This is a genomic window from Polynucleobacter sp. (assembly GCF_030693775.1).
Classification (GTDB): domain Bacteria; phylum Pseudomonadota; class Gammaproteobacteria; order Burkholderiales; family Burkholderiaceae; genus Polynucleobacter.
On sequence record NZ_JAUXZY010000004.1, the window covers coordinates 224,312 to 281,339 of the forward strand.

The 57,028-nt window shown below is 50.0% G+C and carries 59 protein-coding genes and 1 tRNA gene (2 of these 60 cut by a window edge); 26 read left to right on the forward strand and 34 right to left on the reverse strand.

Features of this window, described 5'->3' with window-relative positions; translation table 11 throughout:
* From rplM to erpA, 4 genes are all read left to right on the forward strand, one after another.
* Positions 1–251, forward strand: the 3' portion of a protein-coding gene (gene rplM, locus Q8M75_RS03915) for a 50S ribosomal protein L13 (RefSeq protein ID WP_108469770.1). It extends 178 nt beyond the left edge of the window; 251 of the gene's 429 nt are visible here — the last part of the coding sequence; the start codon falls outside the window, past its left edge; its stop codon occupies positions 249–251.
* A 9-nt stretch (positions 252–260) separates the two neighbouring features.
* Positions 261–662 (forward strand): 30S ribosomal protein S9, encoded by a 402-nt coding sequence (gene rpsI, locus Q8M75_RS03920; RefSeq protein WP_108469769.1) that lies wholly within the window; start codon positions 261–263, stop codon positions 660–662.
* 134 nt (positions 663–796) lie between these two features.
* Complete coding sequence (gene argC / locus Q8M75_RS03925) at positions 797–1,855, forward strand: N-acetyl-gamma-glutamyl-phosphate reductase (protein WP_305486399.1); 1,059 nt, start codon at positions 797–799, stop codon at positions 1,853–1,855.
* A 90-nt stretch (positions 1,856–1,945) separates the two neighbouring features.
* On the forward strand, positions 1,946–2,320 hold the full coding sequence (gene erpA / locus Q8M75_RS03930) for an iron-sulfur cluster insertion protein ErpA (RefSeq protein ID WP_108469767.1): 375 nt from the start codon (positions 1,946–1,948) through the stop codon (positions 2,318–2,320).
* 10 nt (positions 2,321–2,330) lie between these two features.
* Here the strand turns inward: erpA and Q8M75_RS03935 are convergent, their stop codons facing one another.
* Positions 2,331–3,461, reverse strand: coding sequence for an anhydro-N-acetylmuramic acid kinase (locus Q8M75_RS03935; protein WP_305486404.1), 1,131 nt, complete (start codon positions 3,459–3,461; stop codon positions 2,331–2,333).
* An 89-nt stretch (positions 3,462–3,550) separates the two neighbouring features.
* Between Q8M75_RS03935 and tyrS the strand changes: the two genes are divergently transcribed.
* Positions 3,551–4,783, forward strand: coding sequence for a tyrosine--tRNA ligase (gene tyrS, locus Q8M75_RS03940; RefSeq protein ID WP_305486406.1), 1,233 nt, complete (start codon positions 3,551–3,553; stop codon positions 4,781–4,783).
* A 6-nt stretch (positions 4,784–4,789) separates the two neighbouring features.
* On the opposite strand, the gene ruvB is transcribed toward tyrS, so the two are convergent.
* From ruvB to Q8M75_RS03990, 10 genes are all read right to left on the reverse strand, one after another.
* Positions 4,790–5,860, reverse strand: coding sequence for a Holliday junction branch migration DNA helicase RuvB (ruvB, locus tag Q8M75_RS03945; RefSeq protein WP_305486409.1), 1,071 nt, complete (start codon positions 5,858–5,860; stop codon positions 4,790–4,792).
* A 27-nt stretch (positions 5,861–5,887) separates the two neighbouring features.
* Positions 5,888–6,469, reverse strand: coding sequence for a Holliday junction branch migration protein RuvA (ruvA, locus tag Q8M75_RS03950; RefSeq protein ID WP_305486411.1), 582 nt, complete (start codon positions 6,467–6,469; stop codon positions 5,888–5,890).
* Between the two features lie 9 nt (positions 6,470–6,478).
* Positions 6,479–6,988, reverse strand: coding sequence for a crossover junction endodeoxyribonuclease RuvC (gene ruvC / locus Q8M75_RS03955; protein WP_305486414.1), 510 nt, complete (start codon positions 6,986–6,988; stop codon positions 6,479–6,481).
* Positions 6,989–7,013: 25 nt separating this feature from the next.
* Positions 7,014–8,594: a bifunctional phosphoribosylaminoimidazolecarboxamide formyltransferase/IMP cyclohydrolase gene (gene purH, locus Q8M75_RS03960; RefSeq protein WP_305486417.1), complete on the reverse strand. Its 1,581-nt coding sequence runs from the start codon at positions 8,592–8,594 to the stop codon at positions 7,014–7,016.
* A gap of 43 nt (positions 8,595–8,637) precedes the next feature.
* Positions 8,638–8,874: a helix-turn-helix domain-containing protein gene (locus Q8M75_RS03965; RefSeq protein ID WP_305486420.1), complete on the reverse strand. Its 237-nt coding sequence runs from the start codon at positions 8,872–8,874 to the stop codon at positions 8,638–8,640.
* A gap of 17 nt (positions 8,875–8,891) precedes the next feature.
* On the reverse strand, positions 8,892–9,908 hold the full coding sequence (gene dusB, locus Q8M75_RS03970) for a tRNA dihydrouridine synthase DusB (protein ID WP_305486423.1): 1,017 nt from the start codon (positions 9,906–9,908) through the stop codon (positions 8,892–8,894).
* A 165-nt stretch (positions 9,909–10,073) separates the two neighbouring features.
* Complete coding sequence (locus Q8M75_RS03975) at positions 10,074–11,240, reverse strand: FAD-dependent monooxygenase (RefSeq protein WP_305486424.1); 1,167 nt, start codon at positions 11,238–11,240, stop codon at positions 10,074–10,076.
* A gap of 2 nt (positions 11,241–11,242) precedes the next feature.
* Entirely contained in the window at positions 11,243–12,613 is a 1,371-nt protein-coding gene (locus Q8M75_RS03980) for an aminopeptidase P N-terminal domain-containing protein (protein ID WP_305486426.1), read from the reverse strand.
* A complete protein-coding gene (gene murU, locus Q8M75_RS03985; protein ID WP_305488157.1) occupies positions 12,600–13,313 on the reverse strand; it encodes an N-acetylmuramate alpha-1-phosphate uridylyltransferase MurU in 714 nt (237 codons plus the stop codon). Before murU ends, Q8M75_RS03980 begins: the two co-directional genes overlap by 14 nt.
* Positions 13,314–13,346: 33 nt before the next feature.
* Entirely contained in the window at positions 13,347–14,354 is a 1,008-nt protein-coding gene (locus Q8M75_RS03990) for an aminoglycoside phosphotransferase family protein (RefSeq protein WP_305486427.1), read from the reverse strand.
* Between the two features lie 31 nt (positions 14,355–14,385).
* On the opposite strand from Q8M75_RS03990, the gene Q8M75_RS03995 reads away from it, so the two are divergent.
* Genes Q8M75_RS03995 through rsmA form a run of 4 tightly spaced genes read left to right on the forward strand, consistent with a single transcriptional unit; the run spans position 14,386 to position 20,044 of the window.
* Positions 14,386–16,863: an LPS-assembly protein LptD gene (locus Q8M75_RS03995; protein WP_305486429.1), complete on the forward strand. Its 2,478-nt coding sequence runs from the start codon at positions 14,386–14,388 to the stop codon at positions 16,861–16,863.
* An 8-nt stretch (positions 16,864–16,871) separates the two neighbouring features.
* Positions 16,872–18,293: a peptidylprolyl isomerase gene (locus Q8M75_RS04000; RefSeq protein ID WP_305486431.1), complete on the forward strand. Its 1,422-nt coding sequence runs from the start codon at positions 16,872–16,874 to the stop codon at positions 18,291–18,293.
* A complete protein-coding gene (gene pdxA, locus Q8M75_RS04005) occupies positions 18,280–19,275 on the forward strand; it encodes a 4-hydroxythreonine-4-phosphate dehydrogenase PdxA (RefSeq protein ID WP_305486434.1) in 996 nt (331 codons plus the stop codon). The genes Q8M75_RS04000 and pdxA overlap by 14 nt, the downstream gene beginning before the upstream one ends.
* On the forward strand, positions 19,259–20,044 hold the full coding sequence (gene rsmA / locus Q8M75_RS04010) for a 16S rRNA (adenine(1518)-N(6)/adenine(1519)-N(6))-dimethyltransferase RsmA (protein WP_305486436.1): 786 nt from the start codon (positions 19,259–19,261) through the stop codon (positions 20,042–20,044). Before pdxA ends, rsmA begins: the two co-directional genes overlap by 17 nt.
* Here the strand turns inward: rsmA and Q8M75_RS04015 are convergent.
* The 8 genes from Q8M75_RS04015 to miaB are packed head-to-tail and all read right to left on the reverse strand — an operon-like array spanning position 20,005 to position 28,716.
* Positions 20,005–20,769 (reverse strand): 1-acyl-sn-glycerol-3-phosphate acyltransferase, encoded by a 765-nt coding sequence (locus Q8M75_RS04015; protein WP_305486438.1) that lies wholly within the window; start codon positions 20,767–20,769, stop codon positions 20,005–20,007. The genes rsmA and Q8M75_RS04015 overlap by 40 nt on opposite strands.
* Positions 20,766–21,344, reverse strand: a complete 579-nt coding sequence (gene gmhB / locus Q8M75_RS04020; protein WP_305486441.1) for a D-glycero-beta-D-manno-heptose 1,7-bisphosphate 7-phosphatase — start codon at positions 21,342–21,344, stop codon at positions 20,766–20,768. The genes Q8M75_RS04015 and gmhB overlap by 4 nt, the downstream gene beginning before the upstream one ends.
* The gene (glyS, locus tag Q8M75_RS04025; protein ID WP_305486442.1) at positions 21,341–23,491 is read right to left on the reverse strand and encodes a glycine--tRNA ligase subunit beta; all 2,151 of its coding nucleotides are present in this window, start codon (positions 23,489–23,491) and stop codon (positions 21,341–21,343) included. Before glyS ends, gmhB begins: the two co-directional genes overlap by 4 nt.
* Before the next feature lie 9 nt (positions 23,492–23,500).
* Entirely contained in the window at positions 23,501–24,385 is an 885-nt protein-coding gene (gene glyQ / locus Q8M75_RS04030) for a glycine--tRNA ligase subunit alpha (protein ID WP_108469750.1), read from the reverse strand.
* Positions 24,386–24,445: 60 nt separating this feature from the next.
* Entirely contained in the window at positions 24,446–25,981 is a 1,536-nt protein-coding gene (lnt, locus tag Q8M75_RS04035; RefSeq protein WP_305486445.1) for an apolipoprotein N-acyltransferase, read from the reverse strand.
* A gap of 8 nt (positions 25,982–25,989) precedes the next feature.
* Positions 25,990–26,838 (reverse strand): HlyC/CorC family transporter, encoded by an 849-nt coding sequence (locus tag Q8M75_RS04040; RefSeq protein ID WP_305486448.1) that lies wholly within the window; start codon positions 26,836–26,838, stop codon positions 25,990–25,992.
* A gap of 43 nt (positions 26,839–26,881) precedes the next feature.
* On the reverse strand, positions 26,882–27,364 hold the full coding sequence (ybeY, locus tag Q8M75_RS04045) for an rRNA maturation RNase YbeY (RefSeq protein WP_305486450.1): 483 nt from the start codon (positions 27,362–27,364) through the stop codon (positions 26,882–26,884).
* 5 nt (positions 27,365–27,369) lie between these two features.
* Entirely contained in the window at positions 27,370–28,716 is a 1,347-nt protein-coding gene (gene miaB, locus Q8M75_RS04050; RefSeq protein ID WP_305486452.1) for a tRNA (N6-isopentenyl adenosine(37)-C2)-methylthiotransferase MiaB, read from the reverse strand.
* Positions 28,717–28,827: 111 nt separating this feature from the next.
* Between miaB and Q8M75_RS04055 the strand changes: the two genes are divergently transcribed.
* Together Q8M75_RS04055 and Q8M75_RS04060 are read left to right on the forward strand one after the other, a co-directional pair.
* On the forward strand, positions 28,828–29,142 hold the full coding sequence (locus tag Q8M75_RS04055; RefSeq protein WP_305486455.1) for a DUF6150 family protein: 315 nt from the start codon (positions 28,828–28,830) through the stop codon (positions 29,140–29,142).
* A gap of 2 nt (positions 29,143–29,144) precedes the next feature.
* A complete protein-coding gene (locus Q8M75_RS04060) occupies positions 29,145–29,756 on the forward strand; it encodes an MOSC domain-containing protein (RefSeq protein ID WP_305486458.1) in 612 nt (203 codons plus the stop codon).
* A gap of 47 nt (positions 29,757–29,803) precedes the next feature.
* Here Q8M75_RS04060 and Q8M75_RS04065 read toward each other — a convergent pair.
* The 3 genes from Q8M75_RS04065 to Q8M75_RS04075 form a co-directional block, all read right to left on the reverse strand.
* Positions 29,804–29,880, reverse strand: a tRNA-Met gene (locus Q8M75_RS04065).
* Positions 29,881–29,978: 98 nt separating this feature from the next.
* On the reverse strand, positions 29,979–30,524 hold the full coding sequence (gene pagP / locus Q8M75_RS04070; RefSeq protein WP_305486460.1) for a lipid IV(A) palmitoyltransferase PagP: 546 nt from the start codon (positions 30,522–30,524) through the stop codon (positions 29,979–29,981).
* A gap of 102 nt (positions 30,525–30,626) precedes the next feature.
* On the reverse strand, positions 30,627–32,048 hold the full coding sequence (locus Q8M75_RS04075; RefSeq protein WP_305486462.1) for a GntP family permease: 1,422 nt from the start codon (positions 32,046–32,048) through the stop codon (positions 30,627–30,629).
* A gap of 194 nt (positions 32,049–32,242) precedes the next feature.
* On the opposite strand from Q8M75_RS04075, the gene Q8M75_RS04080 reads away from it, so the two are divergent.
* Positions 32,243–33,772, forward strand: coding sequence for an HAD-IB family phosphatase (locus Q8M75_RS04080; protein ID WP_305486464.1), 1,530 nt, complete (start codon positions 32,243–32,245; stop codon positions 33,770–33,772).
* On the opposite strand, the gene Q8M75_RS04085 is transcribed toward Q8M75_RS04080, so the two are convergent.
* The 3 genes from Q8M75_RS04085 to Q8M75_RS04095 are packed head-to-tail and all read right to left on the reverse strand — an operon-like array spanning position 33,769 to position 36,410.
* Positions 33,769–34,428: a VTT domain-containing protein gene (locus tag Q8M75_RS04085; RefSeq protein ID WP_305486466.1), complete on the reverse strand. Its 660-nt coding sequence runs from the start codon at positions 34,426–34,428 to the stop codon at positions 33,769–33,771. The two genes, Q8M75_RS04080 and Q8M75_RS04085, sit on opposite strands and share 4 nt — an antisense overlap.
* Before the next feature lie 27 nt (positions 34,429–34,455).
* Complete coding sequence (locus Q8M75_RS04090) at positions 34,456–35,151, reverse strand: haloacid dehalogenase type II (RefSeq protein ID WP_305486468.1); 696 nt, start codon at positions 35,149–35,151, stop codon at positions 34,456–34,458.
* On the reverse strand, positions 35,151–36,410 hold the full coding sequence (locus Q8M75_RS04095; RefSeq protein ID WP_305486470.1) for a putative Na+/H+ antiporter: 1,260 nt from the start codon (positions 36,408–36,410) through the stop codon (positions 35,151–35,153). Before Q8M75_RS04095 ends, Q8M75_RS04090 begins: the two co-directional genes overlap by 1 nt.
* 148 nt (positions 36,411–36,558) lie before the next feature.
* Between Q8M75_RS04095 and Q8M75_RS04100 the strand changes: the two genes are divergently transcribed.
* The 8 genes from Q8M75_RS04100 (at position 36,559) to maiA (ending at position 44,051) form a co-directional block, all read left to right on the forward strand.
* The gene (locus Q8M75_RS04100) at positions 36,559–38,463 is read left to right on the forward strand and encodes a DUF294 nucleotidyltransferase-like domain-containing protein (protein ID WP_305486472.1); all 1,905 of its coding nucleotides are present in this window, start codon (positions 36,559–36,561) and stop codon (positions 38,461–38,463) included.
* A complete protein-coding gene (locus Q8M75_RS04105; protein WP_305486473.1) occupies positions 38,453–39,118 on the forward strand; it encodes a 3'-5' exonuclease in 666 nt (221 codons plus the stop codon). The genes Q8M75_RS04100 and Q8M75_RS04105 overlap by 11 nt, the downstream gene beginning before the upstream one ends.
* Positions 39,119–39,249: 131 nt before the next feature.
* Complete coding sequence (locus Q8M75_RS04110) at positions 39,250–39,546, forward strand: hypothetical protein (RefSeq protein WP_305486475.1); 297 nt, start codon at positions 39,250–39,252, stop codon at positions 39,544–39,546.
* A complete protein-coding gene (locus Q8M75_RS04115; protein ID WP_305486477.1) occupies positions 39,537–40,112 on the forward strand; it encodes a tetratricopeptide repeat protein in 576 nt (191 codons plus the stop codon). The genes Q8M75_RS04110 and Q8M75_RS04115 overlap by 10 nt, the downstream gene beginning before the upstream one ends.
* Positions 40,113–40,184: 72 nt before the next feature.
* Positions 40,185–40,448: a DUF4212 domain-containing protein gene (locus Q8M75_RS04120; RefSeq protein ID WP_305486480.1), complete on the forward strand. Its 264-nt coding sequence runs from the start codon at positions 40,185–40,187 to the stop codon at positions 40,446–40,448.
* Positions 40,449–40,450: 2 nt separating this feature from the next.
* Positions 40,451–42,598, forward strand: a complete 2,148-nt coding sequence (locus Q8M75_RS04125) for a sodium:solute symporter family protein (RefSeq protein ID WP_305486483.1) — start codon at positions 40,451–40,453, stop codon at positions 42,596–42,598.
* Positions 42,599–42,713: 115 nt separating this feature from the next.
* The gene (locus tag Q8M75_RS04130) at positions 42,714–43,343 is read left to right on the forward strand and encodes a trimeric intracellular cation channel family protein (RefSeq protein ID WP_305486486.1); all 630 of its coding nucleotides are present in this window, start codon (positions 42,714–42,716) and stop codon (positions 43,341–43,343) included.
* A 39-nt stretch (positions 43,344–43,382) separates the two neighbouring features.
* Positions 43,383–44,051, forward strand: coding sequence for a maleylacetoacetate isomerase (maiA, locus tag Q8M75_RS04135; RefSeq protein WP_305486488.1), 669 nt, complete (start codon positions 43,383–43,385; stop codon positions 44,049–44,051).
* Between the two features lie 9 nt (positions 44,052–44,060).
* On the opposite strand, the gene Q8M75_RS04140 is transcribed toward maiA, so the two are convergent.
* From Q8M75_RS04140 to Q8M75_RS04165, 6 genes are all read right to left on the reverse strand, one after another.
* A complete protein-coding gene (locus Q8M75_RS04140) occupies positions 44,061–44,996 on the reverse strand; it encodes an AEC family transporter (RefSeq protein ID WP_305486490.1) in 936 nt (311 codons plus the stop codon).
* A gap of 6 nt (positions 44,997–45,002) precedes the next feature.
* Entirely contained in the window at positions 45,003–45,527 is a 525-nt protein-coding gene (locus tag Q8M75_RS04145) for a gamma carbonic anhydrase family protein (protein ID WP_305486492.1), read from the reverse strand.
* Between the two features lie 43 nt (positions 45,528–45,570).
* Positions 45,571–46,773, reverse strand: a complete 1,203-nt coding sequence (locus Q8M75_RS04150; protein ID WP_305486495.1) for an ammonium transporter — start codon at positions 46,771–46,773, stop codon at positions 45,571–45,573.
* A 156-nt stretch (positions 46,774–46,929) separates the two neighbouring features.
* Positions 46,930–48,519, reverse strand: coding sequence for a gamma-glutamyltransferase family protein (locus tag Q8M75_RS04155; RefSeq protein WP_305488159.1), 1,590 nt, complete (start codon positions 48,517–48,519; stop codon positions 46,930–46,932).
* A gap of 6 nt (positions 48,520–48,525) precedes the next feature.
* Positions 48,526–49,518, reverse strand: coding sequence for a tripartite tricarboxylate transporter substrate binding protein (locus Q8M75_RS04160; protein ID WP_305486496.1), 993 nt, complete (start codon positions 49,516–49,518; stop codon positions 48,526–48,528).
* A 41-nt stretch (positions 49,519–49,559) separates the two neighbouring features.
* On the reverse strand, positions 49,560–50,924 hold the full coding sequence (locus Q8M75_RS04165) for an aspartate aminotransferase family protein (RefSeq protein WP_305486499.1): 1,365 nt from the start codon (positions 50,922–50,924) through the stop codon (positions 49,560–49,562).
* Between the two features lie 370 nt (positions 50,925–51,294).
* On the opposite strand from Q8M75_RS04165, the gene Q8M75_RS04170 reads away from it, so the two are divergent.
* Together Q8M75_RS04170 and Q8M75_RS04175 are read left to right on the forward strand one after the other, a co-directional pair.
* A complete protein-coding gene (locus Q8M75_RS04170; protein WP_305486501.1) occupies positions 51,295–51,654 on the forward strand; it encodes a Rap1a/Tai family immunity protein in 360 nt (119 codons plus the stop codon).
* A gap of 33 nt (positions 51,655–51,687) precedes the next feature.
* On the forward strand, positions 51,688–51,981 hold the full coding sequence (locus Q8M75_RS04175; protein ID WP_305486503.1) for a glycine zipper domain-containing protein: 294 nt from the start codon (positions 51,688–51,690) through the stop codon (positions 51,979–51,981).
* Positions 51,982–52,016: 35 nt separating this feature from the next.
* Here Q8M75_RS04175 and Q8M75_RS04180 read toward each other — a convergent pair whose 3' ends face one another.
* The 3 genes from Q8M75_RS04180 to Q8M75_RS04190 form a co-directional block, all read right to left on the reverse strand.
* The gene (locus Q8M75_RS04180) at positions 52,017–52,406 is read right to left on the reverse strand and encodes an OsmC family protein (RefSeq protein WP_305486504.1); all 390 of its coding nucleotides are present in this window, start codon (positions 52,404–52,406) and stop codon (positions 52,017–52,019) included.
* Between the two features lie 7 nt (positions 52,407–52,413).
* The gene (gene htpG, locus Q8M75_RS04185; protein WP_305486506.1) at positions 52,414–54,315 is read right to left on the reverse strand and encodes a molecular chaperone HtpG; all 1,902 of its coding nucleotides are present in this window, start codon (positions 54,313–54,315) and stop codon (positions 52,414–52,416) included.
* A 169-nt stretch (positions 54,316–54,484) separates the two neighbouring features.
* Positions 54,485–54,895, reverse strand: coding sequence for a rhodanese-like domain-containing protein (locus Q8M75_RS04190; RefSeq protein ID WP_305486508.1), 411 nt, complete (start codon positions 54,893–54,895; stop codon positions 54,485–54,487).
* 94 nt (positions 54,896–54,989) lie between these two features.
* Between Q8M75_RS04190 and Q8M75_RS04195 the strand changes: the two genes are divergently transcribed.
* The 4 genes from Q8M75_RS04195 to recA form a co-directional block, all read left to right on the forward strand.
* Positions 54,990–55,583 carry a chalcone isomerase family protein gene (locus Q8M75_RS04195; protein ID WP_305486510.1) on the forward strand — a complete coding sequence of 198 codons (594 nt, stop codon included), beginning with the start codon at positions 54,990–54,992 and terminating at the stop codon, positions 55,581–55,583.
* Positions 55,580–56,128, forward strand: coding sequence for a DUF3833 domain-containing protein (locus tag Q8M75_RS04200; protein WP_305486512.1), 549 nt, complete (start codon positions 55,580–55,582; stop codon positions 56,126–56,128). Before Q8M75_RS04195 ends, Q8M75_RS04200 begins: the two co-directional genes overlap by 4 nt.
* A gap of 21 nt (positions 56,129–56,149) precedes the next feature.
* Positions 56,150–56,680, forward strand: coding sequence for a DUF2878 domain-containing protein (locus tag Q8M75_RS04205; protein WP_305486514.1), 531 nt, complete (start codon positions 56,150–56,152; stop codon positions 56,678–56,680).
* Between the two features lie 159 nt (positions 56,681–56,839).
* A protein-coding gene (gene recA, locus Q8M75_RS04210; RefSeq protein ID WP_305488161.1) for a recombinase RecA crosses the window boundary here: on the forward strand, positions 56,840–57,028 show its beginning. Its footprint extends 903 nt past the window's final position; 189 of the gene's 1,092 nt are visible here — the first part of the coding sequence; it begins with the start codon at positions 56,840–56,842; its stop codon lies off the right edge, out of view.

Consider the following 57,028-nt stretch of genomic DNA (forward strand, 5'->3'; position numbering starts at 1 on the left):
CCAAGCTGCGTGTCACTGGCACCAAAGGCTTGAACAAAATTTATTACCGTCACAGCGGATACCCTGGTGGTATTAGCTCGACCAACTTCGATAAGATGCAAGACCGCTTTCCGGGTCGTGCGCTCGAGAAGGCTGTGAAGGGTATGTTGCCAAAAGGCCCACTCGGCTACGCCATGATCAAGAAATTGAAAGTTTACGGCGACGCTACTCATCCGCATACGGCTCAACAGCCTAAAGTGCTCGAGATCTAAGGAAACCACATGGCTATTAATTACGGAAATTGGAACTACGGTACAGGTCGTCGCAAGAGCTCTGTGGCCCGTGTCTTTATTAAATCAGGCAAAGGTGAAATCACTGTCAACGGTAAGCCGATCGACATTTATTTCGCCCGCGAGACATCTCGCATGATTGCGCGTCAGCCTTTGGCCCTGACAGCCCACCTCACCACCTTTGATATCAAAGTGAACGTGAGCGGTGGCGGTGAAACCGGTCAAGCGGGTGCCGTACGTCACGGCGTGACTCGTGCACTTATCGACTACGACAACGCATTGAAGCCCACTCTGTCCAAAGCAGGTTTGGTGACACGCGATGCCCGTGAAGTTGAGCGTAAGAAGGTTGGTCTGCACGGCGCGCGTCGTCGTAAGCAGTTCAGCAAGCGCTAATTACTTTCAGTCGCTCTGTTTTGCTGAAAGGGTCGCGCAAGCGGCCCTTTTTGTTTCTACAATCAGGGTATGACTAAGGACAAAGTAAGCAGCGCTGTACGATAATTTAGTGTGAGCGTATTTGGGAGAATGGGATGATTAAAGTAGGTATTGTTGGCGGAACGGGATACACCGGGGTAGAACTCTTGCGTTTACTCGCACAGCATCCCCAGGTCACCATTCAGGCGATCACATCGCGTACCGAAGCAGGTATGGCAGTGGCCGATCTATTTCCCTCTTTGCGCGGCCGAATTGATTTGAAGTTCTCGACCCCAGACGATGCCAAATTGGATCAGTGTGACGCCGTGTTTTTTGCCACGCCGCATGGCGTTGCGATGGCGCAAGCTGAATCATTGCTCGCTGCTGGTGTGAAGGTACTGGATTTGGCGGCAGACTTTCGCTTAAAAGATACTGCGGAATTTACGCAGTGGTACGGCATGCCCCATGCATGCCCAGCGATTTTGGCAGAAGCGGTTTATGGCCTGCCTGAAATCAATCGGGAAGCAATTAAAAAAGCCCGCGTTGTCGGTTTAGCGGGCTGCTATCCAACCACAGTGCAGTTGGGTTTTGCTCCACTCTTGTCGCCCAAGTCGACGGGTGGCAAGCGTTGGATTGACGGACTCCATTTGATCTCCGACTCCAAGTCGGGCACTTCCGGTGCTGGCCGTAAAGCCGAGGTAGGCACTTTGATGGCCGAGGCCAGTGATAATTTCAAGGCCTATGCAGTGAAAGGCCATCGCCACACCCCTGAGATTACCCAAGGCTTAAAAGCCATTGCGCAATCCGATCAAATCGGCCTGACCTTTGTTCCGCACCTCACGCCCATGATTCGGGGTATTCATTCGACCTTGTATGCGCGTATTACCGAAGAGGGTAAGGACGTCGACTTTCAGGCGGTTTTTGAGCAGTTTTACAAAGACGAACCCTTTGTGGATGTGATGCCTGCCGGCAGCCATCCGGAAACTCGCTCTGTACGGGGTAGCAATGGCCTGCGCATCGCGATCCATCGCCCCGGAAATGGCGACACCCTGGTGATATTGGTGGTGGAGGACAACCTCGTTAAAGGGGCTTCAGGCCAAGGCGTACAGTGCCTCAATTTGATGTTTGGGCTGCCGGAGACCATGGGCTTGACCCAAATTGCCCTCTCGCCTTAAAGTGGTATTAGTGCGTTTTACATGCCCTTATGCTGGAGTGGGCATTTAGAGCCTAAAATAGGGAAACACTTTTTGAACTAGGAGTCATTTATGACACAAGTTGCTACAACCCAATCCAACGATCTTGCTGAGCCACCAATTCCATTGGTTTTTACCGATAGCGCAGCAGCAAAGGTTGCTGACCTGATTGCCGAAGAAGGTAACCCTGAATTAAAGCTGCGCGTATTTGTGCAAGGCGGCGGCTGTTCTGGTTTTCAGTACGGTTTCACCTTTGATGATGCCGTGAATGAAGACGATACCGCTTTTGATAAAAATGGCGTAACGCTCTTAGTAGACTCAATGAGCTTTCAGTACCTCGTTGGTGCCGAGATCGATTACAAAGAAGACATTAACGGTTCACAGTTTGTAATTAAGAACCCGAATGCCACAACCACCTGTGGTTGCGGATCGTCTTTCTCCGCGTAAGCGATTACTTTTAAGCAGGGTAGCAAGCGCCTAAGATTCGAGGCCCACTTGCTCCCGTAACGGCCGGCAAATTTGCTGGCCGTTTTGTTTTGTGCGCCCATGCCAGCCATGCAAAGGCCAGGGCCTCAACCAGTTGCGGATCGACTCCATTGGCTTCGCTGCTGCGGATTTCAAGGCCATATTTGAACATCACCTGTGCCAGCTCGCGCAGGCAATTGAGTAGCGCCGTGTTGTTGACGCCACCACCACAGACAATCAAGACTTCGGTTTGCGGTGCGTAGAGCTGAATGGATTGCAGCGCTGCAGTCACGGTAAGACGCAATAGCGTTGCTTGCACATCTTCAGCCTTCAATGCATTGCCACCCAGTTTCTTTTCTAACCACCGCAGATGAAAGTCATCGCGGCCTGTGCTTTTTGGGGGCGCCTTAGTAAAAAAAGGATCTGCCAACATTTGCTCGAGCAAGGAATTATTCACCGTCCCTTGCGCAGCCCAGGCGCCATTCTGATCAAAGTCTTTACCTTGGTGTTTTGCAATCCAAGCGTCCATCAGCATATTGCCGGGCCCGCAATCAAAGCCAGTGACATCACCCTTCTGCGGAAGGAGTGTAAGGTTGGCGATACCGCCGAGATTTAGTACTGCAGTGTTTTTATTGCTGGCAAATTGCTGCGCATGAAATGCTGGTACTAAAGGGGCGCCATGACCGCCTGCAGCCAGATCACGGCTCCGAAAGTCGGCAATCACATCAATGCTAGTTAGTTCAGCCAGTAATGCGGGGTTTAAGGTTTGGTGGGTATACGCAAGTGCCTTATTGGAGCCCGCTTGGTGCCGAATGGTTTGTCCATGTGCCCCAATGGCAGTGATGTCGGAGGGGTGCTGTTTGCACTTTGTAAGAAGCTGCTGGACCACTTCCGCATAAGCCATCGCCAAGGCATTTGCAGCTAGATGCTCACGGTGGATTTCATTATCGCCCGGAGTTTGGAGGGCCAATAAGGCATCACGGAGCGGGGGCGCAAAGGGGGTGCTCACGGCCCCGCAGAGTTGGGTCTCGCCATCCGGGCCAAGTTCGGCGAGTACCGCATCAATCCCGTCTAGGCTTGTGCCAGACATCATGCCGATGTAAAGGGAGTGGGACTTATGCATGCGGTGGGTAGACTCTATTCTGAGGAATGCGACAATACGATTATCGTAACTGAAACCCTAATTTAACCGAACTCGATAATTGAATCAGTATGGCGGCTACCCCAGAACCCAAATACCCATTAACCCCTGACGTTTTTGCTGCCTTAGAGGTAACAAAACGGGGTTGTGACGAGCTGTTAGTCGAAGCCGATTGGCTCGCCAAGCTGGCCCGCAGCCAAGCCACCAAAACACCATTACGCATTAAGTTAGGCCTTGACCCGACTGCGCCGGATATTCATTTGGGCCATACGGTGGTTCTGAATAAGCTGCGCCAACTGCAAGATTTAGGCCATACGGTGATTTTCTTGATTGGCGATTTCACGAGCATGATCGGTGATCCTTCCGGCAGAAATGCAACCCGCCCACCGCTAACGGCAGAAGCCATTGCCGAAAATGCCCAAACCTATTACAAGCAAGCTAGCCTCGTGCTTGACCCAAGCAAAACCGAAGTGCGCTACAACAGCGAGTGGTGTGATCCGCTGGGTGCGCGCGGCATGATTCAGCTGGCAGCCCGCTATACCGTAGCGCGGATGCTCGAGCGCGATGACTTTACAAAGCGCTATCGCTCGGGTGTGCCGATTTCAGTTCATGAATTTCTTTATCCACTAATGCAGGGCTATGACTCGGTTGCCTTAAAGAGCGATTTAGAACTCGGCGGTACTGATCAGAAATTCAATCTACTGGTTGGCCGTGAGCTGCAGCGGGAGTACGGTCAAGAACCACAGTGCATCTTGACCATGCCATTGCTGGTTGGTCTTGACGGTGCTGAGAAGATGAGCAAATCCAAGGCCAATTACGTCGGTATCAGTGAGCAGCCAAACGAGATGTTTGGCAAGCTGATGAGCATTTCCGATGAATTAATGTGGAGCTACTTTACCTTGCTGTCGTTTAGGCCTCTTGCTGAAATTGATCTAATGAAGCAAGAGGTGGCGGCTGGCCGCAATCCGCGTGATTGCAAAGTACTCCTTGCTCAAGAAATCGTGGCGCGTTTTCATACGCAGGCGGCAGCAGAAAAAGCCTTGGAAGACTTTAATCACCGCGCCAAAGGTGGTATCCCAGACGATGTCCCTGAAGTGAGCTTATCGGGCGCGCCACTCGGCATTACAGCATTAATCAAGATGACTGGCTTGGCGCCATCCAATGCCGAAGCCAATCGCAATATTGAGCAGGGCGGAGTGCGGATTGACGGAACAGTGATTAGCGATAAAGGCTTGCAAGTCGCTGCCGGATCCTTTGTATTGCAAGTGGGTAAGCGTCGTTTTGTGAAGGTGACGCTGAGCTAAATTCGCCTATGTTAGTAGGTCGAGATTGTTGCTTGGTGGTGTTAAACCAAAGTGCTCGTAGGCCAAGCGCGTAGCAATGCGACCGCGCGAGGTGCGCTGCAAGTAGCCCTGCTGAATCAAATAGGGCTCAAGCACATCTTCAATCGTATCGCGCTCTTCACCAATGGCTGCGGCGAGGTTATCAATCCCAACCGGCCCACCATCAAACTTATGCAAGATGGCTTCAAGTAATTTACGGTCCATCACATCAAACCCACTAGGGTCGACATCCAGCATGGCCAAAGCCGCATCAGCCATGGCCTTGGTGATAACACCAGTACCCTTGACTTCAGCAAAGTCACGCACCCGTCGCAACAGGCGATTGGCAATCCGTGGGGTACCGCGGGCGCGCCGCGCGATTTCGGTGGCGCCGCTAGGATCAATCTTGGCTTTGAGTAAATTAGCGGAGCGCTCCACAATCAGGGTGAGCTCATCGGTTGTGTAAAACTCCAGTCGCGCCACAATACCAAAACGGTCGCGCAAGGGATTGGTGAGCATGCCAGCACGTGTTGTAGCGCCAATTAAGGTAAACGGCTTGAGATCAAGCTTGACGCTCCGGGCTGCAGGACCCTCACCGATCATGATGTCCAGCGCATAGTCCTCTAGAGCAGGATACAAAATCTCTTCTACTACAGGTGATAAGCGATGAATCTCATCAATAAAGAGAACATCATTTGCTTCTAAATTGGTCAGCAGGGCCGCGAGGTCACCTGGGCGGTCCAGCACTGGGCCGCTGGTTTGGCGTAAGTTCACACCGAGTTCGCGGGCAATGATGTGCGCTAGCGTGGTTTTTCCTAAACCAGGGGGGCCAAAGAGTAAGACGTGATCAAGCGCTTCATTGCGCGCACGCGTGGCGCTAATAAAGATTTCCAGCTGCGAGCGGGCTTTGGTTTGGCCGACGTATTCATCAAGCTGGCGTGGTCGTAAGGCGCGCTCAAAGACCGCCTCTGCATTACCAGCCGAGCCACTCACTAGGCGATCACCTTCTGCTGGAAGATCGTCCGGTAATGCGCTTAAATCGTCAGTGTGTATGGCCATGGTGAGAGTGTATTCGCTTCGTGCAATTTACACTTTAGATAAATACTTTAAGCCCTGACGAATACCTTCGGATACCGAGGCATCAGGGCTGATTTGCTTAATTGCTAAAAGTGCTTCTTTCTCGGAGTAACCCAAGGAGAGTAATGCTTGCAAGATTTCGCTGCTGGGCTGAGCAGCCCCTGCTGCACCAGCGCCTTGACCTAAATCAGGCCCCAGCTTTCCTTTGAGTTCAAGCAAGAGACGCTCGGCGGTTTTTTTGCCGATACCGGGAACCTGGGTGAAGCGACCGGGTTCTTGCAGCGCAATTGCTTGGGCCAGTTCATTCACACTCATGCCAGATAAAACGGCAAGTGCTGTACGCGAGCCAACGCCACTGATCTTAATTAACGCCCGAAAGGCTTCGCGCTCTGATTCGGTGGCAAAACCAAAGAGTTGCTGCGCGTCTTCACGGACCTGAAAATGCGTCAGTAAGGTAATAGTGTGGTTGACGCCCGGCAACTGGTAGAGAGTGCTCATGGGTACGTCGATTTCATAACCAACGCCATGGCAATCCACCACTAAGCGCGGTGGATGTACAGCAATTAAAGTACCTTGTATGCGTCCAATCATGGGGTGATCTTACTCTTTGCTAGTGGGCTTGGGTTTGAGGGCTGCAGGTAAGCGGTAGTGGTGCGCAGCGCAGATGGCGACACCCAGCGCATCAGATGCGTCAGTGCCGGGCGCGCGGCTTAAGCGCAGTAGGCGTTTCACCATCTCCTGCACTTGTGGTTTAGTGGCTCGGCCCGTGCCCACAATCGACTGCTTAACGCGCAAGGCGCTGTATTCCGCCACGCTGAGCTTGGCGGAAACAAGGGCGGCTATGACCGAGCCCCTAGCTTGCCCCAGCATTAAGGTAGAGCGTGGATTGACGTTTAAAAATACCTCTTCAATCGCAGCCGATTCAGGATGGTAGGTATCCAAGACCTCTTTAACGCCGTTATACAAGGTGCCAAGACGTTCAGGTAAGCCCCACTTCGGATCGCCGCTTTCAATGGTTCCAGAAGCGACGTAGGTCATTTTTTGACCATCGACATCAATGATGCCAAAGCCAGTAGTACGAAGTCCAGGGTCAATTCCGATCCAGCGCATGGGTTCTATCAATGCCCGTTTCGTTCTAGTGACGGAAGTGGCGTGTGCCGGTGAAGACCATTGCGATGCCATGCTCATTGGCGGCGGCAATGATTTCCTCATCGCGCATGCTGCCACCAGGCTGAATTGCGCAGGTCGCACCTGCAGCAACCACGACATCGAGGCCATCCCGGAACGGAAAGAAAGCATCGCTGGCAACTGCTGAGGACGCTAGGCTAAGGCCTGCATTTTCAGCCTTGATGCTAGCCATGCGGGCTGAGTCAACGCGGCTCATTTGACCAGCGCCAATACCCAAAGTCATGCCGTTGGCGCAATACACAATCGCATTCGATTTAACAAACTTTGCAACCCGCCAAGCAAACATCATATCCGCAAGCTCGGTTGGGGTCGGCTGGCGTTTTGAAACCACACGGAGCTCAGCCTGCGCGACGTTTTTAAAGTCCGGCGACTGTACCAACAAACCACCACCCACACGCTTCATATCGAATGCATTGAATCCAAGGCCGAGTGGAATTTCAAGTAAGCGCACATTTTGTTTGCTAGCAAAAATGGCTTTTGCTTCCGCGGTAAAGCTTGGTGCAATGAGGACCTCAACAAATTGCTTGGAGATCGCTTCGGCCATAGCACCATCGCAAGGCACATTCAATGCAATGATCCCGCCAAAGGCAGAGCTTGGGTCAGTTTTAAAGGCTTTTTGATAGGCTTCCAGGCCAGTTATACCGGTAGCTACACCGCAAGGGTTGGCATGCTTGATGATGACGCAGGCTGCTGGAGCAGTAGTGTCAGCCGAAAAGCTCTTGACGCATTCCCATGCTGCATCCGCATCGGCAATGTTGTTATAGGAAAGCTCTTTGCCTTGAAGCTGATGGTAATTAGCGAGGGCACCAGCAACGGTAGCGGTATCACGATAAAACGCAGCCGATTGGTGTGGGTTCTCACCGTAGCGCATCTCTTGCACTTTAGTAAATGCCAGGTGTAGGGTCTCTGGGTAGGGTGAGCGATTGGCATGGCTTAAATCGCTGTCCAGCGATGAGAGGTAGTTTGCAATCGCGCCATCGTATTGCGCGGTATGCGCAAACACTTTTTTAGCCAGGCGCAAATTGCTTTCATACGAAACCCTATTTTGATTGGCTTTCATTTCGCTCAAGATGGGTTCGTAGTCTTCTGGTGAAATTAACACCGTCACATCCTGATGGTTTTTTGCTGCTGCACGCAGCATCGCTGGTCCGCCAATATCAATGTTCTCAACGGCTTCGTCAAAAGAGCAATCAGCTTTCGCTACAGTTTGGTTGAATGGGTACAGATTAATCACCAGCATATCAATCGGCGCAATACCATGGGCTGCGATGGCGTCCATGTGCTCTTTCGAGTCGCGACGCGCGAGTAAGCCACCGTGAACCATTGGGTGAAGGGTTTTTACGCGGCCATCGAGCATTTCTGGGAACTGGGTGAGGGACGATACCTCGGTCACGGGCAAACCATTGTCCGCAAGAAGTTTGGCTGTCCCGCCAGTAGAAATGAGTTTGACGCCCAAAGCATGCAGGGCTTGGGCAAAAGGAATAATGCCCTGTTTGTCGGATACGGATAAGAGTGCGGTGCGAATCATGATGGAGTGTAGGCGTTCAAAGTAGGGGTATGAGGACAGCGCTTTAAATCAGCTGATGTTCGGTTAATTTTTTATGGAGCGTATTACGGTTAATGCCAAGGTATTGCGCAGCTAGAGATTGATTTTTTTTGGCGTGCTGCATCACAACCTCGAGCATAGGTTTTTCCACCACACTCAACACCATGCGGTACACATCATCGGGAGGGTTGCCATTGAGGTCGGCAAAATAGCGTTGCAACTGCGTTTGAACGCATTCGCTAATGGGGTGTTTATTGGGCATCGTATAACTCAGTCTATTTAAGCAGCTTCTAAAAATAACAGGCGATCCGAATGGGATTTCATCTCATCAAAAAAATCATTCACCATTTGCAATTGGGTTTTGCAGTCATCGGCCGTGTTCATGCGTTGGCGAAAAGCATGCGAGTCACGCAAACCTTTGCAATACCAGCCAATGTGCTTGCGGGCGGTTCGTAGCCCAATGTATTCGCCATAAAAGGCATAGTGATCAATTAAGTGGGCGTTCATGATGGTCTGAATTTCAGCCACTTCCGGAACATCCAATTTTTTTCCCGTCTTCAGGTAGTAATCAATTTCCCGAAAGATCCAAGGACGGCCTTGAGCAGCTCTACCAATCATGATGGCGTCGGCGCCCGTTTGCTCTAAAACAAACGCGGCCTTTTCAGGTGAATGAATATCGCCATTGGCGACTACCGGAATGCGAACGGCTGATTTCACCGCAGTAATGGTTTCGTATTCCGCTTCGCCGTGATACAGATCAGCACGGGTACGACCATGCACTGTCAGCATGCTGATCCCTGATTGTTCTGCAAGGCTCGCAATCGCTAAGGCATTCTTATGTTCCCGGTCCCAGCCGGTGCGGATTTTTAATGTCACAGGGACCGCATCTGGCCCAGTACCAACCGCATTCACTACAGCCTCAAGAATCTGCTGTACCAAGGGTTCATCGCGCAATAGGGCGGAACCAGCTGCAACGTTACACACCTTCTTGGCAGGGCAGCCCATATTGATATCAATGATTTGCGCGCCATGGTCCACATTGATCCTAGCCGCAGTAGCCATCATGGCCGGATCGGCTCCAGCAATTTGCACGGCAATCGGTTTGAACTCGCCTTGGTGATTAGCGCGGCGCTGGGTTTTTTCACTATTCCACAGCAGGGCATTGGATGCGACCATTTCAGAGACCGCATAACCTGCACCCAGTTTTTTGCAAAGTTGCCGAAATGGACGATCAGTCACACCAGCCATGGGCGCAACGAAGAGTCGATTGGCTAATTGGTGGGTGCCGATTTTCATAAAAGCCGTAGCGTCAATGGGAACATCAATGGGGGGGAATGCTGCAAATAAGCGAGCATTCCATTGTAGCGTAGGCGAGGGGTAATCTGCCTAATTTTTAGGCAGAACCAGACCGTCTAGGAAAGCTGAAGGTGGATGCGTAAGGGCTTGATTTAGGAGAGTTGCTTAGCGGCGACCAAACATCATCTGGCGTGCCAAGCCTGTTTTAACCGGCGGCAACCATTGCAACAGCGATAGCGCAGCGCCACGCGCTGCGATTACGGGGGCGAGTGGTGAGGTAAATACGCGTGCTAAAAAATCAGTAATGCCGATGGTTGCTTTCCGATCGGCTTGCCTGCTGAGGCTGTATTCATACAAGGTGTTGTCAATGGCGTTGCGTGATTTAGTGACATGCGTTTGCTTTGAAAACAAATCGCTGAGTTGTTCTGCGAGGAGATAGGCATCACGCAAACCCAGATTTAAACCTTGACCAGCGACGGGATGAAGCGCTTGCGCTGCATTACCGATCCACACTTCATTGCCTTGCACAATCTCTTTGCGGTAGTTCAGGCCCAGTGGATAGAGTCGCCGATCACGAATCGATTTAAATTGGCCTACGCGCGAACCGAAGGTTGATTGAAGCTCATGTAAAAAATCTGCATCGGAAATGCCATTCAGTCTTTCTGCGGTAGTGGGCGAACTGCACCACACCATATTGAGTACATTGCTACCATGATGGCTAGGCAACAAGGCCAATGGTCCTTCACTAGTGAAGCGCTCCCATGCGTGGTGAGCCTGTGCATTTTCCACTTCAACGAGACCAACGAGGGCCGATTGCTGGTAGTCACGGCCTGACTCAACCCAGTCTTGCTGGGTAAAGAGGCCGCCTTCCGCATGCACAATGCAGCGGGCACGGGAACGGTCTTGAACTTCGTCTGAGCCCGTGTGTTGCCAAACGAAGTGCGGCGCCTTTTTTTGTAGTTGACGCAAGGACTCTCTGAGCGCAAGGTGAATACCGCGGTAGCGCACGATATGCCCCAAGGCTTCTTGGCCTAATTCCTCGCGGGTCATGAGTGCGCGTCCAAATTGACCCACATGCGATACATGGACCGAATGGATTGCGCATGAATCACTGGGCCATGCATTAATCGTATCTAGTAATAATTTGCTGCCATGGGATAAAGCAATGCCTCTGGTGTCGCTGGCAACAATATCGCTATCGTTTTGGGGATTGCGATCAATCAGATGAAGCGAGAGCTCTGGAAACTTCTGTAAGCACCATGCGGCGCAAGCTAAGCCTACTGGGCCGCCGCCAATGATTTGTACATCCACAGATGCATTTGATGAAGACATGCTTAGCCGCGCATCACTGCTTCGATTTCATCGGCCTTGACCGGGACGCCGCGGGAGATCAAGTCACACCCATTTTTAGTGACTAGGGCATCGTCTTCAATTCGAATACCGATATTCCAAAACGCCTTTGGCACATCGTCTGAAGGGCGAACATATAGGCCGGGCTCAATGGTCAACATCATGTTCTCTCGAAGAATGCGCCATGGCTTTTCAGTAGCGTTGCTGCTGCCCGCTTCACGATAGGAACCGACATCATGCACATCCATGCCTAACCAGTGGCTGGTGCGGTGCATATAAAAACGGCGGTATGCACCTGTTTCGATGGCATTGTCGAGTGAGCCTAACTCATGCAATGAGAGGAGTTTTTCATCCAGCATGCCTTGGGTTAAGACGCGGACCGCAGCATCGTGGGGTTGCATAAAAGTGTTACCCGGCTTAGTGGCAGCAACTGCCGCTTCTTGCGCAGCTAGGGTGATGTCATATAGCGCGCGCTGCGCTGCTGAATAGCGTCCATTAATTGGAAAAGTACGTGTGATGTCAGAGGCATAGCCATCGAGTTCACAGCCAGCATCAATCAAACACAGATCCCCAGATCGTAGTTCAGCAGCACTGGCGCGGTAATGCAAGATGCAGGCATTAGCGCCGGCAGCAACAATACTGTTGTAGGCAACGCTTTGTGCACCGCTATGACGAAACTCGTGCAACAACTCAGCCTCAATTTGGTATTCACGTTGGCCGGGTCGGCAGGTGCGCATGGCACGCAAATGTGCCTCTGCAGAAATCGCTGCAGCACGGCGCATGGTTTCAATTTCACTAGCATCTTTAAATAGACGCATCTCGTGAACCAGTGCTTCGATGTCACGAAACTCCGATGGGGCATTGACTCCAGCACGCGCTTGCCCACGAACGCGATCAATCCAATGGCGTATGCGGCGATCGGTTTCAGCGTTGCTGGCTAAGCGAATGTAGAGCGCTGCTTGATCTGCCAGTAGCTTGGGTAACTCCTGATCCAATTCGGTATTGGGATATGCATGATCAACCCCTAAGTAGTCTGGCGCTGCTTCGGGTCCTAGGCGCAGGCCATCCCAGATTTCCCGCTCAGCATCTTTAGGGCGGCAAAAAAGATGGGCTACAACGGCATTGCGATCAATTTGCAGCACCAGGGTGGCGCCCGGCTCATCAAATCCGGTTAAGTAAAAGAAATCACTGTCATGCCGATAGGGAAATTCACTATCGCGATTGCGCAATTGCTCTGGCGCTGTGGAGAGAATAGCAATTCCACCACCGGACTGCTCACGAATATGCTTGGCCAACTGGGCGCGGCGCTGACGGTAGAGATCAGCCTGAAAGACAGGAGGGTTACTTGGGATCATAGGATTGATTTAGTTCGTATAAACGCTGCGGCGTCCCTACATCGTGCCACGGACCGGTATATTTTTCACCGAAGACCTGATTTTTGGCCATAGCCGAGCGTAGTAAAGGGGCTAATTTTGCCGCTTCGCCCAATTTTAGGTCTGCAAACAGGGATTGGTGATAAATGCCGATGCCAGAAAAGGTCAGTTTCGTCTCCTGCAGTAGGGAGGTGATTGGCTTCTCGCTGACATGCTCGCCATGTAGGTAAAAATCGCCCTCTGGGTGTTGTGGAGGGTTGGGTACTAGCGCTAAGTATGCAAGTGGCTTAGCGCCACCATCTACATACGCCTGAAAGCGGCTTGTAAATGCAGCAATCGGGAGGCCAGGACAAAATACATCGCCATTGATCACTAAAAAGTAGGGCTCTGGGTTTAATGGCCCCAAGGCCTGGCGGATTCCTCCAGCAGTCTCAAGAGCGGTTTCTTCTGGTGAGTACTGGATGTGCGCCCCCCACTTAGTACCGTCACCCAAAGCGAGTTCGATTTGCTCGCCGAGCCACGCATGGTTAATCACGATGCGACTCGTTTTTGCGGCGACTAAGGCCTCAATATGCCATTGCAATAATGATTTACCTTGAATTTGCAGGAGCGGCTTTGGTGTTGTATCCGTCAGCGGGCGCATCCGCTCGCCACGTCCTGCCGCCAATAAAAGGCATGGCAATGCACCGGAGGTAGGAGAGCTATTCATAGATTTTTACTTTATTGAGCTAATGGCATTAGCGCGCTCTAATATGCGAGCGAGTGGTTTTAACTCAATGTAGCGATTGGTAGTCGCTAAGGCATATTTCAATACCAGCGGAATATCCTTGAGGTAAGCATCTTTACCATCGCGGTGATAAAGACGCGCAAAAATTCCCAATACTTTGATGTGGCGCTGTAAACCCATCCACTCAAAGTCACGATAGAACTCGCCAAAATCAGCATGCATGGGCAAACCTTTTTTACGACCCAATTCCCAATAACGCGCAACCCAATCGATTACCCGTTCTTCAGGCCACTCAATATAAGCATCGCGCCACAGGGATGCAGCATCATAAGTGATCGGCCCATAGACAGCATCTTGAAAATCCAAGATGCCAGGATTATGAATTTCAGTACACATTAAATTGCGCGAATGGAAATCACGATGGACATACACCTGCGGCTGCGCCATATTATTTTTTAAAATCAAATGAAATGCATTGCGCATGTATTTTTCTTCATCTGCAGTCAGTTCAAATTGCAGGTGTTTTTTTAAATACCACTCCGGTAGAAGATCCAATTCCCGCTGCAATAGCGCTTCGGAATACTCTGGTAATACACCAGGATGACTAGCCAATTGCATTTCTACTAATGCATCGATTGCATCGCCATATAAGCTATCCGCATTGGAATCATTGAGGGCGGTCAGGTAAGTTGTGGAGCCTAAATCGCTCAGCAGTAAAAACCCATCCAACGTATTTTTTTCCAGAACACGCGGTACGTGTAGCTCTGCTTTTTGTAGTAATTCGGCGATCGCAATAAAGGGCTCAACCGGTTCGGATTGCGGGGGTGCATCCATCACAATCAGGGTGGGGTAAAGGGCATTTTGGCTATGGAGCCGGAAATAGCGCCGAAAGCTCGCATCAGACGATGCGGGCACCAGTGATGGCAGGTCTAGCTCCCAGCTGGCGGGGAGGCCTTCTAGCCATTGGCGGAGGGTATCAAGGCGGGTATTAGGCATATCGATTCGTATAATAAGTGGGTCTGGATCTATGAGCCATTATCGCCGTCGCGCTGGTCTTTGCGCCCCCCTTATTTTTACCCCATTTTTACGAGTAATGATGGGGTGTTTTTGGCTGTATTTTTCAGCGACCGCATTTGCTCAGGCACCGGCCTCAAGTCTCTCATCTTCGCAGCGCACTAACCCTAATTTTGTCTTGGTTCCCGACCGCGGCAATGTCAGCGTTTTAAAGCTAGACGATCAATTGCGCGTTGGAAAACCCATTTCAGATAACCAAGCATTAACGTTCACCTTTAGTGATTCGATTGAGGGCATTGTTGATCGTGAAATGAAGCTGAAGGGCCGCGCTCAAATTCGGCGAAACGATACCGTGCTCAAGGCCAATGAAATTATTTATCACCCTGATACGGACATTGCCGATCTGATCGGCAATGTTGAAATGATTAAAGGTAACTCGACATTTCGAGGGCCAAAAGCCAGCTTTAAAGTAGATGCGCGGCAAGGCGAGATGCAGGAGCCAAGTTATGAAATTCGCGATAACCGCTCAAGTGGTAAGGCAAAAAAGTTAACGATTCAATCGTCCGATATTTTTGTATTTGATAAGGGCACTTACTCCACCTGTTCGCCTGACAATCTAGATTGGTATTTCACTGCAGACCGCATGGAAGTCGACAACGAGCAAAAAGAAATGACGGGCACGAATGGCGTAATGCGATTCTTCGATGTGCCGATTGCATACACGCCTTACTTTAGTTTGCCAACCTCCAATCAGCGGCGCTCGGGTTTGCTTGCTCCGATTGCTGGCTATAGCTCAAATAATGGCATTGATATCACTCAGCCCTATTACTTTAATATTGCGCCTAATCGTGATTTACTGATCATGCCGCGCTACATGACATTTCGGGGTACGCAATTGGGCGGGTCGTATCGCTACATTGATCCAAAGTACTCCGGAACCGTAGCAGCGGAATACTTGCCTTACGACAAGATACTGGGGCGCGATCGCTGGAAGTACGATTGGCAGCAACGCCAAAGCATTGCTCCTACTTGGAATGCGTATGCGAACATTGCGCGGGTCTCGGATAATTTATACCCGATTGATTTTTCAAGAACCTTAGCGGGCGGTATCACTAATCAATTTAGACAAGAGGTAGGAACTACATCCTTAATCAAAGGGTGGAATGTTTCGGCTAGAGCTATGACCTTCCAGACCTTGCAGCCGGATCCTACTGTCACAGTTCAATCTCCCTACAACGTCTTGCCACAAGTCGTTGCGGCGTATAACAGCCAGAACGCCTTACTGACTCCGGATCGCAGGCAGCAATTTGTTAGTCTGCCTACTGGCCCACAAGTAAGTTTTTCAAGTGACTTCACCCGCTTTGCCTATAACATCGGCGGTAATTTGGCAGCTACTGCGCCGGGTGTATTTAGTCAAGCTGATCGAACTGTGGTCAAGGCCGCAGTGGGTATGCCAAAGATCACCCCTGGTTACTACATTAAGCCGAGGCTGAGTGTGCAGTCGAATAATTACAATGCCACCGCATTCATACCCGGTTATCCGCCAGCGCAGGGCTTCACCATACCCACCTTTAGTTTGGACTCGGGCTTAGCGTTTGAGCGAGAGGCGGCCGAGCTCAAGGGCTTTTTTGGACGGGATATGTTGGTGACGATGGAGCCACGTGCTTTCTACGTCTTCACGCCATTTCAAGACCAGACAAATACCCCGTTATTTGATACCGCGAATGCCGGTTTTGGTATTACCCAAATTTTCAGCGAAAACACCTTTGTCGGTAATGACCGTATAGCGGATAACAACAAGTTAACCATGGGCGTTACAAGTCGCATGATCGAAGCAGCTACTGGAGCGGAACGCGCCAACCTCACCTTAGCTCAGCGCCAGGATTTCACTGGGCAACGGGTCGGGTTGACAAATACGATACAAAATCCCACTACGTATTCCGATACCTTGGGCGCTGGCTCGGTTCGGCTTATGGGAAACTTTAATGTGGATGCATTCGGCCAGTACAACACCCAGCTCAATCGCCTCGTTCAGACAACAGTTGGTGGTAGTTGGCGACCCACCATGGGTCGAAGCCTTAATTTTGGCTATCGCAACGTTTGGAGCCCACCCGTATCAGCCTCGCCAGAAAATAACTTAGCAGGATCGCCAGGTGTTACCACCACCGATCAATACAATATTTCCGGGCAGTGGCCCATAACCCGCAAGATTTCCACGCTAGGCCGCTGGGGATATGACTCCTTGACCATGAATACCCTTAATTTACTAGCGGCTTTGGAATACAAAGAGGACTGCTGGACCGGTCGATTTGCTTACTCTCAGGTTCGCAACACCACCCAAATCACCACGACCCAGGTGCTTTTTCAAATCGAATTTAGGGGATTTGGTGCCGCCGGTAGTAATCCAGTTGATATCATGAGGTTAAATGTTCCGGGATACATGCCGACTACCAGAACATTACCGCCCTCAATTTATGAGAACTACCAATGACGTTTTGCATGAACCGCAGCATTAAGTTAATCCGCACTCTTTTTTTGTTTGCCTGTGTTGCCCTGGCATTACCCAGTTACGCCCAATCGAATGCCCCTGCCAATGCGCCTGACAGCAAGATACGGGATATTGATGGCGTCGCCGCTGTAGTCAATACAGGTTACGTTACCCGTAAAGAAATTGATGACCGGATGGCAACGATTATGAAACAGGGTGGTGGCGCAGCGATGCCAGACAAAGAAACCCTGCGCAAGCAAGTACTAGAGCGCCTGATTGTAGAAAAAATTCAATTGCAAGATGCCGAGCAGAGTGGCATTAGTGTTAGTAATGCGGAGCTCGATAAAATTATTGCCGATATTGCTGCTCGTAATAAGTTAACGATGGCGGAATTTCGGGCCACCATTCAGAAGTCAGGGTCGAGTTTTGAGCGCTATCGCGAGATGTTGCGCGATGACATCATTGTCACGCGCTTTCGGGAACGTGAGGTGGATTCGCAGATAAAAATCTCCGACGCCGAAGTCGATAACTACATTAGCGAACGTACACGAGCCATGAATTCCCCAGCAGCCAATACTCCGGGAGCGGGTGGACAAGAAGAGTTGGACGTGGCTCAAATCTTTATTCCGGTTGACACCAATGCTGGTCCTGGCGCGATTGCAGAGGCGCGCAAACAGGCCGATGCCTTATTGCGGGAAGCGCGTGGCGATGTGGATTTCTTGCAGCTTGGCGCAAAGGCAGCAAAAGAAAACCCACGTATTAAATTCCAAAATTTGGGGTACCGAACACCAGACCGTTTGCCACAACTTTTTCTTGAGGCGGTGCGCAATATTGGATCGGGACAGCTTGCTAATAGTGTAGTAAAAAGCCCTGCTGGATTTCACGTACTTAAAGTGTTAGATCGTCGTGTCATCGCAGCAGCAGGGCAAGCCCCAACTCTAGAAGCGGTAGGTGACACCACACCCAAAAACATTACGATTACAGAGACCAATGCGCGGCATATCTTGCTGCGCAATCGGGCTGGGCTAACGGATGCAGATGCGGAGCGCCGTTTGGCTGGATACCGTGATCAAGTTCGCGCCAAGGCGGCCGATTTCGGTGAATTAGCGAAGAAACACTCCGAGGATGGCTCGGCTGCCAACGGCGGTGTTTTGGGGTGGATGTCCCCCGGTCAGTTGGTGCCTGAGTTTGAGGTCGCTATGAATCGATTGCAAATTGGCGAAGTGAGTAATCCGGTGAGGACCGAGTTTGGTTGGCACTTAATTCAAGTACTTGAGCGTAGAGAGGCTCAGCTTACCGTCGAAAAGCAGCGTGAATTCGCACGGGCTGCTATACGTGAACGTAAGTTTGAGCAGCTCTATCAAGATTGGCTCCGTCAATTGCGAGATACAGCGACTGTGCGCATTCTTAACCTAGACAATGTCACGCGTTGATTTAGTCATTACAACGGGCGAGCCGGCCGGCATCGGTCCTGAGGTATCGCTACAAGCAGCACAGGTATTTTTGCAAGAGCAGGCAGATGCCAACATTACATTGATTGGTGATCCAAGCCTTTTTGGTGAGGGTGTAAGGCATCCGCGCTTGCAGATGGAGTCCGTGAAATTAAGTAAGCCTGCGGTGTCAGGCGTGCTCGATGTCAATAATGCAGCCTATGTACTGGCTACACTCGATTCCGCAGTAGCTGGATGTCAGGCGGGGCGTTTTCAAGCCATGGTGACTGCACCCGTGCACAAGGGGATTATCAATCAGTCTGGCATTGCATTTACAGGGCACACAGAGTATTTGGCAGCAGCATGTGGCGTAAAGCGTGTAGTGATGCTGTTGTGTGCCAACCTTCCTGCTGGTTTAATGGGTTTACAGCGGAGTCTGCCATTGCGCGTTGCTCTGGCAACCATCCATGTGCCGCTTGCTTTGGTTCCAGCTCAGATCACGGTCAAGTCGGTATTGGAAACGATTGAAATTCTGCACACCGGTTTGAAGAGTCAATTTGGCATTGCCGCGCCACGAATTTTGGTAGCAGGATTAAATCCGCATGCAGGTGAAGGCGGCTATTTGGGCTCAGAAGAAAGTGCCATCATTGAGCCGGCACTTGCACAGGCACAGCAATCCGGCGTTCGGGTAGAAGGGCCATTTCCGGGGGATACCTTGTTTGATTTTCGATCACTGGATCAGGTAGACGCCTATTTAGCCATGTACCACGATCAAGGCTTGGCCCCCTTTAAATTTGTTGCCTTTAATACTGGCGTGAACGTGACCCTTGGATTACCAATTATTCGAACCTCAGTAGATCATGGCACTGCTCTCGATATTGCTGGCAAGGGAGTCGCTGACGCAGGCAGCATGCTGGAAGCTTTGCGTCTGGGATTTCAGCTGGCCCGGCATCGAAAGGCTGCGTTAGATGCATCAGGCTCGTAAGCGCTTCGGTCAAAACTTTTTGCATGATGAAGGCATCATTCATGCGATTGTGAGCTTGATTGGACCCTCTAGTGATGCAGCCATTTTAGAGATTGGCCCAGGCCTTGGGGCCCTAACTAAGCCCTTATTGGCTAATCTAGAGAGTTTGGACTTACTTGAAATCGATCGCGATTTAGTCGCTTATTGGTGTAAGCAGCAGTTGCCGGGGCTAACAATTACCGAGGGCGATGCTCTTAACTTTGATTTTCTGGGATGGGCTCGAGAAAAAAAATCGACCGGCTCAAAACAGATCAAGGTGGTTGGTAATTTGCCCTACAACATTTCTTCTCCCTTACTATTTCATTTGGTCGGCGCGGCAACCGAGATAGATGAGCAAGTATTTATGCTGCAAGCAGAAGTAGTGGAGCGCATGGTGGCCGAAGCAGGCTCCTCCGAATACAGCCGCTTATCCGTAATGTTGCAAGCCCGGTACCATTTAGAAAAACTATTGGATGTGCCACCAGAGGCATTTGATCCGCAGCCTAAGGTGAATTCTGCGGTTGTGCGCATGATTCCGCGGAGTAATTTCAATACATCGCCTGAGGAGTGGCGCGCACTGGAAAAAGTCGTGGCAGCCGCCTTTGCGCAAAGGCGTAAGATGCTGCGCACTAATTTGCAAGATTACCTTGGGCGCTTGCAGCTACAAGAGGATGAGCTGACCCAGCGAGCGCAAGACATTTCGGTTGCACGCTATTTGGAATGGGCTTCCGTCTTGGCTGCATCCTCGTAGGCGCTCGGATCAATTACTCGCATTTCAGTTTCGATCCAGGATTCGACGGCGCTATTGAGTTGCCCGCCTGTCTTACCTTCAGATGCAATCACGGGGCCAATCGAAATAATCACCAACCCGGGATACTTTAAAAAGCGATTGCGTGGCCAAACCCGGCCCGCATTGTGCGCTACCGGAATAACTGCAGCCCCAGTAGCAGTGGCTAAGCGTGCACCCCCTTTTAGGTAGGGCTTATGGGATCCAACCGCAGTCCGTGTGCCCTCCGGAAAGAGCATGATCCATTTGCCCTCTTTCAGGCGTGCTCGGCCTTGACTTGCCACTGAAAGGGCTGCGGTCTCGCGGTTATCGCGGTTAATGTGAATCATTTTGAGCGCAGCCATGACCCAGCCAAAGAACGGAATCCACAATAACTCCCGTTTGAATACGTAACAGAGCTGTTTAGGAAATAAAGCAATATAAGCAATGGTTTCCCAGGCGGATTGGTGTTTGCTGAGAATGATGATGGGTTGGTCAAGGGCTCCCAACATATGTTCCATGCCCCGAATTTCATAGCGAATGCCGCATAGCCATTGCAGAACCCAAAGGACGGTTTTATTCCAGCCACTCACAAAACGGTAACGAGTTTCACTGCGCATAAATGGAAATACTGCCAGGCAAATGATTGCCCAGATTGGCGTAAATACCAGCAAGAAAAGCGCAAAGAGGGTTGATCTCAGGTAAATCATGTCTTGGACGCAGATCCCAATAGGGATTTAGTAAATGCCATTAAATCGGCATGCACTACGGTACCCGCTGGCAATATGCCTTTATCGACCGTCTTTTGACCTTTGCCAGTGCGAACCAAGTGGGGGCTTGCGCCCAAAACAGTGGCGGCCTCCAAGTCACGTAAGGAATCACCCACAATAGGCACTCCAGCCAAGGGTAGGGCAGAATCAGTTTTGCGGTAGCGGGACGCAATGTCACGCATGAGGCCGGGTAAGGGTTTGCGGCAATCGCATTGGTCTTCATCGACATGGGGGCAAAAGAAAATACTATCAATGCGGCCGCCCAAAGGAGTTAAAAGATCCATCATTTTTTGATGCATGGCATGCAGGTCATTGATGGTGAATAGACCACGCGCCAAACCTGACTGATTTGTTGCCACTGTTACGTGATAGCCGGCTTGATTGAGTTCCGCAATCGCCTCTAAGCTCCCTGGAAGGGGAATCCACTCATCAGCCGATTTCACGTACTGATCACTGTCGTAGTTAATCACGCCATCGCGGTCGAGAATAACTAACTTAGAGGCGCTTGAGCTCATGCCAAGGTGCCAAGATCGGCAACTAAGTTCATTTGGTGGTGGAGCTGCTGCAACAAAGCTAAGCGGTTATCGCGTAGGACTGGATCTGGATCCATTACCATCACATCGGCGAAAAATTGATCAATCGGCTGACTCAAATCCACTAGCGTACGAAGCAAGCTAACAAACTGGCGCTGGGCATAGGCTGCATCAAGTAGCGGAATGGCTTTTTGCAAAGCCCCATGTAAGGCAATTTCAGCAGGGAGCTTTAAAGCTGCGGCGGAGCACTGCGCCGGAATGGGTGTGGTGGTCTTTTTCAGAATATTGCTGATGCGCTTATTGGCTGCGGCCAATTGGGCTGATTCAGGCAAGGCATTAAATTCACGTACCGCGCGCAGCCGGTCCATTAGGTCATTGAGTTGTTTAGGCTCTTGACTAAGTACCGCATCGATTTCAGCGCTCGTAAATGGCTTGCCTGCTTCCGTTTGATCGCGTAAATAGGCACGCAAACGATCGACGATAAAGGCATAAATTGCAGCCGCATCAGCTTTTTCTTGAACGCCAGCTTGTTTAAATTGCCCGCGAGCCAGCTCGATGAGTTCGGGCAGGCTGCAGGGTAAATTCTTTTCGAGTAGTAATCTGCAAATACCCAAAGCATGGCGACGTAAAGCGTAGGGGTCTTTATCGCCAGTGGGTGCTAGGCCAACCCCCCAGATGCCCACTAAGGTTTCGAGCTTGTCCGCAATTGCTAATACCGTACCAGTCATGCTGCTAGGAAGCGCATCCCCTGCAAAGCGAGGTTGGTAGTGTTCGCTGCATGCTGCGGCCACTTCACTGTTTTCGCCATCGTGCTGGGCATAGTAGCTGCCCATGATCCCTTGTAGTTCTGGAAACTCGCCTACCATGTCCGTGAGTAAATCGGTTTTGGCTAATTCGGCAGCGCGTGCCACGTGTTTTGGATTGACAGCAGAACCCTTACTTTGCAAATCAGTCGCGATGGCAGTGGCGATTGCGCCAACTCGCTCCGTGCGCTCAAGTTGGGTGCCTAGTTGATTGTGGTAGACCACCTTAGCTAAATCAGCGACGCGGGATGACAGCGGCCTTTTTTGGTCTTGCTGGAAGAAAAACCGCGCATCCGATAAGCGGGGGCGCACCACGCGCTCATTGCCTTGGATGATCGACTGCGGGGTAGGAGTTTCAATATTCGATACGATCAAAAAGCGATTACGTAGCTTTCCTGCGGCGTCGGTTAAAGCAAAGTACTTTTGATTGGTTTGCATCGTCAGAATGAGGCACTCTTGCGGTACCTCTAAAAACTCGGCGTCAAAATGGCAGGCATACACTGTAGGCCACTCAACCAATGCCGTTACTTCATCGAGCAAATTGCTGGGCATTAAGACCGCATCGCCTTTAGCCGCCTTGAGGAGTTCGGCTTCGATATAGGCGCGGCGCTCATTGAAGTTGGCCATCACTTTGTTCTTGAGGAGCTCAGCAGCGTATTGATCAGCATGGCTAATCGTCAATAGATTGGGGGCCAAGAAGCGGTGCCCTTCGGTTTGATTTGCGGCATGAATGCCCAGTGCATGCACTGGGAGTAGAGTGCTGCCATGCAGCGCCACAATACGATGGGCCGGACGCGCAAACTGAACATCTTCGAGTGTTCCATCTGCCTGCTGCACTTGGTAATGCATCATTTTGGCAATGGGCAGCGTTTGCAAGGAATTAGCCAGGGCGGTCTGTACGGTATCTGCTAAAACAGCGCCACGGGCTTGGACATTTAAGTAGAGCGCTTCATTTTTATCTTGCCCCGATCGCTCCAAGCTCGCAATGTCGATATCGGGATAACCCAAGGCACTGAGTTTTTTAAACAATGGGGGTGTAGGTTTGCCATTGGCATCGAATGCGACGCTGACCGGTAACACTTTTTCGCGCACCGGAAAGTCTGCTGCTTTACTCAGTACGTGGGTCATCTGTACCGCTAAACGGCGGGGGCTTGCAAAACTGGTGGTGACGGATTCAGAAGTACTTAAGCCAGCCACCTGAATGGAAGCAGACAGGCTTGCAGCAAAGGCATCGCCCAGTTTGCGAAGGGACTTTGGTGGCAGCTCTTCGGTAAATACTTCGATTAAAAGTGTTGCCGAGGAAGATGGAGAGGAAGATGTACTCACAATAAAACCTTACGCAGTGACTTGCTGTTGGCACATTGGGAAACCCAATTGCTCACGGGATTCAAGGTATGCCTGTGCTACCAAGCGAGAGAGGGTGCGAATGCGGCCAATATAAGCGGCGCGTTCAGTTACCGATATGGCGCCGCGGGCATCCAGCAGGTTAAATGTATGGGCAGCTTTCAATACCATTTCATAAGCGGGCAGGGCAAGTGGCACTTCCATTAAGCGTTTGGCTTCGCTCTCGTAGTTACTGAAATTCGTAAAGAGCATTTCAGTATTGGAGTATTCAAAGTTGTAGCGCGACTGCTCCACTTCATTCTGGTGGTACACGTCGCCGTAGGTCACGCCATCGGTCCAAACTAAATCGTAGACATTCGAGCAGTTCTGCAAATACATCGCAAGGCGCTCGATGCCGTAGGTAATTTCACCCAAGACGGGTTTGCAATCAATTCCACCTACCTGCTGGAAGTAGGTAAATTGCGTTACTTCCATGCCATTGAGCCAGACTTCCCAGCCCAACCCCCAGGCGCCTAAGGTTGGGTTTTCCCAGTCGTCCTCTACAAAACGAATGTCGTTTTGCTTTAGGTCCAAACCTAAAGCGCTGAGGGATCCCAAATAGAGTTCCAGAATGTTATCCGGGGCGGGCTTAAGCACAACCTGATACTGGTAGTAGTGTTGCAAGCGGTTAGGATTTTCACCATAGCGCCCATCCTTTGGTCTGCGAGAAGGTTGCACATAGGCCGCCTTCCAGGGCTCTGGACCAATCGCCCGTAAAAAAGTAGCGGTGTGGGATGTGCCTGCGCCCACCTCAAGGTCAATGGGCTGCAATAAGGCGCAGCCTTGTTTATCCCAATAGTCTTGAAGCGTGAGAATAATTTGCTGAAATGTAAGCATAGTGAGCCAGAACCAATCGATCTAAGTGATTGATTTTACCTGCCAATTGCGGGGATTTTCCTAAAACCGGCGCCGTTGCAGGAGGGCAAATGCCAGAAGCAAACTCGCCAAACTCAAAATGGGCCAATTTCCCCAGATCACAAACGGGGTTTTGCCTGTAAAGCCTTGAATCGAAGCGCTCAAGCTTGCTTGGGTCCATTGCGGCAAGGCCTGTAGCACGCGCCCATCCGGACCAATGACCGCAGTAATCCCCGTATTGGTTGAACGAATGCTGGGAAGCCCCGTTTCGATCGAGCGCATTTGCGATAAACGCAATTGTTGGCTGGGTGCTTGGGACTGACCAAACCAGGCTAGGTTAGTGATGTTCACGAATAGATTAACTGGAGCTTCGCTGTTGCGAATGCGGCTTGCCAACTCATTGCCAAAGATATCCTCATAGCAAATGGTGACAGCAGCCCCAATGGGATCTTGACCTACACGCTCAATTTGAAAAGGGGCTTGCATCAACTTGCCCCGAGCAAAATCACTCATCGGAATTCGAAAGGCGTTTACAAACCATTGGAATCCGGGCGGAATAAATTCACCAAAAGGGACAAGGTGAAATTTATCGTAATAGTAGGGCGAAGTATTGGACGGCGATAAGCCGAGGGCGCGGTTGGAATACTGCAATTGCCCATTTTGACTCGGAATAATCCCAATTAAGCCCAGCAGAATATTGCTGTGCGTTGCTTGTGAAAATGCCCTGAGCTGTGGGAGTACATCGCTTGGTAAATCTTTTTCAGTTAATGGAAATGCCGTTTCTGGAAGCACAATGAGATCTGCTGCCTGCTCAACAATGGCGTCGCTATAAAAACGAAGTTGCTGTGCGATTGCATTTGGATTCCATTTCAGACTTTGCTCAAAGTTACCCTGAATCAAGCGAACGCTGATGGGGTTGCCAATCGCTTCGGTAAATCGCAATTGACTAAGGCCCAGCATCAATACTAGCGCTAATCCAATCGGAATGCTGACGCGCAAAAGTGATTGACGCCATGCGCTTAATTGCATCGACGCCCACACCACCAAAAAAGTAGACCCTAAGCCACCTAGTAGGGGTGCAATCGCTGCAAAGGGGCCATTGACTTGGGCTTCGGCAAAGCCGACCCACGGAAAGCCAGTGAAGAGTTGGCCACGGAGGTATTCCATAAGAACCCAGGCCGCGGCCATGATGGCGCTATTCAGAAAAATAGACTGCTGCCGAAGCATTTTGCCCAAAGCGCTGGCCAAACCAAAAAAGAGCGCCATATAGGCTGATAGCAAAACCACGGCAGCGACAGACAGGGCGGCATTCATACCGCCGATGTCATGCAGACTAATAAAAATCCACCACAGTCCAACTACAAAATAAGCCAGGCCAAATAAAAAACCACCGGCAAAGTTCGGCAGAAATTGAGTTGTATTTATTGAAGAGAGTCGCCACCACAAGAGACTCAGCAAGGGTATTTGCAGCCAGCCACCCCAAGGGAGTTCGCCTGCAATCGAGACTGCAATCCCGAGGGCGATGCACAAGAGCCAGTGTGTGTAGCGAGTATCGCTGCGCAAGCTCTGACTAAACAAGCGTTGCCTTAGGCTGATAAAGAATTATCAGATGCCAGGCGCCTTGCTAGCAATACATGAATTTGCCGCGGATCGGCGCGCTGTACTTCAAACTCGATGCCCTCAATCTGAACGCGCTCACCCAGTCTGGGTATACGTCCTAAATGGTGAGTAATTAAGCCCGCTACGGTTTCCACGTCATCATCGTCAAACTGTGTTCCCAAGGTCGCATTTAGCTGATCTAGTTCGGTCATGCCTTTGAGGCGGATGTCACCATTTGCTAGGAGCAGAACGTTATCGGCATCTTCATCAATGTCGTGCTCATCCTCGATGTCACCCACAATTTGCTCAAGTACATCCTCAATCGTCACGATGCCAGCCACGTTGCTGTACTCATCGACAACGATCGCTAAATGATTGCGGTTGGCTCGAAAATCCCGCAACAAGACGCTCAGGCGTTTTGATTCTGGAATAAAAACGGCTGGCCTTAACCAATCGCGCAGTTGAAAGTTGGCTTCACTGGCATGGCGTAATAGATCTTTGGCAAGCAAGATGCCAACGACAGCATCTTTGCTGCCTTCATAAACGGGGTAGCGCGAGTGGGCTGCGGAGATAACGGTTTGAATCACTTCCGTAACCGAGGAGTCAATATCAATCCAGTCGATTTGCGCGCGGGGCACGAGTATGTCCCGGGCACACAATTCACCGACCTGAAAAACCCCCTCAATCATGGAAAGGGCATCTGCATCAATAAAACCCTCTATCTGGGCGGCACGCAAGGTTTCAATTAATTCCTGGCGTCGCTCCGTTGCGCTGGTAGGTTGTGGCGTTAGAAATTCAGCGAGGCGTTCAAGTAAGGATTTATCGGGGTCAGGCATAGAAATAGAATAGCGTAGAACAAAGCAAGCTAAAAAAGTGACCTTAATTGATGACGTAAGGGTCTGAAAAACCTAGGTTTTTTAGAATAGCCACTTCACGCGCTTCCATTACCTTGGCGCCCTGCTGCGTCATATGATCAAGGCCGGCAGCATGCAGGCAGCCATGCACCACCAGATGCGCTAGATGGGCCTTGACTGCTTTGCCTTGGTCGCGCGCCTCGCTGGTGACTACTGGCATGCAGAGCACGATATCGGCGGCTAGCTCACGTTGGTTGATGCCATACGTGAAGGTCAACACATTCGTGGCATAGGCCTTCGTTCTAAATTGGCTATTCAGCAGCTGCCCTTCGGTGCGATTCACAAAACGCACTGTCAGGTTGCCAGGACGATTGATGCTTGCACGAACCCATTTTTTAATGAGAGTACTGGATGCTAATGCGCTCACTTTTTTCTCGAGCGCGGGACTGGCGTATTGAATCTCGACAGTACAGGCTTTCACTTGAGATGAAGTAGCAGTCTTAGGCATAAAAATTAATGGACTAGTGCGTTAACACGCTCGCCACGCAGGGTGTGTGCCAATACTTCCGTGATCCGAATATCCATCATCGTCCCAATCAAGGAATCCATTTCCTCAATCTGGGCTGGAATGTGAATCACACGGTTGTTTTCAGTACGGCCTTGCAAGTTAATGCTATCTTTGGCAATGCCTTCGATCAGGACACATTCTTCTTTGCCTAGCATCGCCTTGCTAATGCCTTCTGCTTGCGAATCAATTAATGCCAATAAAGTCTGCAGACGTTTCAGTTTCACAGGATAAGGGGTATCGTCCGCTAGGTTTGCTGCTGGGGTGCCGGGGCGAGGACTGAAGATAAAGCAGTAACTGTTATCAAATTGCAATTCGGCGACTAAGGCTAAAAGCTTTTCAAAATCAGCATCGGTTTCTCCGGGGAAGCCGACAATAAAATCACTGGAGAGGCATAGGTCGGGGCGGACGGCGCGCATGCGGCGAATAATGCTCTTGAATTCCAAGACGGTATAGCCGCGCTTCATCGCCGATAGAACCGAATCAGAGGCATGCTGCACCGGCAGATGCAGGTGACTCACTAACTTAGGCACTTTTGCATACACATCAATCAGGCGCTGGGTAAATTCTTTGGGGTGGCTAGTAGTAAAGCGGATGCGCTCGACTCCAGGGATCTCGGCGATGTACTCAATCAAAAGGGCAAAATCGGCAAGCTCGTTCGTCTTGCCCATCTTGCCGATGTAGGCGTTTACGTTTTGACCCAGTAGTACGATTTCCTTTACCCCTTGGGCAGCAAGTCCTGCTACTTCCGTCAATACATCATCAAAGGGGCGTGATACTTCTTCGCCGCGGGTATAGGGCACAACACAGTAGCTACAGTATTTAGAACAGCCTTCCATAATGGAAACAAAAGCGGAGCCACGGGTTTGCCGCGATGCAGGCAAATGATCAAATTTCTCAATCTCCGGAAAGGAAATATCCACTTGAGATATGCCGCTGGACAATCGCTTGGCAAGTAAGTCGGGCAAGCGATGCAGGGTTTGTGGGCCGAAGACCACATCCACATACGGAGCCCGGCTAATAATTTGCTGTCCCTCTTGGCTCGCAACGCAGCCGCCCACACCAATTAATAATTCAGGCTTAAGTTTTTTCAGCTCACGCAAACGACCAAGATCGGAAAACACCTTGTCTTCGGCTTTTTCCCGAATCGAGCAGGTATTGAGCAAAATGACATCGGCTTCTGCAGGGTCGTTTGTGGGGGTCATGCCATCGTTGGCATGGAGTACATCGGCCATCTTTTCCGAGTCGTACTCGTTCATTTGACAGCCAAAGGTTTTGATATAGAGCTTTTTCATATGCCGTTTCAGGTTTATAACTGGGGGCGACTTGCAATTTTACGGCAAATTTACGGAAAATCAGCCGCTGGCTAGCAAAAAGACTGCTACTGCCCGTAAGATAGATAAACCATGATCAGACTCACTCGGCTTTGCACGCTGCTTTTCTTGGGCGCTATTAGTACGCAGGCGATTGCGGCCCCGATTTATATCACCAACTATCCTTCCGAGGCCAATGCCAAGGTATTTGTGACGAAATACAAATCCGAGGCCAATTGCATTGTGTACGAAACGCCTTACCAGAGTGAGAATGATCCGGGTGTATGGTTCTTTACTAAATACAAAAGCGATGCCAGGGCTCGCATTTACTACACCCAATACAAATCAGAGGCGGATTTAGTGGTGTATTTCACCAAATACAAAAGTGAAGCACGTTGCCGTTACTAGTTATGAAATTGATTTCGATTAATGCTGGCAAAGTAGCCCCCTTATTTACAAATCAGCACCCGGACCATGCTGTGGTGATGTCTGGCATTAAAAAGAACAGCATCAGCAACATAGATCAAGCAAATCCAGTCGATATCAATCTCCTCGGCGTGCTAGGGGATGAGCAGGCTGACTTGACTGTCCATGGCGGGTTTGAGAAAGCCGTTTACGTTTATCCCTATGAGCACTATCCATTTTGGAATACCCTTTTATCGCGTGAACTAAAAACGCCATTTGATTTACAACCCGGAGCAATGGGCGAAAACTTCACCATTACGGGTTTATTGGAGGCGGATGTGTTTGTGGGCGATACGCTGCAGATTGGTGATCTGGAATTTATCGTGACCAAGCTACGAGAGCCGTGCTTTAAGTTCAACGCAAAAATGCGCTACAAAGGCGCTGCCAAAGCAATGCTGCAATCGGGGTATTGCGGTTGGTATATGCGCGTCATCACGCCAGGAAAATTGATGGCTGGCAGCACGATCAATCTTCTGCCAGGAAAACAAGAAACAGCAATTGCCGATCAAGTGAGCGCAATTCGGAAGCGAGACATGCAAGGCGATTTGTGGGACTAGTGCCCTAAAGAAAAAAGCCACTGCAGGGTAGCAGTGGCTTTGAAAGGTGGTGGCGATTCAGGGATTCGAACCCCGGACCTGTGGATTATGATTCCATCGCTCTAACCAACTGAGCTAAATCGCCGAACTGGCATTGTAGCAAAGAGTGCCTATTCTGGTGATATTGACTGCAAAACCCAAGCATATTGGTGCTCTAGAGATGCTTTATCCAAATCTAAGGCATTAATTAAATGACCATTTCGCCCAGGTAAAGAGCACATTTCCAAAGCCATCGCCTCCGGGTACAAATGCGGTCTGAAGGCTCGCTTTTTTATAGCTGATGGATCCAACTGGTAATAGACCGGGGAATGGAATGTAATTGTTAATGTCTTGCCGGGACATGATAAAAACGGTTGCACCCGCACCGATTTTCCAGTCACCATTACTTGAGAGATTCCAATTGGGGATCCAGGCATATCCAGCCATGTACTGATAAATACCATGGGAGTCTTTAAAGGTCATTCCGTAAATGCCTTCCCAATTATTGTTCTTGTTGTAATAGCCTTTTCCAACACCAATGCCAAGGGGTATATGGGTATATTGGCTAATCTTTTCGGGAGAGTAGGCATAGGGCATGTGATAGGTGTAGAGTGGCACATACAGCTCCCAATTGCCCTGATCAATAATCGTGTTGAAACGCGCTTTTGTATTATCAATAAACGATGATGTGGATTGCGCATGCGCGCAATGCACTGCAAATAGAAAAATAATCGCGAGAAGTTTGCCCATCGAGAACAGCTATAGAAGTCAAAAGCAGTAATTATCCTGCTTCAACATGAATCTCAGAAACTTGTAAAAATTATGGCTATTTTAGGATATTGCAGTGCCGACCTAAAAACTACCAAAGATGGACGCAAGTAGGATGATGAGGGCTAGCGCAAAAAGCGGAAAAACGAGCGTCACCATGGCAATGTAGCGATAGGCGCTGCGGTGGCTGAGTTGGCAAATCCCCAACAGGGTGATGACAGCGCCATTATGTGGCAAGGTGTCCATGCAACCCGAGGCTATGACTGCAATCCGGTGCAAGAGCTCTGGATTGATGCCTAAGGTAATGGCCTTGGCTAGGTAATCTGCCCCGAGGGTTTGGAGCGTGATCGACATGCCGCCTGAGGCTGACCCGGTAATGCCGGCCAAAACGTTCACGGCAACCGCCTCGCTAATCAGGGGATTGCCAGGCGCAATGCTCAAGACGAATTCACGAATGATTAAAAAGCCAGACAGACTAGCAATGACCGAGCCATAGCCTACTTCCGATGCGGTATTGAGTATCGGCAACATAGAGCCAATCGAGCCTTGGTTAACTGCTTCATTGGCTTTGGAAAACTGCTGCGCTTGAACTACTTGCAGCGCATAGATATACGCAATCCCAACTGTGAGAGCAATAATGATGGCCCAAATACCGGTGAGCGATGATAAGGACGTAATCCCAAACTGATTACTCGTAATGAAATCAGGTTGCCAGTGTGGGAGCCACCATTTCGCCATCAGTAAATTAGTGAGCGCCATCAAGGCGATTGGTAGCAGGGCAGAAGCAAAAGAAATCGGCGGCTTCTTAGTGATAGAGGTTGATGCTTGTGCTGCTATATCTGGCTCACCTTCAATCGAAACTGACGCGGCAACTGGAGCATTAATTTGGAGTGCACGTCGCTGCCGATTGAGCCACAGCACACCTAAAACCAGCATGATGCAACTGGCAATCAAGCCAAGACCTGGTGCCGCAAACGAATCTGTGCCAAAGAAGGGGCTTGGAATCGAATTCTGTACCGATGGCGTTCCTGGTAAGGCTGTCATCGTAAAGGTAAATGCCCCTAAGGCAATTGCACCGGGAAGTAGGTTAATTGAGATATGGGCACGTTCAAAAAGGGATTTTCCGATCGGATACATCATGAAGGCCACAACAAACAAGGAGACACCACCGTAGGTCAGGATGGCACATGCTAGAACTACGGCGAGAAGGGCGCGTTGAGCCCCCAGTTTTTCAGTAATGCCTTGAGCAATGGCGAGGGCATAGCCCGAGGACTCCATCAGCTTGCCAAAAATCGATCCTAATATAAAAAGTGGAAAGTACTGAATGACATAACCGCCCACTGCTTTCATAAATACCTGGGTATAAATCGGCAGTAGCTCAGTAACATTCCCGCTAAGCAATACCGCAAGTAGTGCCATAGCAGGCGCCAAGATGAGAACGCTCATTCCGCGATAGGCAAGGTACATCAATAAACCCAGTGAAACCAAGATCGAAATTAAGTCCATTGGCAACCTATGAAATAAAGAAAATGAACGCAAGGCATCGTGACATCACTAGAACAGCTCAATTGAGTATAGCGAGCTGATAAATCCGCATTGCACTGATGGCTTAATACTTTTAGCACTTTTAAAGATGAAATGCTGTGGGCCTATTGCAGTGATTTATAATTCAAATTCACTCATCTCCCTAGGAGGAGACCATGAAAGCATTCACCATGCGCTTATGGAGAAAGTTCAAACATACTCTTCGTACTCAAGCGCAACTCGTTTTTAAGAAGATTGTTGTTGCCATCCCAGATAGTAAGCCAGTAGACAGTGTTAATGAATTAAAGCCCATTTTGGCTTCGGTCATTATTCCGGCGCTGAATGAAGAAAAAGCAATTGCATCCGTAGTCGAATATGCCTTACGGGATCAAGCAACGGGTGAAGTAATCGTGGTCGACGATTGCTCTACTGATCAGACTGCCGCAATGGCAAAAGCAGCTGGTGCGACGGTGATTACTAGTTCCATGCTGGGTAAAGGCGCATCAATGCAAGACGGTATTGCTGCCGCTCAATTTGAGTACATCGTATTTTTAGATGGCGACCTCTCGGGACTGCAGGAGAATATTATCTCGGATATGGTCAAGCCCCTCATGCACGATGGCGCTGATTTTGTAAAAGCTAGTTTCGGGCGTGGTGGCGGTCGCGTGACGGAGCTTACAGCTAAGCCCATGCTAAAAGTATTTTTCCCAGAATTAGCCCGCTTTTCTCAGCCCTTAGGCGGAATCATATCGGCCAAAACCAGCCTACTAAAACACCTCACATTTGAATCAGGCTATGGAGTCGACATTGGACTGCTGATTGATGCATTCCGAAAAGGAGCAACAATAGCTGAGGTTGATATCGGCTCTTTAGAGCACGATAGCCAATCCTTGCAGGACTTGACCAGCATGGCAAATGAAGTGGCCCGGGTGATTCACCACCATTCACGTGAAGCAGGGCGTTTGCATGTAGATCAAATTACCGAAATGTACGAAGCCCAAAGGCAGGCTACAGCATCGTTTGATTACATTATTCATCGGCAAAAAAATCGCAGCAAATTAGTATTGCTAGACATGGATGGCACGATTACACCCAACCGCTTTGTGCTGGATTTAGCACGCCATACCCATACCGATGAAACCCTGGATGCTTTGCTGGATAACCCCAAAAATGATGCGGGCACACGCAGCAAGCGCATTGCTGAAATATTCAAATACACCCACCGTAATCAGTTTGAGAAAGTGGCCATGGCAATGCCAATACGACCTGGTGTTGTTGAGTTCGTCAATCAAATGAGGCGCGATGGCTTTATGGTGGGAATCGTGTCAGACGGTTACTTTATTGCTGCTGAAATAATGCGCAAGCGCATTTTTGCTGATTTTGCAATTGCGCATACCTTGCATTTTCAGAATGACATTTGCACGGGGGAGTTAAAAATTAACCCCGATTTTTTACCCAATGGGCAGTCTGCTGATGATTTGATTTGTAAAAGTAACGTACTGAAACGATTTTTATCGAATAAAGTCAAGCCGCCTTTTAAAGAGGTGTGGGCGATTGGCGATAATCTAAACGATCTGAATATGCTCAACCTTGCGGATCGGGCCTTTGTAATTGAGCCCAAGACAACGCTGTTTCAGAAACACAAGCACATTACTGAAATACATGCATTTACTGACTTGGTGACGGCGGCCACTGCGATGGACTAGTTTGAGGAGCGCCGCGCCTGGAACTTTTTGAACACTTCTTTGCTGAAGATCCACAGCGCAGGCAGGCCAGGAATAATGATCATGGCCAGGGCAACGAGGGAGAAGTTGGCTTTCACCCACGGGTGCTCACCAATCCAGTAGCCCAATGCAGTCAGGCTGCAAACCCACAGAATGCCGCCAATGACATTGTAAAAAGCAAATATGGGATAACGCATGTGCGCAACGCCAGCCACAAATGGTGCGAAGGTCCGAATGAAGGGCATAAAGCGACCCAAGACAATCGTAATAGGGCCATACTTTTCATAAAAGGCATGTGCTTGATCAAATGCTTTGCGATTAAACCAGCGCGAGTCTTCCCACGAGAAGACTTTATTGCCGATAAAGCGCCCAATCGAATAATTGAGGGCATCGCCCAAGATCGCAGCTGTAGTCAGCAATGCCATCAGAACATATAAATCCATGCCGCCCACAGCGCACAGCGCCCCCGCCACAAAGAGTAACGAGTCTCCTGGCAAGAATGGCATCACTACAAAGCCGGTTTCCACAAAGATGATGGCAAAGAGCAGAACGTAAATCCACACACCCCATTCATTCGCAACGATCGCTAAGTTTTTATCGAGATGCAGAAATAAATCGATGAGGGTAGAAAATTCCAAGGCAATCCTTTGGCTGGAGAGTGTGCGTTACGCAGGCAATGCAGCGAGTACGTCGTTTAAATTGGCCCCAGTATAAGTGGGCTTGGGACCAATTTCTTCAAAAGGTAAGTTTGTACGATTTACCCAAAATGTATTGAGACCAAACCACCCCGCACCAATCACATCCCAGGCATTACTAGAGACAAAGAGGATGTCATTGGGGGCGCAATCAAAATGATGGGTTAATAAACCATAGCTTGCTGGACTCACTTTAAATTGGCGCACTTCATCGACGGAAATGACGCGATCCAATAGAATGTCGAGCTGATTCGCCTGCAATGCCTTAGAGAGCATGGCTTGGTTGCCATTCGAGAGTACTGCCGTAGCGATTCCCGCTTGTTTAATCTGACTCAGCGTTGCTTGGCATTCCGGGAAAGCACTTAACTTGGCATATTGCCCCATCAACTGCACTTCCTGATCTTGGCTTAATGGAATTGCAAGGCGCTTGCAGGAAAAATGCAGCGCTGCAATGGTCAGATCCCAGAACGATTGATAGTGCATCGATCCCGTAGGATCGCTCATCGTAATCAGGCGGGTATATTCAATTTGCCGATCGCGCCAGAGAACGCATAGGGCTTGACCTTGGCCAGGAAACAGCGTTTCCGCTAACACCCCCATCGAATACACATCGAGGAGGGTGCCATAGGCATCAAATGCGATGACCTTTGGTGTGGTTTGCGCCATTAGATAAAGCGGAAGGCGATGATGGCAATGATGGTCGGCGGTACTGCATATAAGAACAAATACAGCGGACTAATTGCGCCTTCATCAAAGCTAGACTTCAAAATAGAGTAACCGGCTGGATTGGGTGCGTTGGCGATGACGGTAAGACCGCCGCCAGTGAGGGCGCCTGCGACCAGCGAATACTTGAACTCATCAGACAAGCCCTCCACCAGAGAGCCTAAATAGGTCAGTGCTGCGTTATCTGTGATGGCCGTAAGGACAGTTGCGCCATAGTAGACCGTCGTTGAATCGAGATTAACGAGGAGGGGTTGCAGCCACCATTTTTGTTGACTGCCCAGGACGACAAGCCCCGCCAAGAAAAATGCAACCAGCAAACTCTCGCGAATGATGAGCTTATTTTGATAGCGTGCATACGCGGTGGTATAGCCCACAAAGAATAAAAACAAGCCCATGAATAAAACCGAGTGGTGTACAGAAATAACCACCGCAACCAAAAAGGCCAAATGAATAAAAATCACGCCAAGCGGAATGGCATCAATTTTCTTTTCGTTGGGCTGAATATTGAAGCCACGCAATTCTTTGTAGAACAAAAATACGAGTAAGGTGGAATTCGCTATCACTGCAACTGCAGAACGCCAGCCGAAATTTTCGAGCATGAACCACAGATCCCAATTCCAGGTGCTAGCTACCATGAGGATTGGAGGGGCTGCATAGGGAGTAAGGGCGCCGCCAATCGAGATATTGACAAAGAGTACTGCCAGCCCCGCGTACATCAACTTGGGCGAAATCTTCTTGGAAAAATAATAGTCACGTAGCAGTAGTGCGGCCACAGTCATTGCAGCTGGCTCGGTAATGAACGAGCCCAACAGGGGGACGAGTGTGAGTGTGACCCATAAAAAGCCAACCGACTTTTTAACGGGCAGGATTGCGGTGACGCGCAGGACTAAAAATAAACACAGTTCCAATATGGGCTTACTGGCCGCAATGATCATGATCACAAATACAAAAAGTGGCTCGGTAAAGTTCAGCTTTTCTAAATAGGCAATCGTGGCATCGGATCCGGTATGAATGAAAAAGAAGGAAACCAAGACCATGGCCCAAAATCCGAACACCACTTCCACTTCACCCAGCAAATGCCATACCCCGGCATGGTTGGGCTGCTTGTGCGCTAAACCCTCAAAAAACTTAGTGGAAAAAGTGTGGATTACAGCCAGTCCAAACAAAAGGCTGCTAACAATATTAACGGTGGTGGGGTTCATGGCTAAGGATACCTTGGCATTTCTGAATGGATTTGATTGTATTGATAAGTGAACTAATTGGACATATGATAAGTAATGCGTAGCTGTATTCTAAATGAGCGCGCAGTGCAGTCATCCATGCATTCTTTATTTGAGTACGGATTCACTCATGGCAGAACAGGCTTCCTCGCGCATCCCCCCCTCGCACAGTCTGGTGCAAAATTTGCGCCAGCAAGTGATGCAAAGCCTGCCCTTTTCCAAAATGGCCCCGGCGGATGTGGATTATTTTTTAAGCCAGTCGCGCGAGGCCTACTTTGCCCCAAAAGAGGTCATCCTATCGCCAGCAGATGGCCCACCCTCATTTTTATACCTGATACGTCAAGGCCGAGTATCTGGCCGTCGTGACATACCGGGGATAGAGGAAACCGCTTTTCTACTGGATGCAGGCAGTTTGTTTTCGATTGGGTCGGCATTTGCAAACCGACCTGTTTCCACTATCTATAGTGCGGTAGACGATTGTTTTTGTTTGCTCTTTCCGGTCGCTGCGATGCGCCAATTGCAGGGGCGATCTAAACCGTTCAGCGATTTTTTAAGTAATCGCATTTGGGGATTGCTGCAGGAGTCCCGTACTGCTCTGCGCAATTCCTTTGCCTCACAGGCCTTAGCTGATCAATCGCTGGAAAGTCGGCTGGGTGATTTACGTTTAAAAAAGCCACTAGTCACTAGCCCCAATACCCCGCTACGTGAAGCGCTCACACTGATCCACGAGAAGAAAGTAGGGTCGATCTTAATTTGCGAGGATGAACAAACCATCGTCGGTATCTTGACGCGGTATGACGTGTTATCACGCGTGACCCTGAGTAACTTAGATCTCAATACGCCTATCTCAGCTGTGATGTCGACCGGAGTAAAGACCTTAAGTGTCGATGACACGGCTGAGATGGCGGGCCTCTTAATGTCACGTTTTAATATTCGCCACTTACCGATTTTGGATCGCGGCCGCTTGACCGGGATTATTTCTGAACGGGATTTGTTTTCCTTGCAGCGCCTATCGCTCAGCAATATCAGTACGTCCATACGCGCTGCCGATGATCTCCAGGGTTTGAAAAAATGCGCCGATGATATTCGGACCTTTGCACGTAACTTACTTGGACAGGGCGTACAAGCGCGCCAGTTAACCGCACTCATTAGCCATTTAAATGATGTGTTGACGGAGCAACTGATTGCCATGGTTGCTAATCGCTACAAATTAAATCCCAGTCGTTTTGCCTGGATTGCCTTGGGTTCTGAGGGGCGCAGCGAGCAAACCATTGCAACCGACCAAGACAATGCCTTGGTGTATGCCGATGAAGAGGGCGAGGCGCAGCGCGCGATCTACCTTCAATTTGCGCGGGAGGTGAATGAGGCCTTAGATGTCTGTGGCTATCCGCTGTGCAAAGGCAACATCATGGCCAGCAACCCTGATCTCTGTTTGTCGCAGCAGGAATGGCTTAATCGCTTTGATCGTTGGATTGAGCAAGGCAATCCAGAAGACTTATTAAAAGCCAGTATCTTTTTTGATCTAAGGGCACTTGCGGGCAATGCCGATTTATTGATACCGCTAAAAGAGTTGGTGCGTGTGAAGGCCGCGGCCATTCCGCGATTCATTAAATTGCTGGCTGAAAATGCCTTAAATTCACGGGTACCGCTCAATTGGCTTGGCGCGATTGAGCCGACCGAGATCAATGGCCAAAAAACCATTGACCTGAAACTGCAGGGGACAGCCTTAATGGTGGATGCAGCGCGCATCTATTCCTTGGCTCACGGAATTGAGCTGATTAATACCCGCGAGCGCCTAGCCGCTGTGGGACGAGCCCTCAATGTTCCGGAGGTAGAGAGCGCCGCTTGGATTACGGCGTTTGAGTTTTTGCAAACCCAGCGCCTAGCGGTGCAAATTGGTGAGGTCAGCATCAACGGCAACCCCAATGTGATCGATATCGACCAGCTGAACTCGGTCGATCGCAGCATCCTCAAAGAATCGCTACTCAAAGTACGTTCCTTGCAACAGCATTTGCAGCTGGACTATGTTCGCTAATCTAAAAGACGCGCCTCTATTTGATGGGCTGCGGTCACTATTTAAGGCAAAGCAACCGGAAGCGCGGCGCTGGATTGTGCTCGATGTGGAAACCAGTGGCCTAGACCCGTATTCAGATCGCTTGCTCGCGATTGCTGCCGTGGCGCTGGAGGTCAGCCCCAATTTTGAGCGCATCGCGATTGTGATTGGGGATAGTTATGAAGCCGTGCTCAAACAAGATCTGCCGAGCAGCAAAGATAATATTTTGGTTCACCACATTGGCGCTCAGGCGCAGGCCGATGGCAGACCCCCGATAGAAGTCCTAGAGGAATTCCGGGCTTGGCTTGGTGATTGCCCATTACTGGCTTTTCATTCGGCATTTGATGAGGCGATGCTGGGGCGCGCTTATGCATTGGCTGGCCTAAAGCCGCTTCAAAATGAATGGCTCGACATCGAGCCCTTAGCCAAAATTACAGGGGTAAACCCTAGTTTGCGTGCCTTAGATGATTGGCTGAGGCATTTTGGGATTGAGTGTGCCGTGCGCCACCAAGCTGCCGCAGACACATTTGCCACTGCTGAGCTCCTGATGCGCCTCTGGCCCTATTTAAAACGGGAAGCCAGTTCATGGTCTTCTTTGCGCAGTATTGCCCGTCAGGCGAACTGGATTCCGCGTTAGGCTGGCCTCCAAAACCCTCATTTTTTAACGGTTTTATAGGGGAAAGCCCCGATTTGGCGACCCTGCCATAAGCACCATAATCCTTGTACTTCCAAGCGTTCCGCGTCGGAATGAAACTTTTAGGATTTTTAGTGCTTTTATTTTTAAACATTGCCCAGCTCGTTTTATACATTGGCGCCTTAGGTCTGATTGGCCAAGGCTTACTGTATGTATTGGCTGGACAAAAGCGCGACACCAATTTGTTTTACCAACTGATTGGCATCATTAATAAACCGTGGACTCTACTTGCGCGTTTCATTTCGCCCAAGCAAATTATTGATCGTCAGATTCCGTTCGTTGCGTTTTGTATTGTTGGCGTTCTCTATATAGCCGTGACCTTAGCGAAGATTGAACACTGCATCTCCATCGGGATTGAAGCATGTCAGTAAGCAAGCGTAGCCTCGATTGGCACTTAATGAAATGGCGTGCGAATGCCTTAATTTTGTTTGGCCTCAAAAATCAGGCGATGGATGTGTTCGAAGAAATGAATCGCCGCTTTCCGCATGACGACTACGTCCTTACGAGTCTCGCCTACATGAAGACCGAGCATGGTGATAAAGCCGGCGCCATTGCTGACTACAAACGCTTAACGATGAAGCCCGACGCATCGGCTGCCATTTGGTACAACCTGGGTTTCTTGCAAGAAGAGCTGGGGCAGGTTGAGGATGCGGAACATAGCTTTCGCAAAGCGATTAAGCTCAATGAAAATTTAGACCAAGCCTGGTACGGACTTGGTCTGGTGTTAATTCAATTACAGCGCTTTGACGAGGCCATCAAGGCCCTCAAGAAAAATACGAAGTTGCAGCCGATGAGCCCCTACGCCTGGTACCAGTTGGCCCGGGTGTATGCCGAGCGCAATCAGCCTGAAGAGGCCACCAAAATCATTCTTCACCTCAAAAATTTTGAGCCCAAATTTGCTAAGCAGCTGGAGCGGGAAACCGGTTTAGCTGTTTAGTGGTTTTTAGTAGTGTGTATTAAGTAGTGCATTAGTAGTAGATGTATTTTTTTAACTAAAGGAGAAACTGTTATGCAATTAACAGAATCGCATAAACAATATTGGTCCAAGAACCTACGGATGACATCAATTCTGTTAGCCATCTGGTTTGTCGTGACCTTTGTTGTGGGCTTTTATGCCCGTGATTTAAGCTTTAATTTTTTTGGATGGCCGTTTAGTTTTTGGGTCGGGGCACAAGGTGCTTTAGTAACTTATGTTCTGATCATTGCCTACTACGCGCACTACATGAACAGCCTTGACAAAGAATACGATTGCGCTGAAGTGGAGGAGGACTAATCATGGCTGGAATGACACCTAGTGGTGGAGACGGTAGCGTCTTCGGCGGCGGCTCAAGTAATGCCGCTTTCAAAAAAGGCCTTAATAAGATTTACACCTACTATACGGGCGGCTTCATAACCTTTGTGATTCTGTTAGGTATTGCAGAGCAAATGGGTTTAGGCCGCGCAATGATTGGTTACATCTTCTTAGGTGCGACGGTTTTGCTCTACGCTGGTATTGGCGTAATGAGCCGTACCAATGATGCTGCAGAATATTATGTAGCGGGTCGACGGGTTCCGGCGGTCTATAACGGTATGGCAACGGGTTCGGACTGGATGTCGGCCGCGTCGTTTATCGGTATGGCCGGTACCTTGTACTTGACAGGTTACGGTGGTTTGGCCTTTATCATGGGCTGGACTGGCGGTTACTGTTTAGTGGCCTTGTTCTTGGCCCCTTACTTACGTAAGTTCGGTCAATTCACCATCCCAGACTTCTTGGGCGCACGCTATGACGGCAATCTTCCCCGCTTCATCGGAATTTTCGCTGCTATTCTATGCTCCTTCGTCTACGTGGTAGCCCAGATTTACGGTGTTGGTCTGATTACAACCCGTTTGGCTGGCGTGCCATTTGAGATTGGTATTTTCTTGGGCTTGGCTGGTATTTTGGTTTGCTCGTTCTTGGGTGGTATGCGTGCGGTTACTTGGACACAAGTTGCGCAGTACATCATCTTGATCATTGCTTACATGATTCCAGTGGTTTGGTTATCCGTTAAGCAAACTGGTAATCCTATACCTCAGTTTGCTTACGGCCCACAGCTTGAAAAAGTAACTGCCAAAGAAGCTGAACTGATCAAGGATCCAAAAGAGCTCGAAGTTCGTGCGATTTTCAAAGCACGCGCTGACGCTCTTGGTGAGAAGCTGAAAGACGTACCTGCTGCATTGGCTGCTGATAAAGCAGCTGCTGAGCAAAAAGTTGCTGATTTGAAGGCTGCAAATGCACCTGCACCTGAAATCGCCGCAGCTGAAAAAGCCTTGGCTGCAGTTCCAAAAGATGCAGAAGCTGCGAAAAAATTGTGGACAACACAACGTACTGGTGCAACAAACCGCTCGAACCCACTTGCTAACATGCCTCGTCATGCTCAGCAGTTTGCGGGTAATCCAGATGGTGACGAAAAGGCCCGTACGGCTTTCGATACCTCACGTCGTAACTTCTTAGCCTTGATCTTCTGTTTGATGGTGGGTACAGCGGCATTGCCACACATTCTGATGCGTTTTTACACGACTCCGTCGGTAAAACAGGCACGTGAATCCGTGACATGGTCCTTGTTCTTCATCTTCTTGCTGTATTTCACAGCACCTGCTTTGGCAGTGTTGGTGAAGTACGAGATCTTTACGGTGCTGGTCGGGACGCCATTTGATCAACTGCCGGGCTGGATCGCGCAGTGGACCAAGGTAGATCCATCTTTGTTATCGGTTGCTGACGTAAACAAAGACGGTATTTTCCAGTTGGCTGAAATGACCATTGGTGGCGACATCATTGTTCTGGCAACCCCAGAAATCGGTGGCTTGCCATACGTGATCTCCGGCATGGTGGCAGCGGGTGGTTTAGCTGCTGCGCTGTCGACTGCTGACGGACTCCTGTTGACCATTGCTAACGCACTGTCACATGATCTGTACTACAAAATGATCGACCCAAATGCACCTGCAAGCCGTCGTGTTGCAATTTCCAAAGCATTGTTGTTGTTGGTAGCTTTAGCGGCAGCGTACGTTGCGGCTCAGAAACCAGCTGACATCTTGTTCTTGGTTGGTGCGGCGTTCTCCTTTGCTGCTGCATCGTTCTTCCCAGCACTTACCCTTGGTATTTTCTGGAAACGTGCGAACAAAGCGGGTGCTTGCGTGGGTATGATTGCCGGTTTGGGCGTGACCTTCTATTACATGGTCACAACACAGCCATGGTTACGCGGCGTATTCGGCGTAACCTCACCAGTTGAACTTTGGTATGGAATTCAGCCAATTTCTGCTGGTATTTTTGGCGTGCCAATCGGCTTTGCATTGATTATCTTGGTGAGCTTGGTAACCCCAGCCCCACGTAAAGATATTCAAGACCTGATCGATCACGTGCGTTATCCAACCTTACGAGGCGATACGCTCAATACGAATGCAAGTTAACTTGCTCGTGTGATCCCCAAGCGAAATCTTGGGAGTTGACTAACCCGCTCTTCGGAGCGGGTTTTTTATTGCCTAAAAATGGCTTGCCATGGTGAAGTGCTTTAGACTGCACCCTATGGAAAACCTCAGTTTTTGGATTGGCATCATTGCAACGGTTGCGTTTGCTGTGACTGGCGTACTTGCGATTGCCGATCGCGGCGTGGATTTATTTGGTGTGATGGTACTAGGCTTAATCACTGCAATAGGCGGCGGTACCGTGCGCGACCTGATTTTAGAAACCCCGGTTTTTTGGGCAAGCCTGCCGATTTATTTGTGGGTTGCCTTGGCGGCTAGCGCGATTGCTTTCTACTTAGAAGCCTTTTTTACCCAGCCGCAGATTTATCGCTGGATGCTTTACTTGGATGGATTTGGCGCAGCTTTATTTGGTATTCAGGGGGCCGATAAGGCCTGGAATATGGATTTCGGTTTACCGCTCGCGCCAGTGATCCTAGGCGTGATTACCGCGATTGGCGGCGGCCTGATTCGGGATATGCTGGCTGGCAGAAAGAATCTCTTGATGTCGCATGAGCTCTATGCCATTCCGGTTTCCTTAGGTTGCATTGTGTACGTTCTGATTTTGGAATACGCTCCCGCCTATACAACGCAAGGTGCGATTGCCTGCATGCTGCTCATCTTTGGTTTTAGGGCAGCTGCCATTCATTGGAACTTGCGCGTACCCAAACGCTTTATTACGCGATCACGTTAATTTTTCAACTCGTTCCATCTTTTTTGTGAAGTACTTTTTATGAAACCCCGTCTCTATAGTTTTTGGCGTAGCTCCGCAGCCTTTCGGGTGCGGATTGCGCTCCATCTCAAGGGCATCGATTACGACACCATCGCTACGCACCTCACTAAAAAAGGCGGTGATCAGCTGCAGCCTGTGTACGGCGAGAAAAATCCCAATCGCTTGATTCCGCTCTATGAAGAGAGTGATGTGCGCATCCATCAATCGCTTGCGATTGTGGAGTACTTAGACGAGGCCTACCCCAAGCCACCGCTGCTGCCTAGCGATCCAGTAGATCGCGCCTGGGTGCGCGCCTTAGCTTTGGATATTGCTGCCGACATTCATCCGATTAATAATTTACGGGTGTCGCGCTACCTCGTTCGCCAATTGGAAGTGAGTGAAGAGGCGCGTAGCACATGGTATCGGCACTGGGTTGCTACTGGCCTTGCCGGTCTTGAGGCGCAGATCAGCAAGGATCCACGATCAGGGCGTTTTTGTTATGGCGATCAAGTCACACTGGCGGATGTTTGTTTGGTGCCACAGCTCTTTAATGCGCTGGATGCCAAGATGGATGTCATGCTCTATCCGCGTTTGATGGCCATCTTTCAGGAGTGCATGAAGCTGCCGGCCTTTATTGATGCTTCTTGGGAAAAACAAATCGATGCCGAGGGTGCCAATCCCGCGTTTTAGTTTTGCAGCTTAGGCAGTCTGATTGATCCACCAGATGATCATAGACAGCGTCACGATCGAGCCCAGCGTGGTTTGTAAAACAATACGTGAGATTGCAGAGCCATCGGCTTGGTAATACTGCGCCAGCATAAATGGACCAGTGCCTGTGGGCAGGGCGCTCATGAGTACGGCAGCCTGAACCCAGAATAAAGGTAGGCCGAGAATAGGCTCGGCAACCAGCCACGCCACGCCAGGTTGAACAATTAACTTGATGAACGTTAGGCTCCAAACCCCACTGACTTTGCCATCGCTCTTTTGCATCAAGAAGAGGCCAATCGAAACCAGGGCGCAGGGGCTGGCTGCTGCGGCTAGGAAGGATAAAAACTGCTGAGCAGGTTCAATCATCTGTAGCCCACTCGCAGACCACGCTGCTCCGGCAATCGGCGCAACCAATAATGGATTTTTTGCAAGTGAACCTAAAACAATCGCGATGATCTCGTACCAGGGCTTATGGGATTGTTTGCCGAATTCAATAAACACAATCGCTAGGCCGAATAGGCCGCAGACCACCACTAAGGTTGCAATCACCGCAGGCGCCAGCCCGTCGTCACCTAAGGCTAAGAGGCAAAGTGGGATACCCATGTAGCCAGTGTTGGCGTACGAGCCACTTAATCCTGTAAAGCTAGCCGCCACCCAATCGCGCGTGTGATACCAGCGGTACAGCAGCAGTGCGATGTACACCGCAAAACACCCAGCACTAAAGGCAATGATGAAACCCGGTTGCCACAGGGTTTGCCAATCACTATTTGCGGTGAAGGTAAAGAGTTGTGCAGGCAGTGCTAGCCAGACGACAAAGCGGTTGATTTCAGTAGAGGCGTTAGGGCCGAGTTTGCCGGTCTTACCCGCAATAAATCCCGCCAGAATCAGCGCAAAAACCGGGACGACAACACTGAGGACGGGTAGCAAAGTAACTTAGCCGATCTTTTTTAAGCCAGCCCGAAAGCGCGTCGCATTTTCAACATAATGATCGGCAATGCGCTCGATATTCTGAATGTGTTCTGGGCTGAGTTGTTTGACTGCTTTGGCAGGCGAGCCCAGAATCATCGAGCCATCGGGAAATTCTTTTCCTTCGGTGACCAGGGCGCCGGCACCGACTAAGCAGTGCTTGCCAATTTTGGCGCCATTGAGCACGATGGCCCCAATGCCAATTAAGGACCCATCACCAATCGTGCAGCCATGCAGCATGACTTTGTGGCCAATCGAGACCCGCTTGCCGATGATGAGTGGAAATCCAGGATCCGAGTGTAGTACCGAGGCATCTTGCACATTGCTCTCGTCGCCAATGATGACCTGATCATTGTCACCGCGCACGACGGTCTTTGACCAGACGCTGGCGTTCTTGCCTAATCGGACATGCCCAATGACTTCAGCACTGTCCGCCACAAAAGCCCCTTCTTCTAATTGGGGTGCAATACCATCGAGTTCATAAATAGCCATATCCCATTATAGATAGGCTATGCAGACATGGCTGCGATGCGGTTTACCAGCTGGATTCGCGATCAGGGGTAGAGGAGATCCGGTGAATACTTAAATCAGCCCCATCAAACTCTTCTTCTTGGGATAGGCGGATGCCCATCACTAGCTTGAGCAGGCCATACACCACAAAGCCGCCAACTAGGGCAATGCTAACCCCCAGGAAGCTACCAATCAGCTGCCCTGCAAGGGAAATGCCACCCAGTCCGCCGAATGCGGTTGTGCCAAAGATGCCGGCAGCAATACCGCCCCAAAGACCACACAAGCCATGCAATGGCCAGACCCCAAGGACGTCGTCGATCTTCCAGCGGTTTTGCGCGAGCGTGAAGGTGTAGACGAATAAAGCACCTGCAACCAGGCCAACCACTAAGGAGCCCAAGGGGTGCATTAAGTCCGAGCCGGCGCAGACAGCAACCAAGCCAGCTAAGGGGCCGTTGTAAGAGAAGCCCGGATCGTTTTTACCAATCAGCCAAGCAGATAAAGTGCCGCCCACCATCGCCATTAACGAATTGAGAGCAACGAGGCCGCTGATCTTATCAATCGTTTGTGCGCTCATCACATTAAAGCCAAACCAGCCTACCGCCAAAATCCAAGCCCCGAGTGCTAAAAATGGAATATTGGAAGGTGGATGTGCTGAGACGTTGCCGTCTTTGGTGTAGCGACCACGGCGCGCGCCAAGCAAGAGAATGGCGGGTAGAGCAATCCAACCACCCATTGCATGGACTACGATGGAGCCGGCAAAATCATGGAACTCTTCGCCAGTCAGTTCTTTAATCCACGCTTGGATGCCGTAATGCTGGTTCCAGGTAATGCCCTCAAAAAAGGGATAGATAAAACCGACGAGTAAAAAAGTAGCAATCAACTGGGGATTGAATTTGGCACGCTCGGCAATACCACCAGAAACAATTGCTGGAATTGCTGCAGCGAAGGTGAGCAAGAAAAAGAATTTAACTAACTCGTAGCCATTTTTTTGCGCCAGGACTTCTGCGCCAGAAAAGAAGTTGATGCCGTAGGCAATGCTGTAGCCAATGAAGAAATAGGCAATCGTAGAGACAGCAAAATCAACCAAGATTTTGACGAGTGCGTTGACTTGGTTTTTCTTGCGCACGGTGCCCAGCTCTAAAAATGCAAAGCCTGCATGCATGGCAAGCACCATAATGGCGCCCATCAAAATAAACAACGCATCACTGCCGGTCTTAAATGAATCCATGGCCTATCCCTTTAATTGATGCGTCATTATGGGGAATCGAGGAGGGCATGAACCGTAAATTTGCACCAAATAAGTGCAAAAATCAGGCCCTCTGTCGCTTTACACGCAGAGGCCTGAATAAAAAAGATTGCTTGGGCTTACTAGGGCTTAGGGCAATTAAAACCCAGCAGCAATGCCATCACGACGATGATCGCTGCCAGCAATATAACCGCCAGACACGTCTTCACCGATCAGGGCAATGGCCTGAGCGCTTCCAAAATCAAGGCTGTCAGACGGCATGACCGTGACATCGTGACCAAGTTTGCGCAAGCCATCAACCACATCAGATGGCATAGAGGACTCAACGGTGAGTTTTCCTAGGTCATCAATGCGCCAGCGTGGTGAATCCGAGCAGGCTTGGGGATTGAGTTGATCATCAACAAAATGCATGAGCATTTGTAAGTGACCTTGGGGCTGCATGTTTCCACCCATCACACCAAATGCCATGACCGGCGCATTGTCTTTGCTTAAAAAAGCGGGGATGATGGTGTGAAATGGACGCTTGCCTGGAGCCACTTGATTGGGGTGACCGGGTACGAGACTAAAGCTCATGCCACGGTTATGGAGTGCAATACCGCCCGGCGCAACCACGCCCGAACCAAATCCTTTGAAGTTGGATTGGATATATGAAACCATCATTCCGGAATCATCCGCAGCGCACAAATACACCGTGCCACCTGAATGCGGATCACCGCTGGCGTATTGCCCAGCTTTGTTGTGGTCAATTAATGCAGCACGGCGTGCAAGGTATTTTGAGTCCAACAGTGCACGCGGATCTAAATGCATCGAGCCCGCGTCAGCAACATGCGCATAGGCATCGGCAAAGGCAAGTCGCATGGACTCTACTTGGAGGTGGATACGCTCTGCAGAATAACGTGGATACTGCGTTGCATTTAATGCATCCAAGATTCCCAATGCCATCTGAGCGATGATTCCAGTGCCATTGGGGGGGATTTCAGAAAGGGTATAACCCTTGTATTTGAAATCAAGTGGCTCCACCCAATTCGCTTCATTTGAATGAAAGTCGGCCAAAGAAAAAGATCCGCCCGTCTTTTTTGAAAAATCAACAATGGCCTGCGCAATCTCGCCTTTATAAAACGATTCTCCAGTGCTATCGGCAATGCTACGCAAGGTCTTGGCTTGCTCTCGAAAGCGCCAGATTTCTCCAGCAAGTGGGGCTCGGCCCTGTGTTGTGAAGGATTCTAAAAATCCCGGCTGACCTTGGAGGACGGGAATGGCCTCGCGCCACTGTCTTGCAATCACGGGTGAGACGGGAAAGCCATGCTCGGCGTACGCAATGGAGCGTTTAAACAAGGATGCAAAAGGCAATCGCCCAAACTTTTTAGAAAGCGCAACCCAGCCCGATACCATACCAGGAACGGTTACCGTATCCCAGCCAATCAATGGCATTGCCGACTTACCTGCAAAATATTCAGGTGTCCATGCGGCCGGCGCTCGGCCCGATGCATTGAGGCCGTGTAGTTTTTTGCCGTCCCAGATTAGGGCAAATCCATCGCCGCCAAGCCCATTCATGGTGGGCTCAACAACGGTCAATGTAATTGCAGTAGCCAGTGCGGCATCGACCGCATTGCCACCCTGTTGTAGCGCCTCTAATCCAGCTTGCGTCGCTAACGGTTGAGAGCTAGCAACCGCATTGCGCGCTAATACAGGGGTTCTTCCGCGGCCGTAAGGATGTGCGATATCCATCATGAATTAATCGATTTTGATATTAGCTGCATTGACGATCTTGCCCCACTTGTCATGCTCCGCATTGGTTACTTCAGCGAGCTTACCGGCATTTTCAAACTGAAGAAGAATGCCCTGATTAGCAAGACGTTGCTTCAAATCGGGATTGGTAATAATCCGGCGCAATTCACTTTCCAATCGATTAATGATCTTTGGTGAGGTTCCTTTAGGAGCGTAAATAGCGAATAAATTCTCCACATCAAATTTCATCATTCCAGCCTGTGCCATTGTTGGAACCGTTGGCATTAGCGGTGAGCGTTCGCTCGATGCAATTCCAAGAGGACGCAATTTGCCACTATTGATGTGGGGTAGTGAGGCAGTGACGCTATCGAACATCATTAATGTATTGCCCGCGATCAGATCGGGCAAAGCAAAGCTACTGCCTTTGTAGGGAACATGGACCCCAGCGGCCCCAATGCGCTGCATGAAGACCTGAGCTTCAAGGTGGGATAGGGTGCCATTTCCTTGTGAGGCATAGCTAAAATTACCATTTCGCGATTTAATAAATGCCGTTAATTCCGCAACATTTTTAGCGGGTACCGTTGGATTAACAACGAGTACGTGAGGTACGGCACCCACCAAAGACACTGGAGCAAAGCTTGTCCTTAAATCTGCGGGCGGATTTTTGTACAGGGCTTGGGAGATTGCCTGATTAGTTAAAGCACTAAAGTGAATGGTGTAGCCGTCCGGCGCCGCACTGGCAGCAGCTCCAAGCCCAATCATGCCGCCTGCACCGGGCTTATTTTCAATCACCATGGCTTGGCCCAGGGCCTCGCCGAGCGGAACCATGATCGCCCTTGCAAATACATCCGTTGAACCGCCTGCAGGGAAGGATAAAACAACTTTAATTGGTTTTTTTGGCCAATCACTGTCTGGGTTGGCTTGAGCAAAGCCAATGCAAAAACTGAGCAAGCCGACCGAGGCAATGGTTCGTAATGAGAAAAATTTGCTGAGGTTCATTATGTTGTCTTTCGGAAAGTGGAAGTGGAATGGATGACTAATTAGTTAAATGACTTCTGAATGACGCGGCCAAAGGTTTCAACCAAGGATTGGACTTCTTCGGCGGTCGCAACAAAGGGTGGGCCCATGGCGATGGTATCGCCGGTAATGCGCACCAAAATACCGTGCTCGATGCAGCTCTCCAAAACCTGCATGCCGCGTAAACCGGGTTTACCGGCAATCGGCTCTAGATCGAATGCGGCCGAGACACCGCAATTCCGGATATCCAAAATCCCAGGCATGCCCTTGAGGGAGTGAACGGCATCGCCCAAGACCTGCTCTAGAACTTTCGTGCGCGCCAAAATGTCATCATCTTCGAAGATATCCAAGCATGCATGAGCAGCTGCAGTCGCAAGTGGGTGACCTGAATAGGTAAAGCCATGAAAAAACTCGATTAACTGCTCTTGGCCGCCGCTGCCCGTAATGGTCTCGTAAATGTCGTTGTGCGCAATGATGCCGCCCATCGGAATAACACCATTGGTGATGGCTTTAGCGAATGTAATCATGTCGGGCTTTACCCCAAAGCGATCTGCGCCAAAGTTGGCTGCAAGGCGACCAAAACCAGTAATGACTTCATCAAAAATCAGCAGGATGCCGTGCTTGGTGCAAATCTCCCGAATTTTTTCCAGGTAACCTACCGGCGGAACAATCACCCCAGTAGAGCCTTGCACTGGTTCCAAAATGACGGCAGCAATATTACTTGCGTCATGCAATGCTACCAATCTCTCAAGATCATCCGCCAAGTGAGCGCCCCAGGTAGGCTGCCCTCTTGAAAATGCCATTTGCGACAGGTTTAGGGTGTGCGGTAGATGATCAACCCCCGGCATCATCATGGGGCTAAACATTTTGCGATTCGTGGGGATGCCTCCCACTGAAATTCCACCAACGCAGCCTCCGTGATACGCGCGCTCGCGGCCAATCATCCGAGTGCGACTCGACTCCCCTCGGGCGCGATGGTAAGCAATCGCCATCTTGAGGGCGGTATCGACCGCTTCCGATCCGGAGTTCACAAAGAACACTTTTCCTAAATCAGCGGGAGCATATTGCGTAATGCGATTGGCCAAGCGAAAGGTTTCTTTGCTGGCCATTTGAAATGCCGGAACGTAATCCATCGTCTGGTATTGCTTCTGAATAGCCTCGATGATACGGGGGTCGCCATGGCCCAGTGGCGAGGTCCAAAGGCCAGAAGCGCCATCAAATAATTTACGCCCATGATCATCGGTGTAATAAACGCCTTTGGCGCTCGCCATTACCTTCGGATTTTTTCTAAAGTAGCGGTTTGGGGTATAGGGCATCCAATATGCCTGCATATCATCTTGGCAGTGCTTTGTATCGATTTTGCTAAATTGAGAGGTTTCGATTTTCATATCAGACTTTGAATAAATGGGTATGTTGTCAGCGATTGGCAGCTAAGTAGGGAGGGAAGGATGATTGAGATAAATCATCGTACCGAGTGATCGACTTGAATATGCCTCGCGCTAAACCTTAAGTTAATAATTTTTATAAAAGTACAAAATGGAACATTTCGACTTTCATAGATATTACACCCCTTGCGCATCTCATTTTGAAGGAGACGCTCTGTGCATATCGTGATGGCGCTTACTACGGATGATGGATTGCCAATAACGACGTGATGCGAAAGCAGCTTTGCGGACAGCTTCAGTAATGCATCTATTTATACAGCGACTTTTGCGTTTGGTTTATCATCAAACGAGGACCACTCTAGGGAAAACCCCCATGAAAAAAGCACTTCTAGCCATCAGCATTGTTTTTGCATTCTCAGGCGCCGCTCAGGCCCAAGAAAAAATTCCGGTATTAAGTACCCAAGAGCTAATCACCGCGTGCAAAACGCCGGCTAGTCCAGAGTCGCGCAGTTTTTGCGTTGGTTATGTCACCGCAATCTATGACACCTACTTGGCTACCCGTAATCCAAAAACATCGAAGTCAAATATTTGCATCAAGCAGCCGGCGCCAACCCGCGATGAGGTGATCGCAGGTTATATGAAGTGGGTTCAAGATAATCCGCCAGCAGCAGGTGGCCCTGCATCCGGCACCTTTTTGCGCTTCTTGACTGTGCGCTTTCCCTGCGCACGCTAATCCACTCAATGCCTGTTTAAAGGAGTTCCATCTATGAAGAAAATAATCGCCATTAGTTCAGTCGTCTTTTTAGCAGCAGGATGCTCGAACATGAGTACTACGGAACAACGCACCCTTTCTGGTGCATCGATTGGTGCTGCGGCCGGGGCAGTGGGTACGGCTATTTTCCACGGCAATCCCATTTGGGGCGCAGTTGGTGGCGCTGCCGTAGGGGCGGCATCGGGTTATGTTTACGATTCTTACGAAAAAGAAAAGCAAGAGCAATACAACCAGGGCTATAAGGCCGGGCAATCAGCCGGCTCTGGATCCTCCAGCACCTCGAAATAAGGTGAGCTGCCGAGCGAAGTTAAGCCCGGCTTGTGCTAGCTAAGTAGTTGGGTTTCGATTGCAATCGTGCCGATAAGCGCTTTATGTACTGGGCACTTATCGGCAACCTCCATTAGGCGCGCAGTTTGCTCTGCATCTAAATTGCCAACGAGGGAAATCTCGCGCGTAAAGCGTTCGACCTCATCGATTCGGCTAATGTTGACTGTCACAATCGCGTTCTCAAGCCCCCAGCTTTTACGGTTGGCATACATTTTGAGAGTCATGCCAGTGCAGCTAGCAAGGGCCGCAGCAAGATACTCATGGGGCGACGGACCACTATCACTACCGCCTTTGGAAGCATCGACGTCTGATGCGAGTTGATGTGATCCCACAGTGACGCTTTGCGCGTATGCACCGCTACCGAATTGTGTTTCTACTTTTCTCATGGTGTTCTTAGCCTAATAACATTTTATTCATGCGTTTTACAAAACTGGCGGGATCGCTTAAGTGTCCGCCCTCCGCAAGCAAGGCTTGATCAAACAGCAAATTAGCCCACTCGTCAAATGCAGCGTCATCGTACTTGAGTTTTAAAACCAAGGGATGTTCGGGGTTGATTTCTAAAATGGGCTTGGTGCTGGGCGCCTCTTGCCCGGCCGCTTTGAGCATGCGCAAGAGATTGCCCGAGAGTTCGTTTTCATCGGCCACCAGGCAGGCTGGCGAGTCTGTTAAGCGAAAGGTCACCCGTACATCTTTTGCTTTTTCGCTTAAAGCCGTTTTCATTTTCTCGAGCAAGTCCTTAAATTCTTTCTCGGTGGACTCTTGCTCCTTCTTTTCTGCTTCGTCGGCAAGCTGACCTAAATCCAGTCCTCCCTTGGCAACCGAGGTTAGTTTTTTACCCTCAAACTCAGGCATAAACGACAGCATCCACTCATCTACTCGGTCTGAGAGTAACAAGACTTCGACGCCTTTTTTGCGGAAGATTTCCAGGTGCGGACTGTTTTTGGCGGCATTGAACGTTTCGCCAGTAACGTAAAAAATGGCGTCTTGACCTTCTTTCATGCGTCCGATGTAATCAGGCAGCGACGTTGTTTGCTCGGCAGTGTCGGTATGGGTGCTGGCAAAGCGTAGTAGCTTAGCTAGGCGCTCTTGATTGCTTTGGTCCTCGCCAATGCCTTCCTTCAGTACCTGGCCAAATTGAGTCCAAAAGGTGCGGTACTTTTCTTGCCTAGCAGTGTCGTCGCTATTAGCCAATTCCTCCAGCATGCTGAGTACGCGCTTAGTTGAGCTCTCACGAATGACTTTGACATCGCGTGATTCCTGCAGAATTTCACGGGAGACATTGAGTGGTAAGTCGGTCGAATCAATTACGCCGGTCACAAAACGCAGGTAGGTTGGCATCAATTGTTCGGCGTCATCCATGATGAACACCCGTTTGACATAGAGCTGGATGCCGCCCCGCTTATTGCGGTCCCATAAATCAAATGGCGCATGCGCTGGGACATAAAGGAGTTGGGTAAATTCACTGCGGCCCTCTACGCGGTTGTGCGAATAGCACAAGGGACCTTCATAGTCATGCGAGAGGTGTTTATAAAACTCGGTGTATTGCTCTTCACTGACTTCGGATTTGGAACGAGACCATAAGGCGCTTGCTTGGTTGATGGCCTCAAACTCTTCTTTGAGTACCTGCTCTTTTTTCTCCTCATCCCATTCTTCCTTGCGCATCTGAATTGGCAAGGAGATATGATCGGAGTATTTGCGAATGATGGACTTGAGCTGATAAGACGATAGGAAGTCGTCTTCACCTTCGCGCAGATGCAAGATGATAGACGTGCCGCGCTCAGGCCGGTTAATTGGCTCTACGGTAAATTCGCCAGAGCCATCCGACTCCCAGCGAACGCCATCACTGGCGGGTAGACCAGCCCTGCGGGTTTCAACGGTAATGCGATCGGCGACGATAAAGGCTGAATAGAAGCCAACGCCAAATTGGCCAATCAGCGCCGCATCTTTTTGCTGATCGCCGGAGAGTTTGGAGAAAAATTCTTTCGTCCCAGATTTGGCTATCGTGCCTAAATTACTAATGACTTCATCGCGGCTCATACCAATGCCGTTATCGGAGATAGTGAGAGTGCGGGCTGCTTTATCCAATTCAATCTGAATCGCCAAGTCCGGATTGGATTCATACCAATCGGGGTGAGTCATGGCTTCAAAGCGTAACTTGTCCGCTGCATCCGATGCGTTGGAGATCAGTTCACGCAAGAAAATTTCCTTGTTGGAATACAAGGAATGAATCATGAGTTGTAGTAATTGCTTTACTTCGGCTTGAAAGCCTAGGGTTTCTTTTTGGTCAGTGGTCATGGCGTGTCGTTGCTAAAAAAGTAAGGGGTTAGGCAGATGCGGCACACACAGCAGGCAATTAGGCAGTGTGATCCGCTTCAAATTTAAAAAGTGGGGCGGAAGCGGATTTTTCAAGGGGCTAGCCCCTTGAAACCACCATGCTGCTGAAATTTGGTGTTGCAGGGAGGGTTTACTTGGCAGCTGGTTTACTGGGCTTCTCGGCCACTGGCAGGCCTGCCTTTTTCCATGCCGAAAAGCCGCCCTCGATGTGGCAAACGCGGGGAACGCCCATGCGCACGAGAATTTCAGCGGCCAGGGCGGAGCGCCAGGCGGATCCGCAATACAACATCAGGCGCTTCCCAGAGCCCAGTTCAGGTTTGTAATAAGGGCTGTCAGGGTCAACCCAAAATTCCAGCATGCCGCGTGGCGCATGAAATGCATTAGGAATCATGCCTTCACGCTCGAGTTCGCGCACATCGCGAATATCCACAATGAGTGTGTCGGGATCATTCAGTAGTGCCATTGCTTCTGCTTGATTGAGGGTGTCGATTTTGTCCATTGCTTCTGCAATAAGCTGCTTGTAACCTAGTTTCAGTGCCATAGGGTGCTTTCCTTCGTTAATGGGTGGGGCTTCGAACTAAATGGCCGATGGGGTATTGTAAGCAGAACCCGTAAAACTTCGATATGCTTGAACGATGAACCAATTAAATGCCGTCCCGGTGTTGCCACGCATTTCAGCTTTCTTCTTTGGGGCTCTCATTTTGCTGGCCTCGCTGATTGCGAGCGCTCCTGTGCACGCCAAAGAATCGCTGGATCCGTATGTCAAGGGTTTGCAATTGCAGGGCCAGGGCCGTATGACGTTTTGGGGGTTTGATGTTTACGATGCGCGCCTCTATGTGGCTGATCAGCGTGGTCAAACCGGCTTTGCCTTAGACCTCAATTACTTGCGCTCGCTCAAGGGTTCCGATATCACCAAGCGCACCATCGACGAAATGCAGCGCCTCGGCGTTAGCGAAGCGAACCGCAGTGTATGGGGAAAAAAACTGGATGGGATTTTTCCAGATGTAGTCTCGGGTAGTTCCTTGACCGCGATTCATGTCCCCGGGCGCGGCACCGTCTTTTTGCACAACGGTAAATCGGTAGGCGAAATTGCAGGCGATGATTTTGCCAAGTCATTTTTTTCCATTTGGCTTGATCCCAAAACCGCTGCCCCGAAGTTGAGAACGGCCTTGATTGGCCAAGCATGTGCCCCTTTAATTGTTGCCCCTACGTGTGAGCCCTCCCGATGAAATCGCCATTCCGTTCCGCCTTACTCTGCTTTGTCACGCTGCTGCTCTTGGGCGGCTGCTCTGCACCCCAAGTGTCGATGTACGCCAAAGAGAAACCCACACTCGATCTCACGAGCTATTTCAATGGCACGATTGACGCTTATGGCATTTTTACCAATCGCAGCAATGAAGTGGTGAAGCGCTTTAAGGTGGTCATGAAAGCCAGCTGGGAAGTCAAGGATGGTAAGCGCGTAGGGACCTTAGATGAAGACTTTTTCTACTCGGACGGCACAACCCAAAAACGCATTTGGACCTTGACCGAAACGGCGCCGGGTGTGTTTACCGGAACCGCAGACGATGTGGTTGGCTCGGCTGCTGGCCTTATGGCCGGTAATGCATTGAACTGGAAATACACCTTAGCCTTGCCGGTGGATGGCAAGGTATACAACGTGCAATTTGACGACTGGATGTATTTGATGGATGACAAAGTCATGATCAATCGGGCACAGATGAGCAAGTTTGGCATTTACTTAGGTGAAGTTACCTTGGCCTTTTATAAGCGCTAAGCCGTACTGTTGAGTGGCGCTGTGCGTAAATTGATTAACTTTGTTTTGTTCCAGCTTGGCTGGTTTGCCTGCATTTTGGGCGCGGCCCATGGCTATGTGAGCTTGGCTGTTCTTTTTTGCCTGGCGGTGGCCGCCTTTCATCTCTGGCAATCCAGTGAGCCCATGCAGGAGGGCATGTTATTGCTCAAGATCCTGGCTTTAGGCATTTGCGCCGACACCATCTTATTGCAAACCGGTAGTCTGATTTTTGAGTCCAAAGGGCTCTTACCTAGCCTGTCACCCATTTGGATGTGGTCTTTGTGGATCATTCTGGGATGCACCCTCAATGAGTCAATGTCCTGGTTAAAGGGGCGCTTTGTCTTGGCATCCGTCCTGGGAGCGATTGCAGGTCCTTTGTCTTACCTGGCTGGGGTTAAATTAGGTGCCGCACAATGGGGCGATGAAACGCAAGCCCTTGTTTTACTTGGAATAATTTGGGCTATTGCGATGCCATTGCTATTTTGGTGGGCGGGAAAAGTGCCTAGTAATAGACCCCCTTTGTCCATCCAGTAGGCAAGAAAGCAAGCCGAAATAAACAGCGCTTGCAATAAGTACTGTTTTTATATACAGTAGATCCCAGATTGATACAGGCAGCACAACAGCAGAAAAAAGAGGTGGGTTGTACCCCCAATTTAAGGCAAAAGACAAAAAGGCGGAAAGCAAAGGATGGCAATGGACGATAAGAAAAAATCAGCATCATCGGAATTTGACGGCATGAGCGGCGATAAGCAAAAGGCCTTATCGGCGGCATTGGCGCAAATTGAAAAGCAGTTCGGCAAGGGCTCCATCATGCGCCTCGGCGATGCTGAAATTAACCAAGACATTCAAGTGGTATCGAGCGGATCTTTAGGTCTCGATATT

Coding starts and splice junctions, on each gene's coding strand:
- Q8M75_RS04090 (WP_305486468.1), bottom strand. CDS start 35,151: ATGGCGCAAACCACACCAAAGGTCATCGCATTTGATGCCTATGGCACC.
- Q8M75_RS04175 (WP_305486503.1), top strand. CDS start 51,688: ATGAAGAAAATAATCGCCATTAGTTCAGTCGTCTTTTTAGCAGCAGGA.
- Q8M75_RS04130 (WP_305486486.1), top strand. CDS start 42,714: ATGGAAAACCTCAGTTTTTGGATTGGCATCATTGCAACGGTTGCGTTT.
- htpG (WP_305486506.1), bottom strand. CDS start 54,315: ATGACCACTGACCAAAAAGAAACCCTAGGCTTTCAAGCCGAAGTAAAG.
- Q8M75_RS04125 (WP_305486483.1), top strand. CDS start 40,451: ATGGCTGGAATGACACCTAGTGGTGGAGACGGTAGCGTCTTCGGCGGC.
- Q8M75_RS04150 (WP_305486495.1), bottom strand. CDS start 46,773: ATGGATTCATTTAAGACCGGCAGTGATGCGTTGTTTATTTTGATGGGC.
- Q8M75_RS03965 (WP_305486420.1), bottom strand. CDS start 8,874: ATGCCCAATAAACACCCCATTAGCGAATGCGTTCAAACGCAGTTGCAA.
- Q8M75_RS04195 (WP_305486510.1), top strand. CDS start 54,990: ATGAACCAATTAAATGCCGTCCCGGTGTTGCCACGCATTTCAGCTTTC.
- Q8M75_RS03935 (WP_305486404.1), bottom strand. CDS start 3,461: ATGCATAAGTCCCACTCCCTTTACATCGGCATGATGTCTGGCACAAGC.
- Q8M75_RS04115 (WP_305486477.1), top strand. CDS start 39,537: ATGTCAGTAAGCAAGCGTAGCCTCGATTGGCACTTAATGAAATGGCGT.
- maiA (WP_305486488.1), top strand. CDS start 43,383: ATGAAACCCCGTCTCTATAGTTTTTGGCGTAGCTCCGCAGCCTTTCGG.
- Q8M75_RS04155 (WP_305488159.1), bottom strand. CDS start 48,519: ATGGATATCGCACATCCTTACGGCCGCGGAAGAACCCCTGTATTAGCG.
- Q8M75_RS04060 (WP_305486458.1), top strand. CDS start 29,145: ATGAAATTGATTTCGATTAATGCTGGCAAAGTAGCCCCCTTATTTACA.
- dusB (WP_305486423.1), bottom strand. CDS start 9,908: ATGAAAATCGGCACCCACCAATTAGCCAATCGACTCTTCGTTGCGCCC.
- glyQ (WP_108469750.1), bottom strand. CDS start 24,385: ATGCTTACATTTCAGCAAATTATTCTCACGCTTCAAGACTATTGGGAT.
- Q8M75_RS04145 (WP_305486492.1), bottom strand. CDS start 45,527: ATGGCTATTTATGAACTCGATGGTATTGCACCCCAATTAGAAGAAGGG.
- Q8M75_RS04015 (WP_305486438.1), bottom strand. CDS start 20,769: ATGATTTACCTGAGATCAACCCTCTTTGCGCTTTTCTTGCTGGTATTT.
- Q8M75_RS04075 (WP_305486462.1), bottom strand. CDS start 32,048: ATGGACTTAATTTCGATCTTGGTTTCACTGGGTTTATTGATGTACCTT.
- ruvB (WP_305486409.1), bottom strand. CDS start 5,860: ATGGCCATACACACTGACGATTTAAGCGCATTACCGGACGATCTTCCA.
- rpsI (WP_108469769.1), top strand. CDS start 261: ATGGCTATTAATTACGGAAATTGGAACTACGGTACAGGTCGTCGCAAG.
- Q8M75_RS03980 (WP_305486426.1), bottom strand. CDS start 12,613: ATGATCCCAAGTAACCCTCCTGTCTTTCAGGCTGATCTCTACCGTCAG.
- Q8M75_RS04095 (WP_305486470.1), bottom strand. CDS start 36,410: ATGAACCCCACCACCGTTAATATTGTTAGCAGCCTTTTGTTTGGACTG.
- miaB (WP_305486452.1), bottom strand. CDS start 28,716: ATGAAAAAGCTCTATATCAAAACCTTTGGCTGTCAAATGAACGAGTAC.
- Q8M75_RS03975 (WP_305486424.1), bottom strand. CDS start 11,240: ATGTCTTCATCAAATGCATCTGTGGATGTACAAATCATTGGCGGCGGC.
- Q8M75_RS04055 (WP_305486455.1), top strand. CDS start 28,828: ATGATCAGACTCACTCGGCTTTGCACGCTGCTTTTCTTGGGCGCTATT.
- Q8M75_RS04160 (WP_305486496.1), bottom strand. CDS start 49,518: ATGAACCTCAGCAAATTTTTCTCATTACGAACCATTGCCTCGGTCGGC.
- Q8M75_RS04100 (WP_305486472.1), top strand. CDS start 36,559: ATGGCAGAACAGGCTTCCTCGCGCATCCCCCCCTCGCACAGTCTGGTG.
- Q8M75_RS04165 (WP_305486499.1), bottom strand. CDS start 50,924: ATGAAAATCGAAACCTCTCAATTTAGCAAAATCGATACAAAGCACTGC.
- Q8M75_RS03995 (WP_305486429.1), top strand. CDS start 14,386: ATGAGCCATTATCGCCGTCGCGCTGGTCTTTGCGCCCCCCTTATTTTT.
- Q8M75_RS04000 (WP_305486431.1), top strand. CDS start 16,872: ATGAACCGCAGCATTAAGTTAATCCGCACTCTTTTTTTGTTTGCCTGT.
- Q8M75_RS03990 (WP_305486427.1), bottom strand. CDS start 14,354: ATGCCTAATACCCGCCTTGATACCCTCCGCCAATGGCTAGAAGGCCTC.
- argC (WP_305486399.1), top strand. CDS start 797: ATGATTAAAGTAGGTATTGTTGGCGGAACGGGATACACCGGGGTAGAA.
- Q8M75_RS04190 (WP_305486508.1), bottom strand. CDS start 54,895: ATGGCACTGAAACTAGGTTACAAGCAGCTTATTGCAGAAGCAATGGAC.
- Q8M75_RS04080 (WP_305486464.1), top strand. CDS start 32,243: ATGAAAGCATTCACCATGCGCTTATGGAGAAAGTTCAAACATACTCTT.
- Q8M75_RS04040 (WP_305486448.1), bottom strand. CDS start 26,838: ATGCCTGACCCCGATAAATCCTTACTTGAACGCCTCGCTGAATTTCTA.
- purH (WP_305486417.1), bottom strand. CDS start 8,594: ATGATTCGCACCGCACTCTTATCCGTATCCGACAAACAGGGCATTATT.
- tyrS (WP_305486406.1), top strand. CDS start 3,551: ATGGCGGCTACCCCAGAACCCAAATACCCATTAACCCCTGACGTTTTT.
- ruvA (WP_305486411.1), bottom strand. CDS start 6,469: ATGATTGGACGCATACAAGGTACTTTAATTGCTGTACATCCACCGCGC.
- Q8M75_RS04170 (WP_305486501.1), top strand. CDS start 51,295: ATGAAAAAAGCACTTCTAGCCATCAGCATTGTTTTTGCATTCTCAGGC.
- erpA (WP_108469767.1), top strand. CDS start 1,946: ATGACACAAGTTGCTACAACCCAATCCAACGATCTTGCTGAGCCACCA.
- ruvC (WP_305486414.1), bottom strand. CDS start 6,988: ATGCGCTGGATCGGAATTGACCCTGGACTTCGTACTACTGGCTTTGGC.
- gmhB (WP_305486441.1), bottom strand. CDS start 21,344: ATGAGCTCAAGCGCCTCTAAGTTAGTTATTCTCGACCGCGATGGCGTG.
- pagP (WP_305486460.1), bottom strand. CDS start 30,524: ATGGGCAAACTTCTCGCGATTATTTTTCTATTTGCAGTGCATTGCGCG.
- pdxA (WP_305486434.1), top strand. CDS start 18,280: ATGTCACGCGTTGATTTAGTCATTACAACGGGCGAGCCGGCCGGCATC.
- Q8M75_RS04120 (WP_305486480.1), top strand. CDS start 40,185: ATGCAATTAACAGAATCGCATAAACAATATTGGTCCAAGAACCTACGG.
- rsmA (WP_305486436.1), top strand. CDS start 19,259: ATGCATCAGGCTCGTAAGCGCTTCGGTCAAAACTTTTTGCATGATGAA.
- Q8M75_RS04105 (WP_305486473.1), top strand. CDS start 38,453: ATGTTCGCTAATCTAAAAGACGCGCCTCTATTTGATGGGCTGCGGTCA.
- Q8M75_RS04200 (WP_305486512.1), top strand. CDS start 55,580: ATGAAATCGCCATTCCGTTCCGCCTTACTCTGCTTTGTCACGCTGCTG.
- ybeY (WP_305486450.1), bottom strand. CDS start 27,364: ATGCCTAAGACTGCTACTTCATCTCAAGTGAAAGCCTGTACTGTCGAG.
- Q8M75_RS04180 (WP_305486504.1), bottom strand. CDS start 52,406: ATGAGAAAAGTAGAAACACAATTCGGTAGCGGTGCATACGCGCAAAGC.